The organism is Pantoea sp. X-Soil-YNGN-785 (assembly GCF_059730585.1).
Map to the genome: position 1 here is coordinate 57,672 of NZ_AP035944.1, position 57,671 is coordinate 115,342.

Genomic DNA, 57,671 nt, shown 5'->3' on the forward strand with positions numbered 1-57,671 from the left:
GCGAAGCCACTCTGGAAATCGCTCGCGTTATGTTACAGCGCGGCCTTGAACGTAAAACCATCATGGAAATGACAGGTCTTTCCTCAGACGATCTGGCTAACATCCAGCATTAAGCCTCTGCGGATAAGACCTGATGGCAATTTTTCACTTCAGGGAAAGTAAAGCTCTCAGGTCTTATTGCCCGCAGGCTGGCGCTGCAGGTAATTCCAGGTTGCGCCCAGCATGCCGGAGTCGTTACCGTAGGTTGCGGCATCTATGCGGATATCAGGATCATATTTTGCCAGCTGCTCTCCCAGTTCCTTGAGGAAGGGTTCGCGCTCAGTAATTCCCCCGCCAATAAATACCCTCTGCGGGTCGAACACGCTGAACAGGTTATATAAGCAGGCCGCAAGGTCCGCATAAAATTTATTTACCACCTGCTGCGCGGCGTCTTCATTACGATCGTATGCGTCAAAGACATCTTTACCACTGACATCGTCGGCAGGCTTTTCAATAAGCTGGCTGTAATTCTCCCGCAGCGCCGTCATGGTACAGCTCTGGCTCATGGTGTGGCGTTCTATATTGCCGCTGGTGGGACGCGACGTCAGCAGGCAACCAAACTCGCCAGCCCGGTTGCGTCCACCCCGAATCAGTGCGCCATTGCAAAAGGCCGCTCCGCCTAACCCGGTGCCTATCGTCAGCATCAGGAAATCGTTGAGCTTTTTCGCTTTTCCCAGCCACTTTTCAGCCAGCAGTGCACAGTGTGCATCGTTTTCGACAGTAGCAGGCAGGGACGTTTTTTCTGTCAGCCACTGGCTCAGATGAAACTGGTCAAAGTCACGTATGGTGCCGCCCATGGCAATATAACCAGCGTCAGCATCAATATAACCGGGTGTGCTGACGGCAATACCAGCACAACCGGGATTTTTCTCCAGCCAGGCCAGGATTTCATCAAGTATTTTATCGCGTGCGTTATGGGAAATATCAGCACTATCGCTGGTCAGAATATTTCCCTGATCGTCAATCACACCCATTTTTAAAGAGGTACCACCAATATCGAAAGCTGCAATTTTCATCAACGTTCTCTGAAGTTGTTTTCATTCAATTAATTGTAGTGCTGAAAGAAAAGGGCAGACGGCCAGGCGACGGCAATTTTGTCAGGAAAGGTACAGATTTATAAAGCTGATGCTGAAGGGCTGAAGACTGGTGGCAGACAGGAAATAACAGAATGCGCTGTATAGGCTGGATGGTGATGTGATCAGCGACGCTGCCAGTATATCCGGCAGCGTCGATTGAGTCGTCAATATGCCGTCATTACCACTTACGTAGCAGAATACTGGCATTGACGCCGCCAAAACCAAATCCGTTCGACATGGCATAGTTCAGCGCGGCAGGTCGGGCTTTAAGCGCCACCAGGTCAAGACTGCCTGCTGCTTCATCGGGATGATAAAGGTTCAGTGTTGGCGGAATAAGCTGATGGCACAGGGCCAGCAGTGTGAATATCGCCTCAACGCCACCCGCCGCACCCAGCAGATGGCCGGTGGCGGATTTGGTTGATGAGATCGCGACCGGCGAATCATCGCCAAAAACGGCGCGAATAGCGGACAGCTCACCGTGATCGCCGACCTGAGTCGAGGTTGCATGAGCATTGATATGCTGAACGTCATCCGGGCTGATACCCGCCTGTCGCAGAGCTAACCTCATCGCCCGCGCAGCGCCACTGCCATCCTCCGGACCCGCCGTAAGATGGTAAGCATCGGCGCTGGTGCCGTAGCCGACAATCTCCGCCAGCGGCGTCGCTCCGCGTGCCTCTGCATGGGCCAGCGACTCAATGACCAGCAGGCCGGCGCCTTCGGCCATGACAAAGCCGCTTCTGTCCCGATCAAACGGACGTGAGGCGTGGTGCGGCTCATCTTCATATCCTGCGCATAGTGCGCGCGCGGCTGCGAAACAGCCCAGCGTCACGCGATCCAGCGCCGCTTCGGTGCCGCCACAAATCGCAATGTCCGCTTCACCACTTCTGATTAATCTTGCGGCGTCACCAATAGCCTGTACGCCTGCTGCACAGGCAGTAACAGGCGCGCCGAGCGGGCCGGTGAAACCGTGTTTAATTGAGATATGACCGGCTGCCATGTTCGCCAGAAACGAGGGAGCAGTAAAAGGTGATAGCCTGCGCGGACCACGCGCGTCGGTCGTGCGCACTGCGTCGGCAATCGCACCAAAGCCGCCAACGCCAGAAGCAATGATCGTAGCCGTGCGTTCACGCGCAGACGCATCTTCAGGATGCCAGCCTGCCTGCTTCAGCGCTTCTTCCGCTGCCAGCAGCGCAAACTCAATAAACCGCGACATCTTTTTTCGCTCTTTTGGCGCAATGAACGACTCCGGGTCATATCCGGCCAGCGGATCGTCTTCAATGCCAGGCACGCTGCCCCCCACTGAAATACCGGTTCCTGCGGTGAGCGCATTGGGCAGAACGCGAATACCCGATTCACCCGCCGTTAATCGCTGCCAGACGGTTTCAACGCCACAACCCAGCGGCGAGACAATACCCGCGCCGGTGATGACGATGCGTTGAGATGAGGCTGAATGACTCATGCGGTTGCTCCCGTAGTCAGTCCGGACAGCGAATAAAATACTGCCGCAGAAAGTTGATGCGCGCCTGAAGCGCGATTAGCGAGACCCTTAGCAAAAGGGTGCGATATGCGAATGCTGGTATGAAAGTGAACAGACAGAGATAAGCTTAGCAGCATCAGGATCCTGAGCGATAATCAGACAGGCCGTTATCTTTGCCTTTGTGACTAATTAAGTCAATAGTCACTTCGTTCAGGGGGCAAGACTGCGTAATACCAGTGCGGCCAGTTGCGTGGAAGCGGCCTCAGCCTCATCGAGGCTGTACTGCAGTAGCACAGGGCTGACATAGGGTCTGATTACCCGATAGATAGCTTCTGCCGCGTCGTCAGCCGGAGTTTTACGCTCAAACTCACCCATTTCACGACCCCTGCGCAGGATCTGCTGAATCAGATTCAGAATCCGCTTTTCGTAAGCCATGGCAGAGGGCCAGCGGTCACGCGACGCGACAGCGGCAATGTCATAGAGTTTACGTTCGTGAAAAAATAGCTCAGTACTGGTGGCGGAAAGCGTCTGAAACAGCCGCCGCAGTTGTTCTGATGCACCTGGAGCATCGGCGATCGCGGTTTCAGCACGCGCCATGATCATCGCCAGTCGGTTTGAACAAATGACTTCGCCAATCGCCTGTTTCGATTCAAAAAACTTGTAGATATAGGCTTTGGAAAAACCAATAGCCCGGGCAAGATCGGAGACGGTGGTTTTTTCGTAGCCGTAATGCGCAAAGTGCTGCATGGCAGCCTCGACAATCTGGTCACGCACATTGTGATCGGCAGGACCGCGCGTTCCACTGTCCGTTACGGATTGGGTCATTGTGATAGCCTGACAAATTGAAGGTGGGTGATAATTTCAGTGACCACTGTTATGGGTGGTCACATTTTAAGTCCTGCTGCGGCGAAAAGCTATGAATTGCCGCGTAAGAATTATTCTTGCAGGCGGCCAGGCCAGTTACTGCGTTTTAAGATTAATTTACTGACGCAGCGTGTCGATGGCGATGTTCCATTGATTGAGCTTGTTGTAAAGCGCCGTACGTGAAATACCCAGTAGTTTAGCGGACTGACGCATATTTCCGCCCTGAGCGCGCAGTGTCTGCAGGATGCAGGCTCGCTCATTATCCTGCAGCAGACTGCTGGCAGACGTATAGTTTTCAGCATCACTGCGGGTCACCATCGCTGTCGGCAAATTGGCGAGGTCGATAATATGGCTCTGGCAAAGATTGACGATTCGCTCCACCAGATTTTCCAGCTCACGCACGTTGCCAGGCCAGTGCCAGGCCTTAAGAGCGTTCATTGCTTCAGGACTGACCTGCGGAGGCAGTTTATTCAGCCGCTGACACAGCGTGCGGATAAAGGTATTCACCAGATCGGGAATATCGCTTTGCCGTTCACGCAGGGCGGGGATGGTCAGCGAAATGACATTCAGGCGATAGAACAGGTCACGCCGGAAGGCACCCTGTTCGACTGCGCTTTGCAGATCGCAGTGGGTCGCCGCGATAATACGGACATCCACTTTTACCGGATACGCTGCCCCGATGCGCAGTACTTCACTCTCCTGCAGCACGCGTAGCAGGCTGGTCTGTGCCTCCAGCGGCATCTCGCCAATCTCGTCCAGAAACAGTGTGCCCCCGTCGGCCAGTTCAAACTTGCCTGCCGACCCACCGCGCCGTGAACCAGTAAAGGCACCATCGACGTAGCCGAACAGCTCGCTCTGTACCAGATCACGCGGCAGCGCGCCGCAGTTGACGGCGACAAAGGACTCATTTGCCCGGCTACTGGCGTTGTGGATCGCCTGAGCAAACAGTTCTTTGCCGGTTCCGCTTTCACCGGTCAGCAGAACGGTGCTGTCACTGCGACTGCTGGCGCGGGCATCCTGAAGTGCCTGCTGAAGCGTGGGGGCCTGACCGCGTATCATATCAAAGGTATAACTGGCGCTGACGCCGAGAACCCGTCGCGTAATGGCGCGAATGCGCTGGTTTTCCCGAAGCGACAGGATACGCCCGCCGTCCGGGGCCGGCATCAGCGAGACCAGACAGGAGACGCTGTGTCTGCCGTCAGGGCGGAAGATCATCTCACGGTCATTGCAGCAGGGCAGGGTAAGCAGCGAACCAGACTGAGGTTGCAGCAGCTGGTCAATCGAAGCGTTACCGGCATCAAGACCTGCAAAGATCTGACGCGCATAGCGATTCAGCGTTTTGATGCGTCCCTCGCGGTCGCAGACCACCACGCCTTCATTCAGGTTTTCCAGTATCGACTGCTGCTCGGCCAGCAGGCGGCGCAGCGTCAGCTGCTGGCCGATCGCTTCTGCGGCGGCCTGTACCGTTCCCAGCGTATGGGCATTGAAGTTATCAGGAGTGGCGGTCAGCGTCAGCACGCCAGTCATCTGACCGCTGGCATCCCGGATGGGCGCTGCGGCACACTGCCGGTTACGTTTACGCAGTGCGATTTTCCAGTTTTCCCCACTCAGCACGTATACCAGTCGCTGCTCGCGCAGGCAGCGCGCGGTGCAGTTCGTGCCCAGAATTTCCTCACGCAGAACGCTGCCAACCGGCGTCAGGTCGCTGCCGCAGAAGCTCAGCACAACGCCCTGAGCATCGGTCAGATTAATGTGTCCATCGGGATTATAGGCCAGCAGATTCTCCATCACGCTATGAGCCACGGCGATCAGCTCGCTGTGATGACTCAGGATAGCGGCCAGCTCTGACGGGGTGACCGGGGTGTAGCAGAAGTGCGTCGGATCGATGTGATGCTCGCGTGAGCGTGCCCAGGATTGCAGAATACTGCGGCGGATCCAGTGTGGTTTTTCACCCTGGATAAACGCCTGCCAGCCGCGCACCAGCTGTGTTTCCCACTGTGCCGCGTCACTGCTGTCCGGCAGGTTGAATATGGCGTCGCTCTCTTCTTTATTTGGCAATAAATCATGCAGCGATTGCATTCCACTCTCCCGACGTCGATGAAATGTCCATTTTAATGACATGTTAAGTTGACATGTACATTTTACTTTCAGTTATGAAGAGGCTTCTGCGAGCGCGTTCACAGAAACACCTGCTTAAAAACTGGCATCCGCTTTGCAACGCTGTTGATAACGCTCACCGGTTAAAAATAACCTGAAAGTTAAGCGGTTATGCGTAAACAAAATCTGAAGTTACTGCTGTTTATCTGACTTACGGCATGACAGAACGGCACGACCTCCGGCTTTGATATCCCGATGTTGTCCGGCGTCACTGAGTCCTGAACGGAACATCCGGCACTGACGGGCCGGCAAAATGGATGGCGCGTTTTGCCGGAACACACTGAGCCAATGATGCGTTCAGAATCCGGTCGTTTTGCTGCTGAAGTGCAGGCGAATTCCGAACCCTACCCAGCTCTGACGGGCTGACAATAAATGACAGGAGCAGTTATGAGTCTTAAAACGGTACGAGTGGGATTGATTGGCGCTGGCCGCATGGGCAGTTTTCATGCAGAAAACCTGGCGCTACGGGTGCCCGGCGCCCGGCTGACAGCCGTTGCCGATCTGCAGCCTGGCGCAGCGCAGCAACTGGCGGATCGGCTGGGAGTGCAGAAAGCCTATACCGATATCCAGGCGTTGCTTAATGACAGTGAAATAGATGCGGTTGCTATTGCTACACCCGCCCGCACGCATGCTGAACTGGTGATCGCCGCCGCGCAGGCAGGCAAACATATTTTCTGCGAAAAACCGATGGCGGTGACGCTGCAGGAAGCCGATCGGGCTATCGCTGCCGCTGTGGACGCGGGCGTCGTGTTGCAGGTCGGGTTCAATCGTCGGTTCAGTACGGGCTTCGCCGCAGCCATTGAAGCGATCAGGGCGGGCAACAATGGCACTACCCAGTTAAGCCGCTCTGTGACCCGCGATCCAGGCCTGCGCGATCCGGCCCCGATCCCGCAATGGACCATCTTTCTTGAAACCCTGATCCATGATTTTGACACTCTGCTGCACTTTAATCCGGGGGCACGACCTGTCGAAGTCTATGCGCTGGCTGATGCACTTGTACGGCCTGATTTTAAAGATAAAGGGTTACTTGATACCTCGGTGGTGACAATTCGCTTTGATAACGGAGCGATAGCCACGGCGGAAGCCAGCTTCCAGGCCGTTTACGGCTATGACGTTCGCGGCGAAGTGTTTGGCAGTAAAGGCATGCTGCAGACAGGCAATATCAATCAGGATAACTGCGTACGCTATCACGCCGACGGTATTGCAATCGCCACCTCCCGGCTGGATACCGATCTGCTGCGTGAGGCATATGTTGCTGAAATAACAGAGTTTGCGCGCGCAATTCTGCACGGTGATAAACCGCGTGCGACCGGCACCGATGCGCGCAACGCGCTGGTAATTGCGCTGGCCTGCATTGAATCAGTCAGACAACGTAAACCCATTCTGCTGGGAGCACGCTAATGGCCGGTTATCAGCTGTCAGTCTGTGCCGAGATGGTGTTTCTCGATCTGCCTATTATCGCGCGTGTGGAAAAGATCCATGCGCTGGGATTTGGGGTGGAGATCTGGAACTGGGCTAATAAAGATATCGACGCGCTGGTGGCAACAGGCGCACGTTTTACCTCCATGACAGGCTACCTCAGCGGGAACCTGACCGATGATGATGAGATTGCGCAGCTACTGCAAAGCGCAGAAACCTCACTGGCGGTTGCAGAACGTCTGAACTGCCCGCGCCTGAATCTGCATGGCACCGGACTGGATGCCAGCGGCCAGGCGGTTCGTCCGATTGAGTTGGTGACCGGCGAGATGTGGCTTAAAGCGGCCGACACCCTGCGCCGTGTGGCTGCACTGGGCGAACAAGCCGGTCGGGTTTTTACCCTCGAAAACCTCAATCTGGCGGTGGATCATCCGGGTACGCCATTTGCGCGAGCTGCCGATACGCTGGCTCTGGTCGAAGCGGTCAGCAGCCCGGCTCTGAAGATGAACCTTGACCTCTATCATGCGCAGATTGGAGAGGGAAATCTGATCGCGCTTATCCGCCGCTGTGGTGACGCCATCGGGGAGATTCAGGTAGCCGATGTGCCGGGCCGGATGCAGCCGGGCACCGGAGAAATTAACTATCGTGCCATCGCCCGTACGCTGAATCACATGGGCTACAGCGGCGTTATTGCGCTGGAGGGTTGGGCCGCAGGTGACAGCGAAACCGCGCTGGCGCAGTTCCGCGATCATTTTACGTTATAAGCGATTCCACCGGGTATTTGCCTGTTGCCCGGTGGTTTACTCAATAAAAATTACCCTACAGGAATACACGATGAAAACCAGAATGTTGTTAGCACTGCTGCTCAGCCTGCTGATTAGCGTTACTGCCTGGGCGAAAACACCAAAAATCGGGGTTGCACTGGCGAATTTCGACCTTAACTTCGTCTCAATTCTGAGAACACAGATGGTGGGTGAGATAAAGGCGCTGAATATGGAGGGGCAGTTTGTCGATGCCAAAGGTGATGTTGCGCTTCAGGTTCAGCAGGTTGAGGATTTTATCAATCAGGGCGTGGATGCAATTATTCTTAATCCGGTCGATACGCAGGGCGTACTGCCGATGGTGAAAGCGGCAGAAGCCGCTGGCATTCCGCTGGTATTTGTTAACCGCAAGCCGGAAGTGAAACTGCCGGTCAATATGGCCTATGTCGGTTCGGACTCTGCTCTGGGAGGTGAGATGCAGATGGAGGCGCTGGCAAAACAGATGAACTACCGTGGCAATGTCGCTATTTTAATGGGTGCATTATCGAACGAAGAAGCGCGTGAACGGACACGCGCTGTTGAAGCCGTGATCGCTAAATATAAGCAGATGGCGGTGATTGAAAAACAGACCGCACGCTGGCAGCGCAATGAAGCGGTAGACGTGGTGTCGGGATGGCTGCTTAATCAGCGACCCATTGATGCGATTGCTGCAAATAATGATGAAATGGCCATCGGCGCGATCATGGCGCTGAGTCAGGCGAAAAACAGTCACATTCTGGTCGCCGGAATTGATGGTACGCCCGACGGTCAGCAGTTTGTTAAAAATGGAAAGATGACGCTGACAATTTTCCAGGATGCTAAGGGGCAGGCGACAGGAGCGGTTAAGATCGTTAAGGCGTTGCTGGATAAACAGAAAGTCGACCCGTTGGACTGGATCCCCTATAAGACCATCACGCAGGCTAATTACCCGGCGTTTGCCGCAGAGAATCAGCCCTGAAAGCCGGAATTAATCACGAGAACGATGCGGCAGGCTGCAGATCTTCATGCCTGTCGCATTTTAATGCCAGTTAAACGTCACCTCTATGCGTTGATTGATTCAGGACTCATTCGTGCTTCTTGAGATCAGCTGAATTATACTGTCGGAAATGAGCGCAAATTCAGTGATTTCTTAATGATTTACATTATCGATGACCAGATTACCTACAATTCAGATGATTGTACGCTGAGCCATATTCCTACTCAGGACACGCTGAGTCTGAGTATTTCATCGGGCCGGCTGTTTGAGCAGTTACTGAATTCCCAGGGAGAAATACTGGCGCGCGAAACCCTGCTGACCGAAGTCTGGGATAAATATGGGCTGCGTGGATCAAACAGTAATCTGAACCAGTATCTGAGTATTCTGCGCAGAGCGCTTGCGGCTTATGGTTGTGAAAATCTGATTATCACCATTCCGAAAATCGGCATCCGACTAAATACTGACATCAAAATTGAACATAAACACTCCCCGGCTGTGGTTGTGGGGAAGCTTCAAGTTGATGAAATGCCTGAGGAAAATGTTGATTCCAGCCAGGATAGCCACTCACTATCATCCGATCCAGTTATCGCAAACAAGCCTTTTAAAAAATCTTTTTTCAACTTAAGACAGGTCATAGTCGTCCTTATCATGCTGATGTTGCTGGGAGGTGCTTTCAGGTACATCACTTCAGGGGATCCCGCTGCAAAGAATTCTGCTATGAGTACTATCAAACTCGAAGGTGGTTGCGAGGCGGTCATTATTCAGGGGCTGGATGTTTTTGAGCAAAAGTCACTGGATAAGCAGATTCTGGAAATCCTTAAAGAGAATAATCAATCCTGTGTATCAGGACGACGCATCTATTTCGATAAAAACACGGCATTCACAACTAAAGATTATGGCAGGACCATTCTTTCCGCCTGTAACCTAAACAGCAGTGGCCATATCGTTTCCTGCGATAACTTCTATTATCTTGACTGGAGACCGCTTTGAAACGGAACGCTACCCTCACGCTGACGATAACCCTGGCTGTGATGCTGCTGCTGGTCTTCGCGGGAATTAATTACGTGAAACCCCGGCCTGACGACCTGCCTTTCCGCTGCTCAGCATTCAGCCGCTACGATCTTAGCCGTCATGATGATCAAAAGATTGAGTTTGTTGTTTCTCAGGATTTACGTTTTATTGATTCTAAGCTCGGCTATCTATTAATGAATGGGCAGGTTACTTTTGGTGATAAGGTGACCATCCTTAATCGACGTATTGCACTGAGTGCCGGTAATAAAATCGATAGCGACACTTATCGCTACAAATTAAGAACGACCATTACTTCAACTAACGACACTACACCGGATGCAGTGTTTAATCTTCTCCTGGCAGAGATCACACTCGATCCTGGTTATCTGCAACTGGATATCACGCAAATTGATAAAAAAACTTATCTGGTCGGCGGGCCGCTCTCCTATCTTTTCACCTGCCAGCGTTACTAAACGCAGTAACTGATTACTGAAACGAAAACCGGAAGAGTTAACTCCCTTCCGGTTTTTTTATCTGTACACGACTGATTACCAGGTACGGAAACTCTTTAGCGTATCTGAGAACAGCTGAAGATCTGCTGCGGTAGTAGGACTCGCCTTCGACAGAGAGAAAATCAATATGTCTTCCATATTAAGCGTGAATAAAGCTTGTTTCTGATAAAGACGAAGATTATCTGGTCGCAGGAAATCATAACTGATCATGATTCCCGTAGTCAGGTTGTCCCCCAAAACTACTGGCTGATGGGCTTCCTGTTGCCAGTCTTTCATCTGCTTTTGCAGGATAGCGAGCTGGCTAAGGATATACTCTTCCGGGTTGTTATGGTCGCCTAACTTATCACGGGAAATAGTGATTGGTGGCAGAACAGATCGGGTATCAGCCAGCGTATTCAGTGTTCGTTCGCAGTAGCCTTCCGGCAAGGTAATTGTGCCTTCAGTGAAGCGGCAAATAGTCTTATCCATGGGTAATCTCCGTTTTATTATGGGTTGTTGTCTGGCCAAATAACTGCTCTGCCGTGACTTCGCTGAGCTTACCGTTATTTAACAGGACGATTTTATCGGCACTGCGGATAGTTTCCGGACGGTGTGCAATGATGATTCTGGTGATCTTCATCTGCTTAATTGCGTTGTTGATCTGGGCTTCGTTATAGATATCCAGATGACTGGTGGCCTCATCCAGTACCAGGATTTTAGGTTCGCGATAGAGTGCGCGCGCCAGCAGAATACGTTGTAGCTGGCCACCTGATAAAAACGAGCCCATATCACCTACAAGGCTTTGATAATTCATCGGCATTTTCATGATATCGCCATGAATCTGAGCCAGACGGGCCACGCGGGTAATTTTTGCGTGATCGGGTTCGTTATCAAAGAAGCTGATGTTCTCGCTGATTGAGCCTGAAAAGAGAATGTCATCCTGCATTACGCAGCCGATGCGATTACGGTGATGTTCAAGTCCGGTCTGAGTGATGTCCATGCCACCTACGGTGATGGTGCCTTCTTCCGGATGCAGAAGGCCAAGAATAAGTTTGGCCATCGTAGTTTTACCCTGGCCGGATGGCCCCACGATGGCAAGGCTCTCACCCGCTTTAATCTCCAGATTCGCACCCTCGACAACCCAGGGTTCAGTCGGCGCATAGCGAAAACGGATATTGATAAGCTTGATATCCTGCGGTACCTCTGTCTCCTTGTCGGTTTCCTTACTAATCAGACCTGGATTGCCCTCAGAACTGGCTTCTGTTTCAGACAGAACAATATCGGCAAGGCGTTCACCATGCATTCTCAGCATACGGAAATCGATGATGGCATTGATCAAACCTGAACCGCGACTCATGAATTGATCTGAAAAGCTGATAAAGGCGGTCAGCATACCGGCAGAGAAGTTGCCATCCAGGACCTGCAGCGCAGCAAGCCAGACCAGAACCACACGGCCCACTGAAGTTAGCAGTCCCTGAGCCGAACCGAACAGGATATTGAGCTTCTGTATCACGATGCCTTTATTGGTGGTATCCACCAGAAAGTTCATGTAAGCCGAGAGTCGGGGTACCTGTTTATTATTGGTTTTAACCGCCTGGATCCCACGTAGCGTTTCAAGCAGAGACGACTGGGTACGGGCCGAGCTGATGATTTGTTCTTCATTGGCGCGGCGAACCGGATCGTAGGCCATAAAACGCAGCAGTGCATAGGCGAGAAAAAGTCCAATGACCAGCCACGCCAGTTGCGCGTTATAGATGAAAAGCATCACTACCGTAACGATTGACATAACACCGTCCAGTACGGTGCTGATAAAACGGGAAGTCAGCGTACTCTGAATTGTATTAAGCGAACCGTAACGAGAAAGAATGTCTCCAACGTGGCGTGATTCGAACCATTCCAGCGGCAGCTTTAACATATGGTGACAAACGTTTATGGTCCACTGCACACTAAGCTGGCTTGAGAACCAGCTCATTACCCATGAACGCAACGCTGTAACGATAGTCTGAAACAGCGCGATCATGATAAAGCCCACACCGAGCAGCGACAGTAACGAATAGTCAGCAGAAACCAGCACCATATCCATTACCCACTGCATAAAGAAGGGACCGAGGACACCGAATAGCTCCAGTGCGATTGAGAGGATGAGCACCTGAGCAAAGGCAGACTTTACCCCGGTCACGCTGCCCACCAGCTTCATCATTGAGATGCTTTCTTTCTCTTCTTTTACTTCAAAGGTGGAAGAGGGAACCAGCTCCAGCGCGACACCGGTAAAGGCGGTCGATGATTCTTTAAAGGTCAGTTCGCGGATCCCACGCGCGGGATCGTGAATGGTGATTTTATTGCCGCGTACTTTCTTCAATACCACAAAGTGGTTCAGTTCCCAGTGAAGAATGCAGGGCATGCGCAGTTTAGACAGCTCTTCCATTTCCACTCGCAGTGCGCGGGAAGTCATATTGAGCTGTTGTGCCATAGCGATGACATCAGCCAGTGTGGCGCCTTTGAGCGATGTAGCGAACTGACGACGTAACGTGATCATGTCGATCTGATGGCCGTGATAATTAGCTATCATGCCAAGACAAGCCAGACCACACTCCGCTGCCTGTGACTGACGAATCATCGGTAAGCGGTTAAACCATTTGAAATTGAGTTTCTCTAATAACAACACAGAACAGACCTTATAAATCAGAGAGAAATTTTGTGTCCCAGCGCGAAAATCGGCTCCAGTACCCATTCATAGAGACGACGTTTGTCGACAATAAAGTCGGCATCCAGCGCCATACCTGGCTTCAGTTTTTCATTCTGCGAATAAGCAGAAATAGTTTGTTTATCCAGAGAGACCAGAACCCGGTACTGCTGTTCCTGAACATTGTTTTTACCGGTTAAGGTGGTGACTTCCTGAGGCGAGAGGGCGGTTCGAGAGACCTCGATCACCTTGCCATATTGTTGGCCAAACTTCTGATAAGGAAAGGCTTTATAGCGCAGCACGACACGCTGACCTGGCTGGATAAAGCCAATGGATTGCGTATTGACCATGATGCGGGCAACAAGGTTGGTATTGTTAGGCAGAATCGCGATGGCCGACTGACCGGCGTTCAGCATCTGACCATTTTTGACCATGATCATGCCGACATAACCACTCTTCGGCGCACGAAGCTCAATGGATCGGCGCGCTTCATTCTCTGCCATTGACTGACGGTTATCTGCCAGTTGCCGTTCGATGTCGTTGCGTTTTTTCTCATCATCCAGCGGCTTTTCATGCAGTTGCTGCTCCGCCTGAACAATTTTTTGCGACGTGTCCAGCAGCTGACGCTTGTACTCCTGGTAACGTGCCTGGCTGTCGAGCAGATTGGATTCCTGTTCTTCCAGCTGACGGTTTGAGGCGTACCCCTCCAGGTGCATAGCGTTGAGTTTATCCAGTTGCAATTTCGCTAACGCCACCTGTTTGCGGCGGTGTGACAGCTGAAGTCTCAGCTGTTCCTGCTGGAGTTTCAGACTGGCGATGGTGTCGGATAACCCTTTCATTTCGACGTCATGCAATTTGGCAAGCGTCTGAAGATCCTGCTGAAGTCGTTCCCGCTGAGCCACCAGATTTTCGGCGATAACCTGACGTGTCTGTCCCATCTGTGTTGAGACTTCGGATGACAACACCATAAGAACATCATCTTTTTTGACCAGTTGTCCCTCTTTAACCGGAATATCCACCACGGTTGCGCTTACAGGAGGAGGAACGACTAACATGCCATTCTCAGGCAGCAGTTCTCCGGTAGAAGATTCATATTTCGTATAGCTGCCGAAAATGAAAAACAGGGTTGTAACGGCAGTAATAAAAATCACCACAGAAATAACAAGCCAGCGATAGGGCGGACAATAAAGTGCTACGATGCCCAGGTTACCCCGATTAGCGGCATCAAGCGCCTCCTGACGAAAGAGTGATTGTTCCATTTATAGATTCATCATGATTAAGGGATTAACGGCACTGAAAAAAATTCAGCATGTCGAGCGATAACGATCCAGTGCTTTGCGCCAGATTGATTAGGGCATTGAGATAACTTAGGCGTGCTTCAGCCTGATCTTTGAGTGCGGTGTAATATTTTTGCTGAGCATCCAGTTCATCATTAACGGTGCGGAAGCCCATTTCACGGCCATACTGGACCGACACCACTTTTTCACGTGCTGAGTCGACGGCATTCTTTTGAGCACTGATTAAGGCTTTGCCATTGGTCAGACTAAGCCAGGCAGAACGGGTATCGGTTGCCGCCTTGCGTTGTGCTTCCATCGTGGAATACTTTGCTGCCTGACGACGATAAGCTGCTTCGAAGGATTGTGAAACCTGACTGCCGCCGGCAAACAATGGAACAGAAACGTTTACGCCATATTGGAGGTTATTACTCTTTGAGTTCGTCCCGAAGATTGCGTCATACAGGATATTGTCGTCGTCGTCATTACGACTCCAGTTCTTGCCGTATCGCGCATAGAGCGAGACCACTGGCATGTGTGCGCCGTCAGCCGCAAGAACATCTGCGTCTGCCTGATCATTCTGAAAAAGCGCAATTTTAATATCAGTATTACGCTGCTGGCTGGCATTAATTGCATCGGTCAGAGAAGAATAAGGCGATGCTTTCAGGCACTGAAAATTCACTGGTTCTACAGTGTCCGGGCTGATACCTGATAAACGGCGAAATGCCTCGCCTGCCAGCAATAGCTGATTGCCAGCTTCTATTTCCTTAGCCTGTGCCAGAGCGTAGTTAGCTTTTGCCTCGTCCAGTTCAGTGCGGGTATTCTGCCCATTGATTAACCCGGTCTGAAGTTTTTGCTCTTGTTGCCTAAAGTTATGGCTGGCGGCTTTGGCGGCCTGTAAAACTTCCTGCTGATAAAGCACTGTAAAATAAGCATTGCTAATAGCGCTAAGTAATTTCTCTTCAGCCTGTTTTGCCTGTGCTTCAGCAGTGTTGGCAATAGCAACACCTTTACGCCATCCGGCATATTTACTCATATCAAATAGTGGTTGTCTGACGCTGAGATCGTAACTGTGGTTGGTTACCCCACTCTGATATTTCTTATCAGGCTGTTCCTGACGATCCCAGTTTCCTTCCAGAGTTAATGTTGGCAACATTCCGGCCATGCCTTGCCAGTATTTTTGTTTATCTGCTGAACTGGTCATCTGACTGGATTGTAATGCTGAGTCATAGCTCAATGCAGCCTGAGCAGCTTGCTGCAGGTTGGTTGCAGATGTGAAAAATGGAGTACAGGTTAGTGCCAGTAATGCAATGTTCTGATTATGAAATTTCATGATTTTCGCTGTATATAAAAATTTTGTGCCAGGTGATTAAATGAGTTCCTGTGCAAAAACATACTTAATCAAATCTGTGTTTGATTGCAGCTGTAGCTTACGCATGGCGTTGTATTTCTGTGTTGCAACGGTGCTTATGCTACGTTTACGTGCTTTTGCTATCTCCATCAGGCTATATCCAATGGCGAATAATCGAATGACCTCTACTTCTGACGGCGACAAAAGTGTTTGTGCCGGATCTGCGGGTGCAGAGAGCATTAAATTCTTCATCTGTTCTGAGTAGTATATTCCTGTATTGGATGAGCAAACCCAATTGAATGCTTTGACCAAATCACGAATGTCGTCTCGCTTGTGTACGATGGCATTAACCGGGATTTGCAATATACTTTTCAAAATAGCCTGACTGTTTTGTGCAGTAAAAATAATAGTTTTTAAGGCCGGGTTTTTCTTATGTATCTGTTCTATTTTTTTCACGCCATTAACATCGTTACGCTCAAAATTAAAGCAGAAGTCCGTTATTAATATATCTGGCATATCCTCTCTGATAACAGACAGCAAATGATCAGCTTCAACAGGATAAGAAATAATATCAAGTTCTGAAAACTCCTTTACCAGTATGTTTTGGATGGAGTAAAAAATAAATGGACTTTCATCTGATACACCAAGCCTGAGCTTACTTTTTTCCTTAGGTTTATTCACAGATAATCCTTTTCTGTAGATAAATGTGAAGAAGGGCTCCGCAGAGCCCTGCTGATTACTGGTAACTAAGCGTATACGTTGCTACTGCATTGGCCGAGCCGGGATTTATTTTCGTCGCCGTCTGATAATAACGTGCATAGAGTGGCACTGTGATTAAGGCAGATGAGAGCGGGTAAGTCGCAATGTTAAACGGTGTAGCGAGTGCTATCGGCTGCTGATTTTCATTGAGGATTTGTACACCGACACCACTCGCTGTTGAGGCCGAGTTAAGTGCCACCACACCCAAATCCGATAATCCGCTAGACGCATCACCATCCAACTGCATCATCACATCAAACGAACCCGAAAGAAGTGCCTCACAGTTAAGCTGAATATTAAACGCGGTTGTAGCGCTAGTCTGGCCGATTCCTGATCCTAAACCGCTAGTAGGGTTCGTGGTGTAACTACCTAATGGCACAGGCAGATTGGTATCACCGGCGACTGAGCATGTCTGATCTTTAACTGTGATACCTGTTTTAATATTAGTGAAGTTGAATGATACATCTTTACCTGATACTAACGAACCAACGTCAAAAGCGTTTACATAGCTCTTTAGAGAAGTCGATGCTGACATAGAGTTGGAGGTCTTTACAATCTGATAGGGTACGTTGAGAGAGACATCTGTATAGGTGCCCACGGTTCCGCCGCTGGTTAAGGCATAAGTACTAATCATGATACCGGTTGCAATACTTGCGGCATCGGTACTCATCTCTCCGCCATAGCCAGTATATAACGTCAATCCATAACCCAGGGCACTCGCGTCAATCGCCTTGCGCTTAAAATAGACCTCACCGCTTAATCCATCTAAGTACTGCTGCAAATTATCCAGAGCACATTTGAAGTTAGCAGTTGCCGTGCCGCTATAAACGATCGTACCCACTGGCACAGCTGCTGAAATATTAATGCCCAATGAGCTCACATCAACTAACGATGTACTTGATGTTATTTTACACGTCAGTGTCACATCCGTTGAGGTACCCGCTGCATTAACATTGAAAGCAGCTATCAGCATCAGACTTAATATTAATGAAACTGAGCCAATGAGGCGCATTACTTTCTTTCCTGAAATTAAAAACATGATGTTACCCCATTAACCCTGTGTATCTTTATTGTCGGTATTAGAAGCGTACTGTACCGGCTGCATTTGATCGCTACTGCAGGTTGTCGTTAATCTCGCCAGTGTCTGATTTTCACTGGACTGAACGGCACCAGATTCAAGGTTAACCAGGCACTTGTCATTTGCCGTTTTCCCCCATGAAACATGCAGGCGGCTGACATCTTTATTCAGCCTGACGTAAATCTGACCACCCTGTGAAACAGTAGTCACCAGATTGCCATTTTCATCATTAACTGATGCACCAAATGGTAAGGCATTGCCATTTGGCTGATTTGCCCTTATTAAAAGTGGTTTTCCCTTACTGGTTTTATAGTCCAGTCTGACTACAGCACCTTCAACAGGAATAACTCGCTGTTGAGTTGATTCCAGCTCAACATCAAGTGGAATACCTTTTGGATCAATCGCCAGTTCATTTATTCTGTACGGATTAAGATTAGGTACAATTGCTCTGCCGCTTCCGTCCAGCACTATGTTGGGATAACCGTACACGCGGGCACCTGCTGCATCATCGGCGCTTACTACAGCATACGTTGTCGACTGATAAGCACTAAAGTTAATGCTATCAGGTAACGCAATAACTGTTCCACTGGCGCCTGCCGAGGCTGAATAATAGTTTTCACCCTTAGTATATGCTGCTGTCAGCATGCTGTAAGGTGAGCGATATTGGCCACCGATCGAACCTGATTTTTTATTATCGATATCGCGTGCAGCACCTACGTTATAGCTAAATTGATCATTCTCACCTAGTACACCATTAAGTGCAGTTTGAGCAGTTACACCCTCTTTATTATGTGTGGCGCTTCCAGTTACATAATTTTTACTTTCACTACCAAGTGGTATAGAGAAGTCGAGTGAGAGTTGCGTGTCATGCCCGCCGGTTGAATATAATAATCGGTTTGCTGACAATGTATAGGACACGCGACCAATTCTATTATTATAGCCTAACTGAAATTGGGTGTTTGTACCGGTGCTGTTCCAGTAATTTTGAACGAAACCAGTAAGATAGATATTCCCATATGACTCCCCAAAATTTTGGCTGGCAGTCAGTGAAAAGCGTTGTTTAGGCCGGGAGAGATAATTTGTCCCGTTGGTTTTATTCTTTTTGTAATAGTTATTAATTTGCAGTGCATTGTCATAGCTGTAATAGCCTGATGACGAAAATCTATACGCTGCGAGGGTAAAGTTGGTGTCAGTCTGAGAAACTTTTTTACTGTAGGTCGCACGATAGCTCACACCCTGCTTTTTCTCATCGCCATATTTTGTCTGAGCACCAGTGATATCAAGAGAGATAGCGCCGATCGGTAACCCAAATGCACCGCCTAACAGCGCAGAGATATAGTTGTCTGATCCCAGCACACCGGTATAACCGGTCAGACTATTGGTAAAGCCATGCTGAATGGTGCCCTGATAAACAGAAGCCGTATAAGCCATGTTGTCTTTACGCGACACACCTCCCGTCACAGAGTAGAACGTCATACCCGGGCGCTTCAGTCTCGTCATGGCTGCATAAGGAACTGAAAAACGCGTTTCGCTGCCGTCAGCTTCTTTTACAGTGACATCTAAGTCGCCACCGTAGCCGGTAGGGTAGAGGTCGGAGATATTAAAGGGGCCTGGCGAAACGGTTGTCTCATAAATTTTACTACCGTTTTGCGATACAGTTACCTGAGAATTAGTACGTGCAACGCCACGAATTTCTGGTGCGTAACCACGTTGTGAATCAGGCCACATTTGATCGACAGTCGATATCTGCGCACCCCGGAAAGCGAGGGTATCAAAGAGCTCGCCACTCGTATTACCTTCACCTAACAGTAAGCGTGATTTCAGTTGCGGGATATCACGCTGAACATAGGTGTTGATGGCATTATAATGATGAGACTCCTTACCTTGCTGGCGTCGCCAGCTTAATGAGCCATCATGACGAAACATCCAGCCGCCAAGGTTAAAACCTGCCAGCGCCCTGCCATAAAAAGAGTCATATTCACGTCCGTCGTTAACAGAGCGATAATAGTTGGTGTCATAGTTAAGTGTTAACGCCGTTTCGCCCTTATCCCAGAATTCTGGAGCGACATAGCCACGTGCTGAGCGCAGCAAATAAATCTGTGGAATTGAGATGTCCATCTGCATATCAGCGGAGTTGATTGCGGCATGACTCTCCTTAACCACATCTTCCAGTGCTATACATTGCTTACCTGAACGTAACTCTTCAGCTTGCTCAGAGCTGAAGACTGTATCTTTAATGGAAAGGCTTTTTACCAGATCATAAGAAAGACAGGCTTTAGTACCTGCTCCCTCACGCACAACCTGAACATTCTCCCGACTAATCTGACGGCCATTCAAAAAGATATCCAGCGTGTAGACGCCGGGATCAATGGGGTTACCAGTTGCGTAGCGGGAAACGTCTACTTTTACACCAGCTAAATTTTTTACAAATGATTCATCGAAATCATAAGCAGTTTCAGCAATCGCTGACTGAGTTGCTGCGGTCAGGAACAGCGCCAAAAAAGAGCGATAAAAAGTTTTGCCAGTTGGTTTATTAAAAAATACCGTCCTTGCCATCATAATTTCCCCTGGATAATTATCAAAAGCTACTCGTTTATTTTGCTTTCAACCTTACGTGCTGCACCAAAGTCGTCCAGATACTGATAATTAAATGTTGTTTTTATTTGACTTGTGCCCATGCCTTTCAACGGGAACTCTTTTGTTTCGCCTGGTGCCAGCATTTCCCCTTTTTCACTGACTAATTTATGACCTGCGTTATCTTCTGCATTAATCTGTGAGACGTTAACGTAGAAAGGTGAGTTGTTAGTTGCGGAAAGAAAATTAGGTTTGTGACCGTGACGCCATACCAGTCCTGACGCAGCTTTATTGGCCTGGGCTGTATCAAACTGAACTGGACGATAAAAAATCTTGATGCGACTCCGGATTGCCATTTGCAGCTGGTTCTGATTAGCCAGACTTTTATCACGAGGAGGTATATCAAGGACATTAAGCCAGAAGATAGACTCTTTGTCGGTGGGCAGACTGGCGCCCGTAAAAACAATCCGTAACGTTTGTCCTTTATTCGCCTCCATACGGAAAACCGGAGGTAATAAAACGAAAGGAACATTTATTTTATCTACTGCTTCGTCAGGATTTCCGTCATCAACCCATGCCTGAACAAGCGCGGGATGATCGCCGCGATTATCCAGACGAACGGTAACCTCTTTCTCGGAAGCGGGGTAGATTACCCGGGTACCAATGATGGTCACACTGGCAAAGGCAGACGAAGTCATTGCGCAAGTGAGCAAACAGGAGATTAGAAATTTAAAACTTTTTTTTTTCATGATATTAACTGGAGTGATGAAAGGAGAAGAGTGGTGAGGGCATTGCCCTCACCATAATCAATTACAGGTAATTGATTGAATAGTTTACTGTTGACGCAACGGTACCCGCTTCTGCAGCAGCAGTTGCATAGTACTGAGCTGAGTAAGACAGGGTGCCAGCTCCTGCAGTCAGAGCGACAGTTGCAGGAGCGGTAGACTGTTCAGTGCTGCCTGCATTGATGGCGTTGTTAGCGCTGTCCAGAAGTTGCAGATCAACACCTGTAGCAGTACCCGTGTTAGTCAGGCGACCATTGGCGTTCACACCAGCGCCCTGCTCAAAGTAAGCGTAGACATCGCCAGTTGTTGCGGAGCAGTCGCTCAGCGCCAGAGTAAAGCGAGTGTTGCCCGCAACGGCACCTGCCGCATTTAATACACCGGCTGCTACTTTCGGCAGGGTAACGGTGGCAGTACTGCTTCCGCCGTTAACGCTTACGGTACAGGTCTGAGATGCAATGGTGCCGGTGAAGTTAATTGTGCCATCTGAAGCTTCTGCTGCACTAACCTGTGCCGCTGCCAGCAGCAGACCCATAGCAACCATGGATACCTTTTTCATATACTTTCCTTTGTATAAAATAGTGAACAACATTTAATTATGAGCGATTGATTTTTATGACAAGCGCTCATTCCTTCCCGGAAGTCTGTCGCCTTCCTGGTAAATCAGAACATCAGCAGGCCGAAAACTACGGCCGCAGCAACACCGACAATACCCATGCCAAAAGCAGTACCGCTAACTGGGTTAGCTTCTGGTATTGATTCCGGACGTACCCACTCAGTTTTTTCTTTGGAGCTTCCGCCAATCTGTTTAAAGAAATCTAAAATGACGGAAGTTAATGAGCCGCCACTAACGCCGTCAATTTCATTTTTTTTCAATTCACGCATGATTTTTCCTTATGCAGTAATTACACCTGTTCCCAGGTCAAGCTGGTTTTCAACAATATTATTGAACCAGCCTGCAGTTGTTTCCCAGCCATTCATCGCGCCATAAAGTGCGCCATCGACCAGCCCCACAACGGCACCCACGATCAGACCAACACCGCCAGAGATAATACCAACGCCCAGGACGCCGCCCGCGCTACCGCCGCTCATGGCCCATTTAAGACCGAAAGCAGTAATACCTGCAGCTGCACCTACAACGACTGAACCGATGAAATCAAAAAAACCTGCGCCTGAAACGTTCTGCATTTCAACAGATGTTAACTCTCTCATTTATATCTCCAGGATTAATCAGTTGTTCAATTATTCAGTAATGAATTTTTTAAAATGCCGCTTCAAGCGAACGGCGCTATTAGATTCTTAGGCCATAAAAAATAAAATAGCAAAATATCCATAATTGATATTTGGTGCGGTTTTTACTGGCTATAGAAGTTATGATTTCATTACATTTTTTTTACATGCATTATGATTTGGTTGGGTGGATTGAGGTTATTCAGCTTATCGATAAGTTATTTCTGTTCATATTTTTATGGTTGTCTTTCGTTGAGGTGGAACTATCAATTTCAGACGGTGAGAATGGTACGCATTCTGCGATGTAAAGGCTTTGAAAATAATCTATGGGCTTTTCTTAAATCAGTCTGATTCGGAGTAGGCTAGCTTCATATGAAGTGTAAAGTAAAATCCGGGTGCTTAAAGGTATGTCCTGTGTTGGCTTAAAATTCTTATTAATTATTAAAAATTAGAATATAAATCTATATATATATCATTTGTCGATTTAAATGTCTGTTATGACAATACTATGGTTTAATTTATGCCATCAGGAGCTTTGTTGTTTTTTTTATTTTTACGGGGGAATTAACAATCATTATATTATGAGTAAACATGTGAAGATTATTACTGTTTTTTAAAATGCTAATGCGTACTTGTTTGTTTTAATACAGTGATTTTATAACATTAATGTTCATATGGTTATGATTGATTCCTTTTTTAAGAAAAAAGTTATAACCCCATCAGTAAGTCTCTACTTGTTAGTTTGAACTACTGATAAAATGGCTTTAAAGCGGTGAAATATCTGGTTGTGATGCCATTCGCTGGCTTAATGATCTTCCTTTTTGCATGTTTGTGGTGTTGAATTTTATCGCAATGGTTTTACTATAGTGAAACCAATAACGACCTCTTCTATGGCTTATAATGGGGGGGGCAGAGATAAGAAATACACCAGGCGAAATAAAGAGACTATAACAAACGGATTTTTACTAATTTTTCTACTAATCACTAACTTCGTGTTAGTTAGATTGAGTTAATTATTATGTATAGAGTGACTGAGAATCATGAGCGGATCATCGATGCGCTAGCCGGGTACACCCAGGTTGCTAATCCAGATGAGATTTCACGTGGTAAACGTCGTTATCATCTCACTAAAGATAATGTACGCCGGGTAATGTTCATTCTTGATGGTGACTTCCTGCTGAAATTAAAGAGTGAAAATAAGGTCTTAAATATCCTGTCTGCTCCCTTTGTTGTCGGTGTCACACCGGCACTCGATGAACCTCCTGTCTATCTGGAAAGAATCGATTATGGGAAGGTCAGTTTCATCGATTACGATGTGTTCTGGCGACTGGTATTTGAGAAGGACCTCTTTAACGATGCCATGTCCATTCTTTCTGGCCAGTACTCAGACCTGATGAACTACATTCAGCTACCCAAGAATAACTCACATGATGAAGTGATTTCTTTAATTGGCCGCTGGGAAAAATTGCCACCGCATCTTAAGAAGCGCTTTTCGGCACTTTACCTGATTGAAAACAGTTCTCATCTTTCAAAAAGCTCCATTTGCAGAGTTTTGAAAGAATTAAAAGAGAAAGGTGAGCTGACCCTGGTTAACGGCAAGTTTACCTGAGTCTATTTTTATTTAACTTTTGGGATGCTTAAGGGAAAATGGATTTTAAAGTCGTTTGTACAAATGAGAACTACTTCTTTCGGCTGGGCATCTCCAAAATTATTGAGGAGGCACTGTTATCAGATACGCCAGTAGAATTCTTACCCGCCTATGACGCAAAAAATTTATGTCAGGCGGACTTTATACTCATTAGTGTTGCACAGTGGCGCCTTTATATGTGTCAGCCTGCCTACCGGGATAGGAAACCCGGTAGCATTTTAATAGTCTTTGTTGACGATATTGAAGACATCATTACTGAGCATTTGCCTCTTTGCTATCGTTCTTTGATTATCATTTCGCACAGGGATTCTGTTCGCGATATTGCTGATAAAATCATCCGGTTCTGGCTGGGAAATCAGGGGAGGGCCAAAGGATTTGTACCCACGGATTGCTCGCATTGCGATTTCGCGCGTATTACAGTAGTCCAGCTGCAGGTGCTAAGTTTTCTCAAGAAAGGGTATAGCGTAGGGCAGACAGCTAAACGCCTGAATCTGTCCGCTAAAACAATTTATGCACATAAATACAATGTCATGAAGAAGTTTTCGCTAAGTGGTGATATGGCCTTTAACGCCTTCATCAATGATCTGACACTGCTTGAACTTTATAAGGGTGTTATTGAGTCTGGAAGATTTTAATTTCTTATGCATCCCATAGGTGAGTGGTCCTGCGAATTAAAGATTTAATTCTGATGCCCGGATTTTTTGTGATGCATAAAGGCATTCACAGGTAGCCTTAAGGCCGTTAAGGGTTGATAAGTTTATGTAAGAAAAGAACCACGAAAATAATCAATCCCTGGCCATCCCCTTTGAAAGGGTAACGGCAATCATGTCAGGGGTGGTTATTTATATTTACAGTAACTATGCGGTTGCTGCACCCGTACTTCAACTCTCGATGCGTTTCAGTCAGGCGTGGGTAGCCGTTATCCTTCTCAGCCTGCGCCCACACTCAAAGAAACGCACATAAGTATGCAGAAATCTCCCTGACAAACTCGTGAATACTCATCCGGTTTGCTAAACAGTATTTGAAATTAACACTGTTGAAAGATAATGACTTTCAGCCATTATCCGTGCAGGGGTATAACCTTTGTACCATTTATTCCTGCAAATGGTAGGTTAACAGAGACTTCTGATACGTTAAGACAAGCAAAAAGCCAGCGTCACCGCTGGCTTTTTTACACTTTTACAGATGTTTATTTCAGGATATAAACACGATCTACGTTGATTTCGCTGTAGCCATCATCCCTATCAACTTCACCGCTGACCCGTACCTTTTTACCAATCAGATAGCGATCATCATCATCATCATCGTCTATATCGACACGGATGCGGCCAGTCGGGTCTTTTAACCAGTAGTGATCATCATCGGCCCTGCCAGTGATCGTTCCCGTGAGCGTAACCTGACGATCGTCGCGCAGGGTTTTCGCCTCTGCAACCGTGACCTCCTGCCGGGCATATACCGAGCCTGAGCTGATGAGGGCCACTATCATCCATAATATTTTCTTCATTTACACGTCTCCTTTAACACCCATCCTTTGTCGGTTTATTTATTAAAAACTAAAACGATAGCCGGCGTTGACCTGGCGCTGGTTGAAGCGATTTCCATTCACCATATCTCCTTCGATAAAAAGGGTATGGTTACTGATTTGCGCACTGACACCGATACCGTTATTCCAGCCATTACCTTTAAACGAGAGACGCTCATCTGAACCATTCAGAGCATAAGCAGCATCCCCGTCAAACTCGCGCAAAGCACCTGTTTTGACATAAGTATTGAGTTTGTAGTTGTTCTGATTGACTTCATAACCTGCCAGTACGCTGGCTCTTCCCATCATCGATTTGTAACTTGAGAGATTAATGTTGAGGCCATTCGACGCCTGCAAAGAGGTTCCATCCTGATGACCGGCAGTCAGCTGAAGCTGTGGTTCCAGGTAGAAGCCAGTAAGTTCGTCAGAGAAGCTGAACTTCTTCCCGGCTTCGAGTGATCCACTCAGGCCTGATGAGACACCCTGTCCGGATACGCGATTATTCTGGGTATCGCTGACATCGAATTGATTTCTCAGGCGGTTGAATTTCAGTACGCCATCCAGGTAGAAGCCCGCGTCATTCAGCCATGTGCCGTAGATACCAAAATGTTCAGATTTGGTAGTCCCATCGCCAGTACGATAATGAGGTGAGCCCTCAGTTGCTCCCATGAACAAGCCCAGATAGATCGGCAGATCATCGGACAGGCGTTTATCTACCCCAAACTGATAGCCTGTATAATTCATGCTGAAGTTGCTCAGCTTGCCATTGGCAAAACCACTGAAACGCCCATCCATTCCGCGCAGCCAGACATTGCCGCCCGTCTTTCCCTGGCGCACATCACCCATGCGCTGCATCAGAGTCTGCATTTCGGCATAATTCATCAGATAACCGATGTTAAGGAAGTTGGCACCTGCATTCGCTGTGCTGGTGATGGTTGAATTATTTTGTCCTGATGGCGTCGTGGGTGTCGTGGCATCCGAAGCGGAGGCGGGCTGAACAGGGCGATCTTCTGCTGGTATTACAGCCTGTTCGTCCGCTGCGGGCGTTTCAGGTGTTTTTGGCGATGAGAGAACCCAGTTAGTACCCTGTTTGTTAACCGAATAGACATAGCCGCCCAGTTCAACGTCGGTGTTGCCCCTGAAAGTCGCGATACCATCGGTAGTCTCAACAACGGTTAGTACTTCATTACCTGTGGTAATGGCACTGCCGCGGTTCAGAATATTCAGACCGTACTCACCTGCGCTGCTTTTGGTCACCACGATTTTGTCGCCAGTATTATTTACCCCTTCACCATCGCCGACCAGATTGGTACGAAGGGTAAAATTGCCGCTACCGCTCAGGTTAGCAATGGTCAGAGTGGAGTAGGTCGCATCGTCTGTTGCTGCAGAAAGGTCTGTCAGTGAGTTATTTAATGTCAGGTTATCAAGATTTGATGTTTGACTAACGTTCCATGTGCTGTTGGTGAGGCTGACGTTTAAATGACCGCCATTCACATTATCGCTGGCAGCACTACCGGACCACAGTGAACCCGGCTCTAAATTAATGTCAATCAGACCTCCCAGCGATACCACGCTGCCGGTGATATCCGCTTTACCCTGAGAAGTAATAATGCCCGGTTCAAACCCTTCGGCGTAAAGTGTTGCTATTGCTACTCCGTCCGGAGAGGCCATATCGATAGAGAGATCGCCTGTCAGATTGGTCTGGCCACCATTCCAGGCGACAACACCTATTCCTGTATCAGGCCCGGTGATGCTGATGTCTTCGCCATTAATCACGCCTCCCCCCAGAGACCATAGGCCTCTGCTGACCATATCTGATTGTTTAAGAACAATATCTGTGTTTGCCAGATTGATCACTGCACCTGTCGATTGGGCGGATGCGCCATAACCACCAGACTGAATGGTGTTGCGTTCCTCTTCACTACCTGAAAAGTTGAGGGTGGCATTATTATCCATCGCAACAAGGCCGCCAGTCTGTGCTGAAGAGATCACGCTGCCTGCGCCGACATTTATCAGGCTATTTTCTCTGGCTGAAATGCCAGGAGAAGTCGTGCCAGATGTGCTGATTGTCAGATGATCGGCAGTCAGTTCACCCAGGCTCCAGATGCCTGCAGAAGTCTTACCTGTGGTGATAATGGTTGAGTGGCTGCCCAAATCAACCGAGCCATTATCCTGAATATTGATGCCCTGCGAGGCATCGCCCAGAGTATTAATGGTCAGCGCTTCCGCTTTAAGCGTTGCGGCACCATTAATCGCATCACCGGTCAGTGTGTCCACCTGTACACCATGACTGTTGGTCCCGTTGGTCTGTATACTACTGTCACTGCCTAGATCAACGTTTGAGCCGTAACCGCTGACGCGCAGTGCAATACCGTTGGTGCCCTGGGTACTGATACTTGATGCTTCTGCCTGCAACGAGGATTGATTGCTTACAACCACCCCCTCTGCGTAAGCAATACCTGATCCAATCGATGTGACGGAGCTACCTGATCCCAGATTGGCAGTAACCTGCTTTCCACTGAGCTCCATCGCCACTGCGGATATTCCTGAAACATTGAGAATTAATTTATCAGCAGTAAAGTGACTGTTCGCAGCCTGGATGAAAATTCCCTTAGCGTAATGATCAGGGTCTTTCACCGTAACTGTGCTGCCCGAACCGGCTGTCACTTCAGCAGCGGTTGCACCTGTTACAAGAATGCCATAATAACCATCGCCAGATGACTGATCGGCGATTAATGTGGTGCCATCTGCCAGCGTAATATCTCCGCCTCTCTGGCTTCCGACAACTGCAGCTGAACTGACCAGAGGCAACATACCCATTCCACCGGCCAGTATCATCGCTTTTACGCGTTTATTTAAGTCAGTATTATTATTCATATCTGTGACTCTTCCTTAAGGTTTTATTAAAGGGCCTGGGGGGCTGTGAAAATGTTAAACAGGCATGCCATTTCGCACTTCATACGCTCTTTTGGCCCGATACGAATTAAACGTCTTGTTAATTAAATCCATTAATTACAGCATATTTACTAAGGGCGGCAGGATTATGCAGGTCAGGCGTTAATTATGTAAAGAGAGTGAAAGCATGCATCTTTTGACAAGAGGTTAAAAGAACCGAGGTGTCATAAAGGAATTTTCATTTAAAATTAAGCTTATGTGTTAGCTGTCACTCGGGAAGTCTTGTTATTTATTATTACAGTCATTCTAATTTGAGGTTTGTTTATTGGTTCTCGCAGGTCAGTAATGAGAGTGCTGGTAGCAATAGGTGTTGTTAAGAGAGGGTTTAGCGCGTAGGTGCTATCATTATTACATGCTCAGATACACACCAGATTTTTCCATAAACGGGCAAGAAAGGAATCTGAAGCGATGGCCTATGAAAAACGTATGACGGCGAGCGTATTAATTAATGCGCTAATGCGCTAATGCGCTAATGCGCTAATGCGCTTTGTGCCATAGCCTTGTGAGCATAAGAAATGAAGTCTCACCTACCTGAAATTGATCCTGAGAGAGGGTTATATGAAAATCATAGACAGAATAACAGTCTGCTCCCTGATGCTGGCCACGCTACAAATTAGTGCCTGCATGCCCCATCATGCCGAGCCACAGCGCCTGGCAATGCGGAATCCTGCAAGTCAATGGTGCCTGCAGCGTGGCGGCCAGCAGGTAAAGGATGAATCATTGAGCACCAGCACACTCTACTGTCTGTTACCTTCAGGAGAGAGGATTGAGCAGTGGGCATTGTATCATCGCGATCACCCGCAATAATCACTTTTCAATTTCCCTGCCAGCAGGATTAATAAACGCCATTGAAATGCATAGATAATGCCAAAGAGGCTTTGTCTAAACTCAATCCTGGCTAAATCTTTGCAAGACACCCGATCATTTATCGCAGTCCTTTTTCTGGACTACTACGGATTTCTGGTGTCGTTCTTACACTATAAATGGGTTAACCGCGTGTTTTATGTGTACCAGACACTGGATGGGTTAATCCCATGAATGATATTGATCATTATTTCCACAAAGTGTTATTAGCTTTTTTTAGATAAAAATTAACTTTCCGGTAGATAAAAAATTTTATTCTGAATTAACAAATTATTTTTATCAGGAAGTGTTTTTTTATATCTATTTTGATCTCATTTGGCAATTGTCCCGACATGATTTTTAATAAATATATTAAATGAAAAACTTTAATCCAATTTGGTAATGGGTTTTTATAGCCTTTTAATACAATGGGTTATCACAAATTTTACGCTAATCTGGCTTCTTACTTTGATCTGAATCAATATCTATATAAAACTCAGATTCTGTTGCCGATTGTCATAATGATACTATTTCATTAATTAAGGTGTTTTTCTTAAATAATAATAGCCTCATGAGGATAATCCATTGAAACATTTTGGAAACGCAGCGTTATATTGCACCTTCTTTATCTGCACAAAATCTTATGCGGGCATCATGCGACACGATGTTGATGTGCAGGAATATCGTGATTTCGCTGAAAACCTGGGGAATTATTCTGTTGGTTTGACGAATATACCGATCTATAAAATGGATGGTACTTTATCGGGGTATCTTGATTTCGCTATGCCCGATTTCGGCATGGTCGCTAATTATGGTTATAGTACCTTGGTTGCGCCTTCCTATGTTGCCAGTGCACGCCATAATACCGGTTATCAGTCAGTGGGTTTTGGTAAAGGTGCGCAGTATGGCGCAACTTACAAGCTGATTAATCGTAATGAAACACTATCTGATTCAGACGTCGATTTTCATTTGCCACGTCTGAATAAAGTGGTTATCGATGCCGGACCAATTGAAACCGTAGAGAAGTCTGAGATCCGTAAAGGGGATACTTCGCGCTACTCCTGGTATACCCGTATCGGTGGTGGTACACAAAGCCAGGTCAGCGAAGATCAGACACAGCAGATTACCCTGAGTGGTGCTTATAACTGGGTTAGTGGGGGAACGATCAATGCCGGTACAGTTACCACGCCATCCGGGAGTTTGCGTGCGATCGACTATGGTCCAGATAATCCCCTGACTTCACCATTGGCGATCGGGACTATGGCTGGTGACAGTGGCAGCCCAATCATGGTCTATGACGAAACAGATAAGGTCTGGAAGATTGCAGGGGTGTTACACGGTGCGTTTGTTAATGATCAGCCTTACGGCACCGAGAGTATCTGGGAATATATTCCGGATGGTTACATTCAAAGCACTATTGCCACTAACACCTCTCCTGATGTTGTCGATGTCGCAGGTAACGGCACGATTTTCTGGGACAACACCGCGATCACACAATACGGTTCCTCCTGGTCATGGGCAGGCCTGGATTCGGCCTATGCGTCAGCGGCGCCCTCTACCGCCACCAATGCAGAACTTGATGCCACCAAAGATCTTCGCTTCAACGGTGCTGGCGGGCTGATCACGCTAAATACGCCGATCAACATGGGCGCTGGCAAACTTCAGTTTTCCAATAACTACACTGTCTCGTCTGCCGACGGCGTCAATGCGACCTGGGCTGGCGGCGGCATTGAGGTTGACGCGGACAAAGAGGTTCTGTGGCAGGTCAATGGCGTGGCAAGCGATGCGCTGCATAAAATCGGCGCAGGTACACTGCATATCAATGCCATTGGCACAAACCCGGGTTTACTGAATGTGGGAGAGGGTACCGTTATCCTCGATCAACAAGCTGATGCCTCAGGCAATAAACAGGCGTTTTCGTCAGTCACTTTAGTGAGTGGTCGGCCAACTGTTGTACTGAATGATGAAAGTCAGGTTGCGACTGACCAGATCTTCTTTGGCTACCGCGGCGGTCGTTTAGATTTAAATGGCAATGCGCTGAGTTTTAAAAAGATCAACCATACCGACAGCGGTGCAACGCTGGTTAACCACAGTGATAAAGACGCAACACTCAACATCACGGGTTACACCGCCGCAGACGTTCCCTTTTATACATTTACGGGCAGTAACCCAAAAGGAACACCAGGTAATATCTATGTGTATAAAAACCCCTACACCAAAGATACCGAGTATTTTCAATTAAATACCTCATCCTACTGGTATTTCCCAACCGATAAAACCTCGACATCGACCTGGACGTATCTTGGAACCGATGCGGATGAAGCGATCAATCATCGCCTCACACAGCTTAATATTCAGGTATTCCGAGGCTTTCTGGGAGAAACCCTGGAGAAAGCGCTTAACGGCGTGATGAACGTGAATATCCTGCCGCACAACGCTACGGCCATTACTGCACTTACGGGGGGCATGAACCTGAATGGCAATCTCAATGTTGAGAATGGCACGGTGGTGCTCTCTGGTCAGCCGGTTCCACATGCGGGAGGCGTTATCGTTGATGACGACTGGAACACTTCACTGTTTAAAGCCGATCAGATCAATGTAGGTACTGGTGCGAATTTCCAGGTGGGAGAATATGCTGGAGTGAAAGCCAACATTGTTGCTGCTGATTCGTCAACACTCTCTTTTGGCTACAACGATAGCGAGCTTGCAGGCGAGAAAAGCTGGCGTTGCTATTCTGCCATCTATTCTGATGATGTTTCCTGCAGTCAGCCAGTGCGAAGCGCGGATGCACTGGCAATGCTGCCCGCCAGCGAAGTGGAAGGCGATGCTCAGTTGGCTAACAATGCCTCACTTTATCTTGGTAAGGTTAACTATCAGGGGGCCGTAACATCAACAGGCAGCAGCCTTATGACGCTGGATGCCAATGCGAAATGGACGATGACCGGCAACAGTAATATCAGTTCACTTCTGGCGAGACGTGGTTCGACACTTTCAATGGTGCCTTCAGGCCGCTGGAGCGCCAAAACACTGAATGTCGATACGCTGGATGCGACCGGGTTAAATCTGATGTTAGGCGTTAAACCCTCCACACTGGAAAGCGACAAACTGATTGTAAAAAATTCGGTGAGTGGTGGCGACAACCTGCTGGACGTAAGTCTGCTAATCGGAAGTGAAGACGAAGTTGCGCTGACCCAGGATCTGGTAATGGTTGATGCACCTGCTGGCACGTCGCACAGCTATTTCTCTTTTGCAGACAGCTACAGCGGATTTAGCGTTTACACCCCCAATTATCAGGTGAAAGACAATAACGACCGTGTTTTGTGGGTGCTGGAAAGTAATAAGTCGGCTGAGCCGGAAGTCACGCCTGAGCCGGAACCGACGCCAGCACCGGAAGTTACCCCTGAGCCGGAACCGACGCCAGCGCCAGATGTTATCCCTGAGCCAGAAGTAACGCCAGAGCCAGCGCCTGCTACAGACGCTTCGTCAGCGGATAATGCTACTGCTGAGCAAGCTGCTGTAGAGAAAGCGAAAGCAGAGGAAGAAGCTAATTCCAAAGCAGAGGCTGAGGCAAAAGCCGAAGCTGAAGAAAAAGCGAAAGAGGAAGCAGCGAAAGCAGAAGAGGAAGCCAAAAAGCCGGCGTTCAATCCGGATGACTGGTTCTCTGTTTACGACAACCTGCCATTGATCCAGCGCACGCGTGCCTTAATCGCCTCGCGGCAGTACATTTTCAGTGAAGCGGTCAGTCAGTTGCATAACCGCACTGACAGTCTGCGCGCCGCGCCAGAAAACAGCAGATCATGGGCAACAATAGAGCAGAAAAAAGGGCATTTTCTTGGACTCGACGTCAACCAGCAAACACTGAATGTGGGCTGGGATGCCCGCAGCGACAAGCAAACAGCCGGTATCAGCGCCAGTTATACGCAGGGTGAGGTAAAAGGGGAGGGTCATGAAAAACATCGACTGGCTACTGTCGGTGCATTTTATTCCTGGCAGGCTGATACTGGATGGTTCTTTGATGCGGCCAGTCGTTATATGTATCTGAATCAGGAGATAACGCTGGATCCTGCTTTAAATATTAATGGCATGAAAAAGGACAGCCATATGCTGGCAGGCAGCCTGCGCACTGGCTATGAGTTTGCGCTGGCTGACGATACTCTGTTTATCTCACCGTTTGTTGGTGTGACCGCTGGTGTCATATCCGGCTATACCCTGAAAGGGAAAGATGCGTCAGTTTCGTTAAGTTCATCCACACCTTACTTCACCAGCAGCGGGTTCATGGTGCAGAAACGCGGTCTGGGCGCATTAATGCCGAATATTAACGTCAATGCCAGTCTGGCCTATCAGTATTCACCTGGTAGAAATGGCTCCACAACCACACTTTCCGATCGTCAGTCAAACCGGCAATACAGCGCCTGGTCAGATAACCGTTATCATGGCAGTGTAGGGCTGGAAGGTATTGTCGCGCCTGGCCTTTCACTAAATGCGAAAGTAGAGAGCAGTTTGGGTGGTGAATTTAAAACGGATTACAGTGGTATGATCGGCCTGTCATATCACTTCTGATATCCGTGTCTGAATAATATCAGAGCATCACTGCATGAAGGGGTGATGCTCTGACTTATCGATACATTATCCCTGCTGGAAAATATCAGCCTGCGGACGTACCTGTAAGACGAAAAAGGATAATCAGCAGTGCAGTAATTTTTCAGCGGATAATGTATTAATGTTAATTTTTTCTGCTTATTTCAGCGTCAGCAAACTAATCGCCAGACTTCCGCAGGCACTTCGTTGTAAGTCTCATTCATTATTAGTTCGGCTTTGCGATGATCGTATGCGCCCTCAAAAGAAGAGAGATCGTCAGAAGGAAGTTTTTTCCGCATATAGCTTGTCACGATATCCAGGATATCGGTTGACGGGCAGTTTCTTAACTTATTCAGATAGTAGATTTTGTTCATAATTTTTTGCTGGAGTTAACCTGTAAAAATGAGCTTATGCGCGGTCTTAACTTTATTTAAGCTGACTCGCTGTGCTATCGATGCTGCCAGGAAAATAAATAAGAACCTGACAACTGATATACGTGTGTCCTTACGCACTGGATGCGTTCAGATGCGCAGTGTCGCCTCTGACGCTTCACTGACCTGGCTAAGCAGAAGGTTAAAAAATCAGCTTTCACCTTATTGATTTTATAATTTATTGTTTTTTAATGATTTTTACTGCAGCCCTACCGTAATCCCATATCAGATTAAACAGATAAGCATAAACCAAAAAAAACAGCACCAATCCACATTCCAGTTTCAGCGCTGCGAGTAGCGTAATATCCAGCCACCATGATGCAAAAGGTATCAATACGAATAACAGACCTGCCTCAAATAAAACGGCATGGAGACATCTTATTCGCCAGTCTTTTTTAAATCCGGTTTGCAGCTGAACGCTGTCAAAAATCAGGTCGAACAGATAGTTCCATCCCATCGCCAGCGTTGATGAAACTATAGTCAACAGTGCCGACTGCGAAGGTGCTGCCGAGGCAAAATTAATCAGAATGATGAATACCAGGACATTAGCAACGACTTCGAAAATAACGGCGTGCAGCACTCTTTCTGTGGTGGTGCGCACCGGAGATAAACACTGTTCCAAACCACGCTCTCATTAATCCGCCAGGCACCGTTACCGGTGGAGATAAAATTCAGGATAACCTACTGCTCAGTCCGCTTATATTCAAAGCGCTGGACGTTTCCCTGCCTCAAACCGATGAGAATTTAGCATCGCACTGTCATAAAGTGAAAGCGTAACGGGAAACTACCAATAAAAATCCAGGCAGGCTTGATATTTATCAAACCTTATACAAAACGTGCTTTATCAGTGATGCGCCTTAGCATGCCAGCTCCTGAATTACTCATTCTGTTCAACGACCCGGGTCCAGAATGGTTAATCTGGAAAGTTTTTCACTGCATGCGGTGATGGTCTGTCGGATTCGAGGCGATGATAACAACTCAGAGATGGAGTGGAATATTAAAATAACAAATTGAGTGTATATAGATTTATATTTTAATATTTAGGGAATGGGTAGTTTTAAAAACTGTATGTCGGCGTTTTTTGACGTTCTGAGGCGATTGCAATACAGAAGTGCAGAGTAAAAGTGAGGCTGCATGAGGTTAAAAGTGGTTTGTCCGCTGTGCCATTATCAATAGCCTAAACAGATTCAACGGCTGGCATCTATAACGAAAATGCGGCCCCCGGTGGAGAGTATGAGGTGTTGGTTTGCTTCATAACGCGTTCTCGGCTGTATAAATCATGAAGTCTACTTTTCCACTGGCATACTCATCGGGTTTCACTTTCTGCTCCAGATAATTCAGCATCAGCTGTACCGCCAACTGAGCATGCTGCCGGGTATTCTGATCCAGCGTCAGCGCAACGCTCTGCTGCGCCATCAGCGTGCGTGTCGTGGCGTAAAGTTCATGGGTGACCCAGACGCACTGATTCAGCTGGCGATGCCGTGCCAGCGCCTGTCCGATTTCGGTATTCCCCAGCCCGGTGTTGTAAATTCCCAACAGATTTCCGCTCCGAACCAGCTGTTTCTCCAGCAACTTACTGATGATGTCGCGATTTTCCTGAGCGGCCAGAACTTCACGCAGCTGAAGATGGGGATAGCGTTCAGTCATCAGCGTGCAAAAACCTTCAATGCGCTGACGATGCGCGCTGTAATCCCTGTGACCACTGACCATCACTACCTCACCGGGCTGATGCAGCATTTTACCCATTAGCTGAGCGGCGGTGCGTCCTGCCTGCAACTGGTTGATCCCGACATGACAGAGCCGGGCAGCACCAGGCAAATCGGTGACCAGCGAGATCACAGGTACACCACGCACCTGGCAATGTTCCAGCGCCTCATAAATCGCCGGATGCTCATGTGCAAAAACGATCAGTCCATCCCGTGTCTCTGCTCCCTGTCTGATAAGCCTGGCCAGTCGCCCGGGCTGTGCTTCCGGAACAAAGGTGCGATGCAGCGTTAACCGGCGATAGCCCAGATGCGAGGCGACCTCTGTAAAATCCTGCGCCAGTTGCTTAAAGAAAAACGAATCGTTGCTGCTCAGCAGCAGTTCTATCTGCCACGGATGACGATGCTCTTCAGGCAGGATACGCTTCAGACCTATTTCCCGTGCTGCCTGCAGTACTCTGTGAACCGTCTCCGGCGCGACGCCACCACGTTCATTAAGCACCCGATCCACGGTTGCCAGTCCCACACCTGCCCGTCGGGCGACCTCTTTCAGCGACATGCCGCTCTCCTCTGAGGTAAACACCTCAAAACATCATGCCGTAAGTGTAAAACGCCGCGTTATCCTGCCGGTGCAGCTTTCTGCCGGACTATGATGGAGTTCAAATAAATGAATAAAAAGCAACGTGTTGCCCTGCTGGGGTGTGGCTTTATTGGTGAAGTTCATGCCGCGAATCTTCAGGCCCATCCCGGAGTAGAGCTGGTGTGGGTGGCGGATGCGGAACCGTCGCGCGCTGCCGACTTTGCGACCCGCTATGATGCCCGGGTCGCGTCCGTGACTGAAGCGATAAACGATCCGCAAATTGATATGGTGCTTATCGCCAGCGCGACGCCAACCCATGCGGATTTGCTTGAAGCCGCTGCCCGCGCCGGTAAAGCAATCTACTGTGAAAAGCCGGTCGATCTCTCTCTTGAGCGTGCCCGTAAGGCCGTGGCTAACGTCCTCCCTTACAACGTGCCGGTCACGGTGGGGTTTAATCGCCGTTTTGATGTCAGCCATCAGCAGCTAAAGCAGCAACTCCGTCAGGGGCGGATTGGTCCGGCAGAACTGATTCAGATGGTCTGCCGTTCTTCGTCCATGCCGCCGCTGGCCTATCTTCAGGCGTCCGGCGGTCAGATGCGCGATCAGGCTATCCACTTTTTTGACCTGCTGCGCTGGCTGACAGAAGAAGAGGTAACGGAAGTGGCGGCGATGGGGGCCGCGCTGGCACTACCTTTGATCGGCGAATTCGCCGACGTGGACACCAGCACGCTGCTGTTGCGGCTGCAGAGCGGGGCGCTGGCACAGCTCGATAATGCCCGCCGCACCGGCTATGGCTATGACGAACGCATCAGTGTGATGGGGGCAAAAGGCATGCTGGAATCGGCCTCCCAGCCGCAGCGCGGAGTCAGCTGTTATCAGGGCGCGCAGATTCAGCAGCCTGGGCTGCTGCCAGACTGGTTCAGCCGGGTGCAGCCAACCTATTATGCTCATCTGGATGCATTTATCCGAACGCTGAACGGGGAGCAGGTTGGGGATCTGCCTGGTCTGGAGGATGGCCTCAGGGCACAGGCGATTGCGGAAGCCGCGGTGATGTCCCTGACGGAAAGGCGTTTCTGTCAGGTGGAAAACGTGCTGATCTGATTCGGCATGGCAGGCGGACAAAAAATAAGTTTATTTTTATTGAATAGAAGCCGGTGCTGAGCTGTTTACCGATTGTGAGGAATACCGCGATCTGAAGTCTGTTATTAATGACCATCCCGAGGTCTTATGTGGCAGGGAAGAGCAAAAAATCACTTACAGTCACCTCTGTCCGCACCATGAGGAACACCTGGCGTACGGCTATGCGTTATCGCATAACCGTGACATGGCAGATAAGCTGGTGCAGTAAACCAGCTTGCGCTGGAACGCAGCGCGCAGTTCATGCCGGGCACTCGTATTGACCGATGGCTTTTCCCGAACCTTTACGTCATCTGGATCAGCGACTTACGGGCGCGAAAGGTGAGACAGGTACAGGTACAGACATTCCTTAATCCCGACGCGCTAGCGGCGTCCACCGCTGAAACATGACAGGCAGCGCTTACCTAATCCGGCGGCATGCGCAGCGGTGACGGTCAGCGCGGCTCTCTGACCTGCGCTGCAATCTTAAGCGCAATATTTACCCGATCGTCAACTACCCCGACCAGCCGATCCATACCGAAGGCGGAGCGAGAGATGGCGGTGGAAGCATGCAGTGCCAGCAAGCGAGAGGCAGGAACGAGCGTCTTCCCGCTGTCCAGCGAGGCCAGCATCACCACCGGCCGGCTGACAGCTTTAACCGTCAGCGTGCCAAAAATCCGGTAATTACCGTCACCCAGCGCAGCCACGCGACTGCTGACGAAATGAATCTGCGGGTAGCGCTCTGCATCAAAAAACAGATCACTTTTCAGTTGCCAGGTTAACAGGCTGTTCGAGGCGACCAGCGTTCCCACCGGAATATTCACTTCAATACGATCGTCACGATCTTCATCAGGATTAAGCGTAACCATGCCGGTCACGCCCTGCAGTCTGGCCTGCGAAAAGTCATGTCCAAAGGCGCGCCACGAAAGGCCAATCGACGTTTTATCGGGGGTAATGGCATAGGTTACCGGCGCGGCACAGAGCGCCGGGCTGATCAGGGCAAACAGAGTGCATAAACAGGCGGCACGTATCATCACTTTTTCTCTTTCAGAAAGACCAAACGTTAATGCCTGAAACCGCGATCTTATTCGCTTTTATTCGCACTGCTTTTACCATAGAGACACAGATAATCTGAAAGATATTAACTGACTGTCACCTCAGATTCACCAAAATGTAATGATTATTCCGGGTAGCGGAACATTAATAACGGGAAATATTAAGAATACATTAAGGCGACTTTATTAATCTGTCATTTTACTGAAATCCTGACTGGAAGTATGTGACGACATTGATTCGGCAATTCACAATCTGAAATTAGCTTATTTTAATCAGTGGCTTACGTTTTTATTCTGCGCGGGAATTGATGTCAGGCGAGCTATATCTGAGCTGACAACAGGCCGGGCCTGCTGTTTTATAAACAAAATATCAATAAATCAAAAAGAGTTGAGTGCCGGGGAAATATTATTGAAATAATAGTGAACTTTTCAGGAATCCATTAACTGAATCCCTGTTGATTTTATTGTAATTAAATCTATTCATTTAATGTTCAGTTAACTTTCATACGTTAACTTGTATTAGCAGTCCGGTAACCTTAATTCCATAACGGGAAACCTGTTATGGCTTATCTGCCTGCCAGACATTGATAAATCGCTATTCCAGTTCTTTTCCGGCGTTGTATCCGATTAACAACGCGCGACAGTTTATGGGTTTGATTTGCAGGAGTTTTAGCATGGATTTTTTGCCATTTTCCCGCCCTTCATTCGGTGATGAGGAGCTGGCTGCTGTTAAAGCGGTATTCGACTCCGGATGGATAACAACCGGGGCGAAATGCGCCGAACTGGAGCAGGCCTTTGTTCAGCTGACCGGCAACCAGCATGCCATTGCAGTGAGCTCGGCTACTGCCGGGATGCATGTCACGCTGATGGCGATGGGGATCGGGCCTGGCGATGAGGTGATTACGCCATCCATGACCTGGGTTTCAACCCTGAACCTGATTACGCTGCTGGGTGCCACGCCCGTCATGATTGATGTGGATCCGGACAACCTGATGGTGACGCCGGAACGGATAGCTCAGGCCATTACGCCACGCACCCGCGCCATTATTCCGGTGCATTACGCCGGTGCGCCCGCCGATATCGCACCGATCTATCAGCTGGCTGAGCAGCATGGCATTGCCATTATTGAAGATGCGGCTCACGCGGTGGGCACGACTTATCACGACAGGCCGGTCGGGCATCGCGGCACGGCAATCTTCTCGTTTCACGCCATCAAAAACATCACCTGCGCGGAAGGCGGCCTGGTCGTGACCGATGACGCCGCTCTCGCCGATCGTATCCGCAGCCTGAAGTTTCATGGCCTTGCTGTGGATGCATTTGATCGTCAGACCCAGGGGCGTCTGCCGCAGGCGGAAGTGATGATGCCGGGCTTCAAATACAATCTGCCCGATATCAGCGCAGCCATTGCGCTGGTGCAGTTACAGAAACTGCCGGGCTTTATTGCCCGCCGCCGTGAGATTGCCGAACGCTATCTTGAGGCGCTGCGCTCGCTGCCCTTTACACCACTTTCACGGCCAGAGTGGCCGCATCAGCATGCCTGGCACCTGTTTATTATCCGCATTGATGAACAACGCTGCGGCCTCTCTCGTGATGCGTTTATGCAGGCGCTGAAGACGCGGGACATCGGCAGCGGCCTGCATTTCCGTGCAGCGCATACCCACAAATATTACCGCGAGCGCTATCCCGATCTGCGTCTGCCCGCCAGTGACCGTAACAGCCAGCAGATGTGTTCAATTCCGCTGTTTCCATCCATGACGGATCAGGATGTTGAACGCGTGATTCAGGCTTTACATGACATTGCCGGAGCCTGAGATGCGCGATATCAAACCGATCAATATGCTGTCCGTGGTGATCCCTGTCTATAACGAGCAGGAGAGTTTGCCGGAGCTGCTGCAGCGCACCAGCGCCGCCTGCGACGCCATCAACCTTGAATATGAAATTCTGCTGGTGGATGACGGCAGCAGTGACCGCTCTGCCGAACTGATTGAACAGGCCGCCACCGTTCCCGGCAGCCGGATAACCGGCGTGCTGCTTAACCGCAACTACGGTCAGCACTCTGCCATCATGGCCGGGTTCAGCCAGGTCCGTGGCGATCTGATTATTACCCTTGATGCCGATCTTCAGAACCCGCCGGAAGAGATCCCGCGGCTGGTCGAGGCTGCGCGTCAGGGGTATGACGTGGTGGGCACCGTCCGGCAGCAGCGCCAGGACACCTGGTTCCGTCGTAAGGCCTCGCGCACGCTCAACCACCTGATTCAGCGGGTCACCGGCAAAGCAATGGGGGATTATGGCTGCATGCTGCGCGCCTACCGTCGCCACATCGTCGAGGCGATGCTCAACTGCCACGAACGCAGCACCTTTATTCCGATTCTGGCCAATACCTTTGCCCGTCACACCATCGAGCTGCCGGTGATCCACGCCGAACGCGCTTTTGGCGATTCGAAATACAGCTTTATGCGCCTGATCAACCTGATGTACGACCTGGTGACCTGCCTGACCACTACGCCACTGCGACTGCTTAGCGTGGTCGGCAGCCTGATTGCGCTCTCCGGCTTTGCTTTCTCACTGGTGCTAATCGTATTGCGACTCTTTTTTGGTGCGGCCTGGGCGGGTGACGGCGTCTTCGTGTTGTTCGCCGTGCTGTTCATGTTTATCGGCGCCCAGTTTGTGGGTATGGGACTGCTCGGGGAGTACATCGGGCGCATTTATAACGACGTTCGCGCGCGTCCGCGCTATTTCGTTCAACGCATTGTTCAGGCTCCTGAAGAGCCTTCAGTACAGGATACTCAATCATGAAGACCGTTGTTTTCGCCTATCACGACATGGGCTGTGTCGGCATCAATGCCCTGCTGAATGCAGGCTATGAGATCACCGCCATTTTCACGCACAACGACGTGGCGACCGAAAATAACTTTTTCGGCTCGGTAGCCCGCCTGGCGGCAGAGCACGGTATTCCGGTTTATGCACCGGACGAGGCGAATCATCCGATCTGGCTTGACCGCATCCGTACCATGGCACCAGAGATGATCTTCTCCTTCTACTATCGCCATCTGCTGAGCGATGAGATCCTGCAATGCGCTCAGAAGGGGGCCTTTAACCTGCATGGCTCCCTGCTGCCTAAATACCGCGGCCGGGCACCGCTGAACTGGGCGCTGGTCAATGGCGAGCGAGAAACCGGCGTCACGCTGCATCGCATGGTGAAGCGCGCTGATGCCGGTAATATTCTGGCGCAGCAGAAAGTGGCCATTGACGATCAGGACAATGCGCTGACGCTGCATCGCAAGCTGACCCAGGCCGCAGAGCAGTTGCTGAGCGACGTATTGCCTCGCCTGCGTCAGGGTGAGGTCAGTGAGTGGCCACAGGATGAGAGCCAGGCAACCCGCGTGGGCGGTCGCACGGCCGAAGATGGCCGCATTGACTGGAATCAGCCTGCTGCGACGATTCACAATCTGGTCAGAGCGGTCACCGATCCCTGGCCTGGCGCATTCGCCTTTGCCGGTTCGGTTAAATTTATCGTCTGGAAGAGCCGGGTTCATCCGCAGCAGCAGCAGGCGAAACCGGGTACGGTCATCTCTAAACAGCCGTTCCTGATCGCCTGCGGCGAAGGCGCACTGGAAATCCAGACCGGACAGTCTGAGCATGGCGTTTACATGAACGGCAGTCAGCTGGCGCAGAGCCTGGGCATGGTGCCTGGCGCATTGCTCTATTCAAAGCCGCAGTCGGTGCTGCAGCGCCGTACCCGCGTGCTGATCCTGGGTGTTAACGGCTTTATCGGTAACCATCTCACCGAGCGGTTGCTACAGGATGAACATTTCGAAGTCTACGGCCTGGATATCAGTTCAGATGCTATCAGCCGCTTCCTGGAGCATCCGCGCTTCCATTTTGTCGAAGGGGATATCGCGATCCACTCTGAATGGATTGAGTATCACATCAAAAAATGTGACGTCATCCTGCCGCTGGTGGCGATTGCGACGCCGATTGAGTACACCCGCAACCCACTGCGCGTGTTTGAACTCGATTTCGAAGAGAACCTGAAAATCATTCGCGACTGCGTGAAGTATCAGAAGCGCATCATTTTCCCGTCTACCTCTGAGGTCTACGGCATGTGTACCGATGCCAGTTTCGATGAGGATACCTCTAATCTGGTGGTCGGGCCGATCAACAAACAGCGCTGGATCTACTCCGTATCGAAACAGCTGCTGGACCGCGTGATCTGGGCATATGGCGAAAAAGAGGGGCTGCGTTTTACCCTGTTCCGTCCCTTCAACTGGATGGGACCGCGTCTGGATAACCTCAATGCGGCACGCATCGGCAGCTCCCGTGCGATCACTCAGCTGATCCTCAACCTGGTAGAAGGTTCGCCGATTAAGCTGATCGACGGCGGCAAACAGAAGCGCTGCTTTACCGATATTCAGGATGGCGTGGAAGCGCTGTTCCGCATCATCGAAAACAAGCAGCAGAATTGTGATGGTCAGATCATCAATATCGGTAACCCGGACAACGAAGCCAGTATCAAAGAGCTGGCCGAGCAGCTGCTGGAAAGCTTCGAACGCCATCCGCTGCGCAGCCAGTTTCCGCCGTTTGCCGGTTTCCGGGAAGTGGAGAGCAGCAGCTACTATGGAAAAGGCTATCAGGATGTGGAGCACCGCAAACCCGCTATCCGCAATGCGCGTCGTTTGCTGGGCTGGACGCCGACCGTCACGATGGATGTCACTATCGACAACACGCTCGACTTCTTCCTGCGCACCGTCGAGCAACAGGCTGATAAGTGATGAAGAAGATCGGTCTGCGGATTGACGTAGATACCTGGCGCGGCACGAAGCAGGGGGTGCCGGCGCTGCTTGAGCTGTTCCGGCGTCATGCGGTGCGGGGCAGCTTTTTCTTCAGCGTGGGACCGGACAACATGGGCCGCCATCTCTGGCGGCTGGTGAAACCGGCATTTCTCATGAAGATGCTGCGTTCCCGCGCCGCATCGCTCTATGGCTGGGACATTCTGCTCGCCGGCACGGCCTGGCCGGGAAAGCTGATGGGACGCGGCCTGCGGCAAATCATGCAGGACGCCACACGTCAGCATGAAGTTGGTCTGCACGCCTGGGACCACTTTGCCTGGCAAACCTGGGCAGGCGTCTGGCCGCAGGATAAGCTGGTTGAGCAGATAGCCCGTGGCACCGAAACGCTGAGTGAAATCCTCGGTCACCCTGTCAGCTGCTCGGCCGTTGCAGGCTGGCGCGCCGATGGCCGGGTGATCGCCGCCAAGCAGGACTTCGGCTTTCACTACAACAGCGACTGTCGCGGCAGCGGCCCGTTCCGGCCCCTGCTGCCTGATGGGCAGATCGGCACGGTGCAGATCCCGGTAACGCTGCCCACATGGGATGAAGTGGTTGGCCGCGAGGTCAGCGCAGAAGGGTATAACGACTACATTCTGGCGAAGATGCTCGCGTCTGATGAGGGCGCGGTTTACACCATACATGCTGAAGTCGAGGGGATCATCGGCTACCCGGACTTTGACCGGCTGCTGGATGCTGCAGAACGTAACGGCATCCAGTTCTGTCCGTTAGGCGAGCTGCTGCCCGACGATCTCAGCACGTTACCGGTGGGCAGGGTCGTCAGAGGCGAAATCCCCGGACGGGAAGGGTGGCTGGGTTGCCAGCAACTGACTGAAGAGGCGAACTAGTGCGGATACGTAACAACACGAAGTGGGTGCTTTTTTTCAGCTTCTTTATTCTCTATTACCTTATCCCGCCAGTGTTCCGCGATCTCTGGCAACCGGATGAGACCCGCTATGCGGAGATCAGCCGGGAGATGCTGGCGACCGGTAACTGGATCACACCGCACTTCTTTGGCCTGCGCTATTTTGAAAAACCAATTGCGGGTTACTGGATTAACTCGCTGGGTCAGTGGCTGTTTGGCCACAACAATTTTGGCGTGCGGGCGGGTTCGATATTCTCCACGGCGATCACCGCTGCGCTGATCTTCTGGCTTGGCCGCCGGCTGTTGGGTTCGACGCGTACCGCCGCGGTCGGCACCCTGATTTTCCTCAGTTCGCTGCTGGTCTATGGCGTGGGTACCTATGCGGTGCTCGATCCTATGCTGATGCTCTGGCTGGCGGCGGCGATGTGCAGCTTCTGGCTGGCAACAGAGGCTACCGGACGAACTGGCCGTGTGGGCGGTTATCTGCTGCTGGGTCTCGCCTGCGGCATGGGATTTATGACCAAAGGCTTTCTGGCACTGGCGGTTCCGGTGCTGGCGATTCTGCCGTGGGCGATCTGGCGCAAGAGACTTCCGGAGCTGCTCTGCTTCGGGCCGCTGGCGGTACTTTCAGCCGCAGCGATCAGCGTGCCCTGGGCGCTGGCGATCTATCATCAGGCTCCCGATTTCTGGCACTACTTCTTCTGGGTTGAGCATATCCAGCGCTTTGCTGAAGAGAATGCACAGCACAAGGCGCCTTTCTGGTATTACCTGCCGGTTCTGCTGCTGGGCACACTGCCGTGGCTGGCGCTGTTACCGGGCGCGTTAATGATCGGCTGGCGCGAGCGTCAGCAGCATCCGGGCGCGCTCTATCTGCTGAGCTGGACGGTTATGCCGCTGCTGTTTTTCAGCCTGGCAAAGGGCAAGCTGCCGACTTATATCCTGCCCTGTTTTGTGCCGCTGTCGCTGCTGATGGCGCACTATGGGCTGAACGCCGCGCAGCGGGCAGGGCGCGCATTAACCGTTAATGGCTGGCTTAACCTGATTTTCGGCATTCTCACCCTGGCAACGGTGCTGCTGGTGCTGGCGCCCTGGAGCGTGACGCATCATCCGTTGTTCGCCACGCACGAGATGCTGAAGCTGGTACTGGGCGCGCTGGCATTTCTCATCTGGGGGCTGGTGGGCGCATACAGCTGCCGATCTTCACAGCGCCGCTGGCTGGCGGCCGCGCTTTGTCCGCTGGGTGTCGCACTGCTTATTGGCGCTGCGATCCCGGAAAAAATCCGCGACGCTAAACAGCCGCAGCACTTTGTTACCACGATTAGCGCACGTCTGGCCTCCAGCCGCTTTATCCTGGCGGACAATCCCGGCGTGGCTTCTGCCGTCGCCTGGCATCTGCAGCGCAGCGATATTGGCTTCTACGACACCAAAGGCGAGCTGGAATATGGGCTGAGCTACCCGGATACGCAGTCCCGTTTTGTCTCTCAGGTCGACTTCGGCAGCTGGCTTGCCGACCATCGCCGTACCGGAAGCGTGTCGCTGCTGTTGCTGGTCGACTCGGTGCACAGCGATATCGGGGAGGATGTGCCGGTGCCTGATGCGGTCTATCGTCAGGGCAGGCTGGTCTGCCTCTACTACGGTCAGATGAAGTAATGCTGCTGCTGATTGTGCTGGTGAGTCTGCTCAGTTGCAGTGCGCAGCTGTGCCAGAAACAGGCGACTCATGCGGCATCGCGCCGGATTCGCCTGAGCTGGATTGGGTTGAGCGTGCTGCTGTTAGGCGTTGCGATGCTCCTCTGGCTGCTGGTGCTGCAGCGGGTGCCTGTCAGCCAGGCCTATCCGATGCTGAGCCTGAACTTCATCTTCGTTGCGCTGGCCGGACGCATCCTGTGGCGTGAAAGGCTGACGCTGCGTCAGATCGCCGGCACGCTGCTGGTGGTGACGGGTGTGGCGCTGATGGCGAGTCAGCTATGAAAGGATACGGATGGGTCGCGTGCAGCGTGCTGCTGGTTTCAGTGGCACAATTAATGATGCGCTGGGCGATGCCGCGGCTGCCCGATGCCAGCAGCATCATGTCTCTGCCAGCTGTTGCCATACTGCCCGCCTTGCTGTTGGTGGCCGGGCTGGGCGCGTATGGTGTCTCAATGCTTTGCTGGATTCGCGCGTTGCACTATTTTCCGCTGAATCGGGTCTATCCGCTGCTCAGCCTGAGTTACGTGCTGGTCTGGCTGGTGGCGGTCTGCGTGCCGGTATTTCATGAGGCGTTCAGCTGGCATAGCCTGGCGGGCGTGGCAATTATTGTTATCGGGCTGCTATGCATTGTGGTTAAGCCCTGAACAAATAAATTAACGTTTCCGCATCGTAGATCCTGTTTATTACCGTTTTCGGATAGAAATTAATGTTGTCACGATAGCTATATTAGCGTTTTAGTGTTAAATATCCTTTTTGTTATTCTTTTCGGGCAACGGATAAAGGATTCACTATGCTGGTCGGCTTTAGCGCACTGCGCGAACGTTATGCTATCAGACTGGCGCAGCCATTACGCGTTAAGTCAGCTATCGGAACGGTACGCTCTCATCATGAGAGTCAGGGGCAGGTGGAAAATCATTATCCCCCTGGCTATCAGCCGGAAGATGATTTTGCCGGTCACTTTGCCTTTGGTCTCAAATACGAAGAGATTCACCTGGAGTTTTTTGCCCGCCTGTTTACCGCTGTCGGCCCGGAACCGCTGGAGGCATGGTGCCGTCAGGAGCCGTTCGGACAGTATGCGCGGCGGGCGGGTTTTTTCTATGAATGGCTGACCGGCAACACGCTGCAGGTACCGGATGTCACCAATGGAGGCTATATTGAGGCCATTTCATCCAAAGCCTGTCTGACCCGAACAACAGTAAAGCGCGTCAGACGCTGGCGCATCAATGATAACCTGCCGGGATCGGTGGATTTCTGCCCACTGGTGCGCAGAACCGCGGCCGTTGAGCAGGCGCTTACGTTCGATCTCAATGATGCCTTAAACGATCTGGATAACGCCTTTGGCGCAGACATCCTGATGCGCACTGCCAGCTGGCTGACATTTAAAGAGTCGCGCGCCAGTTTTCTGATTGAGAAAGAGTCGGATCAGGGCGACCGCATTCAGCGTTTTGCTCACGTTATTGCGCAGTATTGCGGACAGCTTGACGATCCGCTCAGTGATAGCAGCCTGCATACCATACAGCAGGGTATTCTTGGCCAGGACGCACTGGGGCTGGGCCTGCGCCGCTCGCCGGTGTTTGTCGGGCAGTCGACAATGCGCGAAGATATCGTTCACTATATTGCGCCACACTATGATGATGTTCCCCGCTTCATGCAGGGCCTGAAAGCCTTTGACCTGGCGACACAGGGTGCCGCACCTCTGGCCCGTGCCGCTGTTATTGCGTTTGGCTTCGTCTATATCCACCCGATGCGTGATGGCAATGGTCGCATCCATCGATTTTTAATCAATGACACGCTGATTCGTGACGGGGCGTTACCTGATGGGGTCATCCTGCCGGTCTCAGCCACCATCACCAGCTCGATGGATTTTCGGGTCGGCTACGACCGCACGCTGGACGTGTTCTCGAAACGGCTGATGCGGCGCTATGCAGGCTGCTATCGATTTAGTGAGCTCAAAACCTATGAAGATGGCACGCTGAGCAACTTCAGTTTTAGCGACTATGAGGATGCCCGTTTCGCCTGGCGCTATCCCGACTTAACCGAGCATGTGCTCTATACCTGCAAAGTTATAGAGCACACCGTCCGAAAAGAGATGGCTGATGAAGCGCGCGTACTGGTGATATTTCAGCGTGCACAGCAGCGCCTGAAGGAAGTCGTTGAAATGCCCGATCAGGACGCGAGTCGCATTATTCGTTCGCTGAAGGAAAATGGCTGGCAGATCTCAGGCAAGCTTAAAAAAACGTTCCCGTTGCTCGAAGATATCACGCTCTCCGGGCGCATCGTGGAAGCGGTCAGATCGGCGTTTGAGACGCAGGCAGAATGACGGCCTGGGTTTCACCGGGAATCCCTGCGCATTATGCTCAGCAGAGCGGTTTTAGGTGTGTGGCCAGCGCCTGGATATCGCTGACGATCAAATCAGGTGCAGGTGCCAGCGGATAAGGTACCTGGCCGTTGCGGGTAACAAAGGCGGTTTTCATCCCTGCACGTTTTGCGCCACCCACATCCCAGCCATGCGCCGCCACCATCATGCACTCAGAGACGGGCTTGCCCATCTCTTTCATTGCCCACTGATAGACTCTGAGATCGGGCTTATAGACCTGCACCTGTTCCACGCTAAGGATGCGGGTGAACAGCGGTGCCAGCCCGGCTGAACTGAGCTGTTTTTCTGCCAGCGCGGCTGAGGAGTTGGTCAGCGCAACCAGCGTAAATCCCTGCAGCTTCAGGGCAGCCAGTCCTGCGGCAACGTCCGGATGGGCGGGCATGGCGGCAATAATGTCAGCCAGCGGCGTCGCGTCAGTTGGCAGAGTGACGCCGTAACGTGCAGCGGTCATCTTCAGTACCGCTTCGGCAATATCACCAAAGCTGTGCCAGCTGCCCGTCACTGACTCGACCAGTGAATGATGCAACAGCGAGGTAAACCAGGCCTCGGCGCGCTCCGGCCGGTTGCCGAGGCGCTGAGCAACAACCTGATTGAGTTTGGTGGTGTCCAGCAGGGTTTCATTGACATCGAAAAACAGGGTGCCGCTATAGGGTTTGGGGTTATGAATGCGGGTCATGGGGGCCTCCGGCTGATGTATTGGGTGTGATTGTGAGGCTTTGTCAGACGCTGTCTGAAGGTAGGACACTGAGGAGGTTTACTCAAGATTTGGGGGCAGCGATAGGTTGAAGGTAGATTGGCAAAACCAGATATAACTTAAGCCTGGAGGTATGGCGCACAATACTAATTATGTTAAATATCAATTAGATACATCAAAGGTGGACTATTTTTCTCAATTCTCAGCTAAACAGCATCTGGATATATCCCATTATAACGTCTGCTCCTTCCCTCCCTGGTGTATGGTTTACACACGAAGAGAATGGTTTATTACCTCTGGAACGGTAAAATCAACAGGGAGAGTAAAAATGGATGCTGCGTTACTTTCAATGATGCGTTCAGGTGGCCGTAACCGGGCATGGGCCGAAACGATGGTCAATATGGAAGCGAGAAAGCTGATAGAAGCCGCTAACGTGATTTCAGACTTTCATCTGCGCGACAGCCTCACCCGGCTTCAGTTTGTTCAGGAAATCAGGGACGTTGTAGAGAAACAATTTGCCGCAGCACGTCAGGCCAGGACCGATGAAGACTGTATAGCTTGTATAAAAAAACTTCGGGAAGAGACTGGGAACCTTCGTGAGCAGGATCGCTTGCTACGGATGCAGACCGCAAAGCTCATCGCTAAAGTGGATTTTATCCGAGAAAATAACAAAATTGTAGGGTATGTCATCTCTGCCGTACATATCGTTTTGTCCGGGGTTGCCATGTTCGGCGGGATGATCATGATCTCTTCCATGACTCCCATCGGTATGCTGGCCGGTGCCACACTGTTCATTGACGGCGTAAATGGCATATCGAAGGAAGTCAGTCATCTCCGTTACGGCACAGAGTCACACTCTGAAGGAATTTTTGCAGACGGGGCAATGGAAGCTGCGCAGTTCATGGGATTCAGCCCGAACACAGGACTGGCGTTCTACAATGCGGCAACACTGAGCGCCAGCGTTTACAGTGTTTTTGGTCTGGCAAGAAAACCCGGCGCGTGGCGTCTGTTCCGGTGGCTTCCCCGTGACTACTACCGGAAAGTTGACACCATGAGCAGACCAAAATTAACGATGAAAATCGTGGATTATGGCGTCAAAGCGAAAGTGATTTTTGACCTTCTCACGACCGACCAACGTAGCCGTTAATCTCTGTTTGCTCTCTGGTATCGCCAGGACTTATAAGACAACACTGGCGGTTGAACAAAAATGGCAACCGCACAACCGCAGAGAAGCGCAATCCCCCCGGAAAAAACCGTTTCGCTGGAGCCAACAAATAGTAGAAAAATAAATACAGCGAGACAGCACAGCACCACGGTCAGCGCTATTCTGAAGCGTCTGGACAGATCCTGAATGGCATCTCCCAGGGTGCCGCCATAGCTGGCAAGGTTATTATTAACTTTTCGTAGGTCTGCGGGGCTGAAGCCCGAGCGCAGCAGGGCTTCTTCACTTACTCTCATTGCCTTTCGTCCTTAAAATGCTCCTGGAAACACAACAGATATAGCAGAAAGCGGTCTAGTTATCGACCCCCGTCAGTTTACCCCACAACACCCGGCAGACAGAATTCCCGATGGGAAAGCGTCATCGTCTCCGCGAAAACCGCCATTAAGACCGGGATGTTGCTGGAGTAATAAGACCTGTTAACCAGTCATGGTGTACTGACAGAAACCGGTTTATCCGGAATGGAAAGCGCCAATTCAGTTAAGAAAAAGCTGCTGAGTATGACGTGCGCGACACCCGGTAGCTTCGGCAAGGTCATGACACGCGATATAAAGCTTCAAACCACAGACAGGCTTTTAGTTCTCCTTCTCATCTCCGCCTGAATGTGGCTTATACGCAATGCCTCACGACTCAGGGTTTCAGGATAACCTTTGTCCAGCCATTATCCCGGTCGTCAAAATGCTTATAGCCTTCGGGAGCGTCTGCCAGTGCAAGACGATGCGAAATGATCTGCGCCGGATTAGCTCTGCCCTGATGGATAAGCCTTGCGAGCTGGCGGTTGTAGGCTTTCACGTTACACTGGCCGGTCTTCATTGACTGACCTTTAAACCAGAACGTACCAAAATCGAACGGCACTTTGCCCTCTTTAGCCAGTTCGGTTGCCCCGCCCGGATCCTGAGGAACAAAAACGCCTACCGTACCAATACCGCCTGTGGCTTTAGTTGATGCAACAAGGCTGTTCAGCGTAGCGGAGTTATCTTCGTGGCCATGTTTATTGCAGCACTGATAACCCACGCATTCGCAACCGCAATCCGTGCCGCGTCCATCGGTGAGTTCGAGGATTTTATTGACCGCCTCATCTCCCACGCCATTAATTGCCACAGCGCCAAGCTGTTCGGCTAACGCCAGTCTGTCCGGATGGGTATCGACCACAAAGACCTGTGATGCGCCTTTAATCATGGCCGAGTGCGCCGCCATTAAGCCGACCGGGCCAGCGCCGTAAATGGCAACACTCTCGCCAGGGCGCAAGCCTGCCAGCTCAGTGGCATGCCAGCCGGTGGGGAAGATGTCGGACAGCATAACGTAATCTTCCTCCTTTTCTGCCGCATCCGGCGGCAGTACCAGGCAGTTAAAGTCAGCAAAAGGAACACGAAGTAACTCCGCCTGTCCACCCTCCCATTCGCCCATCTCCGCAAAGCCATAGGCGGCACCGGCCGTACCCGGATTTGCCGTAAGACAGTAACCGGTTAACCCCTTCTCGCAGTTTTCACAGAAGCCGCAGCCGACATTAAAGGGCAGGCAGACATAATCACCGACTTTAATCCGGTCTACACCGCTACCAATTTCAACAACCTGGCCCAGATTCTCATGGCCGAAGATGCGACCCTGCTCAAAGCTGGTTCGCCCTTCGTACATATGTAAGTCAGAACCGCAGATATTGGTGGTGGTAATACGGACAATCACATCGGTGGGACGAACGATTTTCGGATCCGGGACATCTTTGACTGAAACGTCAAAAGGTCCGTTATAGACAACTGCTTTCATAGTGTTTACCTCACAGGCATGATCAGTTTTGAGGGTGGCGACTGCGTGATGCATTGCCGTCACCACCTTCTTCGTGATGCTGCTTTTTCAGTCAAACGGCGTGACTGAAGGTGTAAGTGTAGAACAGCTTATGGCGCAGCCTGTCAAAAGAAACATCATGTAACTCTCTGAAATGTAAAACCGCTTCGCTAAAAAAACGTTCATCTCTCTCTGCCGTTCTGCTTATCCTCATCCTGCTGTAAAGTTCCGGGCTAATGCTGGAACAGGATTAGCGAGGCCGCCTGTTGCTATTTACCGGGCCTGATTATCATCAGATGTCAGGCGGCATTTATCCTGATAAACATCCGCCTGATGTTTGCCTACTTCTTATCCTGCGACCATGTCGCGCTGCGGATATCAACTTTCACCGGCAACAGACCAATCCGGGTAAAGGTATCTGCCAGCGCCTGCTGCTGGGTGAAGACTTCTGGCGTCATCCGCTCCGCGCCAAACGGCATCCTTGCCAGCGCGCGCTGCCAGATCGGCTGCGGCAGGCCGGTTGAGGTGGACATGATTTTTGCGACTTCTTCCTGATTTTGATTAGCCCACTGACTCAGTGAACCCAGCTCATCCACCACCTCAGAAGCGATGTGTGGATAGCGCTCCGCGAACTTACGACTGGCAAGATAGAAGGTGTAGTGTGGCACCAGCCCTTCAGCATTTTTAATCAGCCGCGCGTGGGCATTAGTTTCCACTTCAGCGTAGTAGGGATCCCAGATGACCCAGGCATCCACCGCGCCGCGCTGGAAAGCGGCGCGCGCATCAGCAGGGGGCAGATAGACCGGCGTAATGTCTTTATAGGTCAGCCCTGCCTGCTCCAGCGCGGTGACCAGCAGATAGTTAACGTCAGAGCCTTTGTTCAGCGCCACACGTTTGCCTTTGAGATCCGCCACGCTTTTGATCGGGGAGTCAGCGGGCACCACAATCGCTTCGGTTTTTGGGTTAGCTGGCGAATGTCCCAGATAAACCAGATCGGCCTGTGCGGCCTGGGCAAGTGTCGGTGGCGCGTCGCCGGTAGCGGCCAGATCGATACTGCCGATGTTTAAGCCCTCCAGCATCTGCGGTCCGGCCGGGAACTCAATCCAGTGCACCGCAATGCCCTGCTTTTTAAATTCCTGATCCAGCGTGCCGCGATACTTCAGCAGCGCAAAGATATTGGCTTTCTGAAAACCGATGTTCACTGTCTCGGGTTTTTCTGCTGCCTGGGTGCTGAACGCGAAACCCGCCTGGGCGGCAATAATCAAAGCGCTGAGTAAAACTTTTTTCATCTCTCGTTCCTGAGTCTGGTTGTTGTCTGCGCAACATAACAAACGCGGGTTGAAGCGCTTAGCGATGAAATGTTCGATGCTTAGCTAAAAAAACGCTATGGATGCCAGACCGACTCGCGTACGCGAATGGCGCGACTGAATAACCCCAGCGCATAGAAGCGGTCGGCGATAGTCTGCTGTTCCCGGATGATGGCCAGGTTCATTCTCTGGGTCTGATGGCTGCGCCGGGCTAAGGCGTGCATCAGTGAGGTTGCAGAGATGCCGAGTTCCGTTGAGAGCAGCCCGGCAGCTTCAGCACGATGCGCATCAATGTAGCGGCCGGTCTGCTCCAGTGCGCTAAGCAGAACCTGTAACAGATCGCCAGAGTGCGTCGAAAATCCGCGCTCAGCCAGGTAAAACTGATGGTTATTGACCCGGCCTGTGCCATCCGCAATCACCCTGAACTCTCCGCTGTTCTCCGCATCGCTGAGTAACGGATCCCACATCATCCAGGCATCCACCGCGTTGAGATCGCTGGGCGTCAGCGGATATTTAGGCGGGGCATAGACAATACGCACATCATCCAGCGCTAAACCCGCCTCATCCAGAATCTGCAACAACAGATAGTGAACGTTGGAGCCGCGATTCACGGCAATACGTTTGCCTCTGAGATCGCCAATCTGCTTAACCGGGCTGCTGTTAGGCACCAGCAGCGCCACGCTTTGCGGGGCGGCAGGTTCCCAGGCAACATAGACCATGGGACTGTTGCTGGCCTGCGCAAACAAGGGGGGAACTTCACCGGTGGTCCCGAAATCGATCTCCTTATTGCTCAGTGCATGCAGAAGCTGCGGACCCGCAGGAAATTCACTCCACATGACGCTGACACCCTGCCCGGCCAGCTGCTGCTCCAGCGACTGGCGGGCTTTCAGAATGCCAAGGTTGCCAAATTTCTGATAACCAATACGCAGTTCCCGCTCCCGCTCAGGCTGCTGACCGGGAGCAGCATCACGCTGACGCACTGAACCGCGGCGCGGTTTAATCACCCCCAGATGTCCCAGCTGTGTGCGCAATGTATGTCGGCTGATACCCAGCAGCGCGGCCGCCTGTAACTGATTACCCTGGGTGAGTTCCAGCGCATTTTTCACCAGCGCAGCAATTACCCGGGGATAGAGCGGTGTATCACTCTGCTGCATCTGCTGGCGTAAAAACTGATCCAGCGCCTCCTCTCCCTGCGGCAGGTCGCTCCCCGCAAGAGGGCTTAGCCGCAGCTGCTGCGGCGTGACCAGTGAAGTTTTGCTGAGCAGCACGGCGTTGTGCAGCGTGTTCTCCAGTTCACGGATGTTGCCCGGCCAGCTGTAGTTCATCAGCACTGTCATGGCTTCGTCACTGAGGCGAAGCTGAGGACGACCAAGACGGCGCGCATAGAGCTGCAGGAAGTGACTGGCCAGCACCGGAATATCTTCGCAGCGCTGGCGCAGCGGCGGCAGTGTGACGCTGGCCACATTCAGCCGGTAATAGAGGTCTTCCCGGAATCGCCGTTCACGGATAGCCACCGCCAGATCCCGGTTGGTCGCGGCAATGACCCGCACATTGACTTTTACCGGCCTGGACGATCCGACGCGGGTAATTTCACGCTCCTGCAGCACGCGTAGCAGCTTCACCTGCAGCGACGGGCTTAGCTCACCAATCTCATCCAGCAGCAGCGTGCCGCCCTCTGCCGCCTCAAACCAGCCACGATGCCTGTCCTGTGCACCGGTAAAGGCACCCTTCTCATGACCAAACAGCTCCGACTCCGCCAGGCTCTCGGTAAGTGCGCCGCAGTTTACCGCCAGAAAAGGCTGCCGGCTGCGGGCGCTGTGATGATGCAGATAGCGCGCCATCACCTCTTTGCCGGTGCCGGTTTCACCGATGATCAGTACCGTCGCATCGGTGGGCGCGAGCTGATCCAGCACGCTTTTAAAGGCGCGCGATGCGGGGTCAATTAACTCAGGGCTGGATATCTGCATCTCATTTACCGGATGAACGGGAAAACCATGACCATACCGCGCCGCTGACGCCGAAACGAGAGGCGAAACCAGTCAGATTGTTGCCAATGCAGCAGGCTGCAACTATGCCTGTTGCGAATGCAGCAGGTTAGCGTCTGCCACAAAAACGATAAGTTATTGAATTTTGGTAATAAAAATATTTCATCGCAGTGGCACGCATCCTGCTAGAGGATATATAACCAAAGGGATTAACCCTATGTGATAAATTTTAATATCGTTATAAAGGAATCTGCTAATGAGTCATGCGACACAGGAAAACCTCAACCTCTTCTGGTTTCTGCCTACCCACGGCGACGGGCGCTATCTGGGTACCACCGAAGGCGGCAGAGCAGTCGATTTACCCTATTTACAGCAGGTTGCGCTGGCGGCAGATAATCTGGGCTACTACGGTGTGTTAATCCCGACCGGTAAAAGCTGCGAGGATTCATGGCTGGTCGCCTCGGCACTGGCACCGATCACCAAAAAGCTGCGCTATTTAGTGGCCGTGCGTCCCGGCCTGCAACCGCCCAGCCTGGCGGCGCGGATGGCGGCGACGCTGGACCGTCTTTCCGGCGGCCGGTTGCTGATCAACGTGGTCACGGGTGGTGATCCGGTAGAGAACAAAGGTGACGGCATCTTCCTGAGTCATGAAGAGCGCTATCAGGTGACCAAAGAGTTTCTTGAGGTTTACTCCCGCCTGCTGAAAGGCGAGAAGGTAGACTTTGAAGGCGAACATATTCGCGTGGAAGGCGCCGAGATCCTCTTCCCGCCGGTGCAGGAAGACGGTCCGCCACTCTATTTTGGTGGCTCATCTGAGGCTGCTATCGACGTTGCGGCGAATCAGATCGACACCTATCTGACGTGGGGCGAGCCGGTTGAACAGGTCGCGGAGAAGCTGGCGGTGGTTCGTCAGCGGGCGCAGGAGAATGGCCGCACGCTCTCTTATGGCATCCGCTTACATGTCATTGTACGTGAAACGGAAGAGGAAGCCTGGGCGGCCGCGGATCGACTAATTTCACATCTGGATGAAGAAACTATCGCCGCCGCGCAGAAAATCTTTGCCCGCATGGACTCCACCGGTCAGGCGCGGATGAGTGCCCTGCATCAGGGGTCGCGTGAAAGCCTGCGCATCGGTCCCAATCTCTGGGCAGGCGTCGGCCTGGTGCGCGGCGGTGCAGGAACAGCGCTGGTTGGCAATCCGCAGCAGGTTGCCGATCGCATCCGGGAGTATCAGGCACTGGGCATTGAGAACTTTATCTTCTCCGGCTATCCGCATCTTGAAGAGGCACACCGCTTTGCGGAGCTGGTAATGCCGTTGTTGCCGCTGGCCGCCAACGCCGGAAAGAAACAGCGCAGCGTCAATACAGGTCCGTTTGGTGAAACCATCGGCGGCGACCGTCGCCCGGCTAAACAGGCCAGCGCCAGCTAGTCAGTTAACAGAAAAAGGCTCGCTTATGTCACAACAGCAGATTGTCATTATCGGCGGCGGGTTCACCGGCACCGCGCTGGCGATCCATCTGGCCCGCGCTGGCCAGGCGGGGTTGCAGGTGACGGTGATTGAACCTCGCGCACAGCTGGCGCAGGGCGTGGCATACGGCACCACCGATCCGGCCCACCGCATTAATGTCCCAGCCGGCAGAATGCAGCTTGCCGGTGATGAAGAGGGTGTTTTCGATCGCGATTATCGCGCCTCTGCCGGCTTCAGGGCCGATCCGGAAGCGCTGTGGCATGACGGCAACGTCTACCCGCAACGCGGTGAATTCGGACGCTGGGTCAATGCGCAGTTTGTTCATCAGCAGCAGCACTCACCGGTGAAACTGAGTCATCTGCGTGACAGTGCGGTTGCCTTTAAGAATGGCGTGGTGACCACGGCCTCCGGGCAGCAGATTCATGCCGATCAGGTAGTGCTGGCGATCAGCCATCCCCCGCCGGATCTGCCTGCTCTGCTGAGGCCGCTACAGAGCCATCCGGGTTTGATTGCTAATCCCTGGCAGCGCGACGCACTGGCGCAGGTCGCCCCTCACGAACGGGTGGCGATTATCGGTTCAGGGCTGACCATGTCCGATGTGGTGGCGTCGCTGCATCGTCAGCAGCACCGTGGAAAGATTACCGTCTTCTCCCGTCGCGGCCAGCTGCCGCGTGCCAACCTGAGCGGCAGCAATGAGACTTATGCCCTGGATTACAGTCAGCCGCAGTCCGCGACCGCGCGCGGCTGGCTACACCGGGTGCGTCAGGAGGTCAGACAGGCGGCGGCGCTGAATCTGCCCTGGCAGCTGGTACTGGATGATATCCGCCGTAACGGTCAGCGCATCTGGCAGAGTCTGTCACTGCATGAGCAGCAGCGTTTTCTGCATCATCTGCGCCCCTGGTGGGATGTTCACCGCTACCGGATTGCGCCGCAGGTGAGTCAGATTCTCAGCCAGCAGCAGGCCAGCGGTCAGCTGACTCTGCTGGCGGCG

The 57,671-nt window shown here is 51.1% G+C and carries 48 protein-coding genes (2 of these 48 cut by a window edge); 22 read left to right on the forward strand and 26 right to left on the reverse strand.

Going from position 1 to position 57,671, the window contains the following annotated elements:
• Nucleotides 1-113, forward strand: partial view of an Rpn family recombination-promoting nuclease/putative transposase gene (locus AC6I8E_RS21980; protein WP_013356601.1) — the final stretch only. Its footprint begins 838 nt before the window's first position; the window shows 113 of its 951 coding nt (coding positions 839-951); its start codon lies off the left edge, out of view; it ends in the stop codon at nt 111-113.
• 54 nt (nt 114-167) lie between these two features.
• Here AC6I8E_RS21980 and AC6I8E_RS21985 read toward each other — a convergent pair whose 3' ends face one another.
• The 4 genes from AC6I8E_RS21985 to AC6I8E_RS22000 all read right to left on the reverse strand — a co-directional run bounded on the left by AC6I8E_RS21985 (nt 168) and on the right by AC6I8E_RS22000 (nt 5,535).
• On the reverse strand, nt 168-1,055 hold the full coding sequence (locus AC6I8E_RS21985) for an ROK family protein (RefSeq protein WP_013356600.1): 888 nt from the start codon (nt 1,053-1,055) through the stop codon (nt 168-170).
• Nucleotides 1,056-1,293: 238 nt separating this feature from the next.
• The gene (fabF, locus tag AC6I8E_RS21990; protein ID WP_313677383.1) at nt 1,294-2,574 is read right to left on the reverse strand and encodes a beta-ketoacyl-ACP synthase II; all 1,281 of its coding nucleotides are present in this window, start codon (nt 2,572-2,574) and stop codon (nt 1,294-1,296) included.
• A gap of 228 nt (nt 2,575-2,802) precedes the next feature.
• Nucleotides 2,803-3,417: a TetR/AcrR family transcriptional regulator gene (locus AC6I8E_RS21995; RefSeq protein WP_095708285.1), complete on the reverse strand. Its 615-nt coding sequence runs from the start codon at nt 3,415-3,417 to the stop codon at nt 2,803-2,805.
• Nucleotides 3,418-3,573: 156 nt separating this feature from the next.
• Nucleotides 3,574-5,535 carry a sigma-54-dependent Fis family transcriptional regulator gene (locus AC6I8E_RS22000; RefSeq protein WP_497824963.1) on the reverse strand — a complete coding sequence of 654 codons (1,962 nt, stop codon included), beginning with the start codon at nt 5,533-5,535 and terminating at the stop codon, nt 3,574-3,576.
• 465 nt (nt 5,536-6,000) lie between these two features.
• On the opposite strand from AC6I8E_RS22000, the gene AC6I8E_RS22005 reads away from it, so the two are divergent.
• From AC6I8E_RS22005 to AC6I8E_RS22025, 5 genes are all read left to right on the forward strand, one after another.
• Nucleotides 6,001-7,014 (forward strand): Gfo/Idh/MocA family oxidoreductase, encoded by a 1,014-nt coding sequence (locus AC6I8E_RS22005; protein ID WP_497824964.1) that lies wholly within the window; start codon nt 6,001-6,003, stop codon nt 7,012-7,014.
• Nucleotides 7,014-7,793, forward strand: coding sequence for a TIM barrel protein (locus tag AC6I8E_RS22010; protein WP_346436891.1), 780 nt, complete (start codon nt 7,014-7,016; stop codon nt 7,791-7,793). The genes AC6I8E_RS22005 and AC6I8E_RS22010 overlap by 1 nt, the downstream gene beginning before the upstream one ends.
• Nucleotides 7,794-7,863: 70 nt before the next feature.
• A complete protein-coding gene (locus tag AC6I8E_RS22015) occupies nt 7,864-8,787 on the forward strand; it encodes a substrate-binding domain-containing protein (protein ID WP_497824965.1) in 924 nt (307 codons plus the stop codon).
• A gap of 174 nt (nt 8,788-8,961) precedes the next feature.
• Complete coding sequence (locus tag AC6I8E_RS22020) at nt 8,962-9,795, forward strand: winged helix-turn-helix domain-containing protein (RefSeq protein ID WP_497824966.1); 834 nt, start codon at nt 8,962-8,964, stop codon at nt 9,793-9,795.
• The gene (locus AC6I8E_RS22025; RefSeq protein ID WP_095708279.1) at nt 9,792-10,289 is read left to right on the forward strand and encodes a FidL-like protein; all 498 of its coding nucleotides are present in this window, start codon (nt 9,792-9,794) and stop codon (nt 10,287-10,289) included. Before AC6I8E_RS22020 ends, AC6I8E_RS22025 begins: the two co-directional genes overlap by 4 nt.
• Before the next feature lie 75 nt (nt 10,290-10,364).
• Here the strand turns inward: AC6I8E_RS22025 and AC6I8E_RS22030 are convergent, their stop codons facing one another.
• The 11 genes from AC6I8E_RS22030 to AC6I8E_RS22080 all read right to left on the reverse strand — a co-directional run bounded on the left by AC6I8E_RS22030 (nt 10,365) and on the right by AC6I8E_RS22080 (nt 22,020).
• On the reverse strand, nt 10,365-10,796 hold the full coding sequence (locus AC6I8E_RS22030) for a DcrB-related protein (RefSeq protein ID WP_497824967.1): 432 nt from the start codon (nt 10,794-10,796) through the stop codon (nt 10,365-10,367).
• A complete protein-coding gene (locus AC6I8E_RS22035) occupies nt 10,789-12,972 on the reverse strand; it encodes a peptidase domain-containing ABC transporter (RefSeq protein ID WP_497824968.1) in 2,184 nt (727 codons plus the stop codon). The genes AC6I8E_RS22030 and AC6I8E_RS22035 overlap by 8 nt, the downstream gene beginning before the upstream one ends.
• Nucleotides 12,973-12,989: 17 nt before the next feature.
• On the reverse strand, nt 12,990-14,249 hold the full coding sequence (locus tag AC6I8E_RS22040; RefSeq protein ID WP_497824969.1) for an HlyD family secretion protein: 1,260 nt from the start codon (nt 14,247-14,249) through the stop codon (nt 12,990-12,992).
• 25 nt (nt 14,250-14,274) lie between these two features.
• A complete protein-coding gene (locus AC6I8E_RS22045) occupies nt 14,275-15,597 on the reverse strand; it encodes a TolC family outer membrane protein (RefSeq protein ID WP_033785248.1) in 1,323 nt (440 codons plus the stop codon).
• A 36-nt stretch (nt 15,598-15,633) separates the two neighbouring features.
• Nucleotides 15,634-16,296, reverse strand: a complete 663-nt coding sequence (locus tag AC6I8E_RS22050) for a response regulator (protein WP_095708276.1) — start codon at nt 16,294-16,296, stop codon at nt 15,634-15,636.
• 55 nt (nt 16,297-16,351) lie between these two features.
• On the reverse strand, nt 16,352-17,413 hold the full coding sequence (locus AC6I8E_RS22055) for a fimbrial protein (protein WP_201252499.1): 1,062 nt from the start codon (nt 17,411-17,413) through the stop codon (nt 16,352-16,354).
• A gap of 12 nt (nt 17,414-17,425) precedes the next feature.
• Nucleotides 17,426-20,011 carry a fimbria/pilus outer membrane usher protein gene (locus AC6I8E_RS22060; RefSeq protein WP_497824970.1) on the reverse strand — a complete coding sequence of 862 codons (2,586 nt, stop codon included), beginning with the start codon at nt 20,009-20,011 and terminating at the stop codon, nt 17,426-17,428.
• A 26-nt stretch (nt 20,012-20,037) separates the two neighbouring features.
• Nucleotides 20,038-20,775, reverse strand: a complete 738-nt coding sequence (locus AC6I8E_RS22065) for a fimbrial biogenesis chaperone (protein ID WP_201252497.1) — start codon at nt 20,773-20,775, stop codon at nt 20,038-20,040.
• 61 nt (nt 20,776-20,836) lie between these two features.
• Nucleotides 20,837-21,367 carry a fimbrial protein gene (locus AC6I8E_RS22070; RefSeq protein WP_033785251.1) on the reverse strand — a complete coding sequence of 177 codons (531 nt, stop codon included), beginning with the start codon at nt 21,365-21,367 and terminating at the stop codon, nt 20,837-20,839.
• Between the two features lie 104 nt (nt 21,368-21,471).
• Nucleotides 21,472-21,693 carry a hypothetical protein gene (locus AC6I8E_RS22075; RefSeq protein ID WP_201252496.1) on the reverse strand — a complete coding sequence of 74 codons (222 nt, stop codon included), beginning with the start codon at nt 21,691-21,693 and terminating at the stop codon, nt 21,472-21,474.
• 9 nt (nt 21,694-21,702) lie between these two features.
• Complete coding sequence (locus AC6I8E_RS22080; RefSeq protein WP_013356579.1) at nt 21,703-22,020, reverse strand: hypothetical protein; 318 nt, start codon at nt 22,018-22,020, stop codon at nt 21,703-21,705.
• A gap of 1,036 nt (nt 22,021-23,056) precedes the next feature.
• On the opposite strand from AC6I8E_RS22080, the gene AC6I8E_RS22085 reads away from it, so the two are divergent.
• Both AC6I8E_RS22085 and AC6I8E_RS22090 read left to right on the forward strand, forming a co-directional pair.
• Nucleotides 23,057-23,647, forward strand: a complete 591-nt coding sequence (locus AC6I8E_RS22085; RefSeq protein ID WP_013356578.1) for a helix-turn-helix domain-containing protein — start codon at nt 23,057-23,059, stop codon at nt 23,645-23,647.
• A 38-nt stretch (nt 23,648-23,685) separates the two neighbouring features.
• Nucleotides 23,686-24,321, forward strand: a complete 636-nt coding sequence (locus tag AC6I8E_RS22090) for a helix-turn-helix transcriptional regulator (RefSeq protein ID WP_147789898.1) — start codon at nt 23,686-23,688, stop codon at nt 24,319-24,321.
• A 554-nt stretch (nt 24,322-24,875) separates the two neighbouring features.
• On the opposite strand, the gene AC6I8E_RS22095 is transcribed toward AC6I8E_RS22090, so the two are convergent.
• A complete protein-coding gene (locus AC6I8E_RS22095) occupies nt 24,876-25,190 on the reverse strand; it encodes a NirD/YgiW/YdeI family stress tolerance protein (protein ID WP_497824971.1) in 315 nt (104 codons plus the stop codon).
• A gap of 42 nt (nt 25,191-25,232) precedes the next feature.
• A complete protein-coding gene (locus tag AC6I8E_RS22100; protein WP_497824972.1) occupies nt 25,233-28,085 on the reverse strand; it encodes an autotransporter outer membrane beta-barrel domain-containing protein in 2,853 nt (950 codons plus the stop codon).
• 735 nt (nt 28,086-28,820) lie between these two features.
• Here AC6I8E_RS22100 and AC6I8E_RS22105 point away from each other — a divergent pair.
• Together AC6I8E_RS22105 and AC6I8E_RS22110 are read left to right on the forward strand one after the other, a co-directional pair.
• Complete coding sequence (locus tag AC6I8E_RS22105) at nt 28,821-28,970, forward strand: putative hemolysin (protein WP_234366599.1); 150 nt, start codon at nt 28,821-28,823, stop codon at nt 28,968-28,970.
• Nucleotides 28,971-29,591: 621 nt separating this feature from the next.
• Nucleotides 29,592-33,566, forward strand: coding sequence for a S6 family peptidase (locus AC6I8E_RS22110; RefSeq protein ID WP_497824973.1), 3,975 nt, complete (start codon nt 29,592-29,594; stop codon nt 33,564-33,566).
• Nucleotides 33,567-33,754: 188 nt separating this feature from the next.
• Here the strand turns inward: AC6I8E_RS22110 and AC6I8E_RS22115 are convergent, their stop codons facing one another.
• From AC6I8E_RS22115 to AC6I8E_RS22125, 3 genes are all read right to left on the reverse strand, one after another.
• Entirely contained in the window at nt 33,755-33,958 is a 204-nt protein-coding gene (locus tag AC6I8E_RS22115) for an Hha/YmoA family nucleoid-associated regulatory protein (RefSeq protein ID WP_033785255.1), read from the reverse strand.
• Nucleotides 33,959-34,193: 235 nt separating this feature from the next.
• Nucleotides 34,194-34,637 carry a PACE efflux transporter gene (locus AC6I8E_RS22120; RefSeq protein WP_497824915.1) on the reverse strand — a complete coding sequence of 148 codons (444 nt, stop codon included), beginning with the start codon at nt 34,635-34,637 and terminating at the stop codon, nt 34,194-34,196.
• A 629-nt stretch (nt 34,638-35,266) separates the two neighbouring features.
• Nucleotides 35,267-36,277: a LacI family DNA-binding transcriptional regulator gene (locus AC6I8E_RS22125; protein ID WP_013356569.1), complete on the reverse strand. Its 1,011-nt coding sequence runs from the start codon at nt 36,275-36,277 to the stop codon at nt 35,267-35,269.
• Nucleotides 36,278-36,385: 108 nt separating this feature from the next.
• Here AC6I8E_RS22125 and AC6I8E_RS22130 point away from each other — a divergent pair, with 108 nt between their 5' ends.
• On the forward strand, nt 36,386-37,399 hold the full coding sequence (locus tag AC6I8E_RS22130; RefSeq protein WP_147789892.1) for a Gfo/Idh/MocA family oxidoreductase: 1,014 nt from the start codon (nt 36,386-36,388) through the stop codon (nt 37,397-37,399).
• 470 nt (nt 37,400-37,869) lie between these two features.
• On the opposite strand, the gene AC6I8E_RS22135 is transcribed toward AC6I8E_RS22130, so the two are convergent.
• On the reverse strand, nt 37,870-38,448 hold the full coding sequence (locus tag AC6I8E_RS22135) for a YceI family protein (protein ID WP_147789930.1): 579 nt from the start codon (nt 38,446-38,448) through the stop codon (nt 37,870-37,872).
• Nucleotides 38,449-39,143: 695 nt separating this feature from the next.
• Here AC6I8E_RS22135 and arnB point away from each other — a divergent pair.
• The 8 genes from arnB to AC6I8E_RS22175 all read left to right on the forward strand — a co-directional run bounded on the left by arnB (nt 39,144) and on the right by AC6I8E_RS22175 (nt 48,168).
• Nucleotides 39,144-40,280 (forward strand): UDP-4-amino-4-deoxy-L-arabinose aminotransferase, encoded by a 1,137-nt coding sequence (gene arnB / locus AC6I8E_RS22140; RefSeq protein WP_147789891.1) that lies wholly within the window; start codon nt 39,144-39,146, stop codon nt 40,278-40,280.
• A 1-nt stretch (nt 40,281) separates the two neighbouring features.
• Nucleotides 40,282-41,265: an undecaprenyl-phosphate 4-deoxy-4-formamido-L-arabinose transferase gene (arnC, locus tag AC6I8E_RS22145; protein WP_107320489.1), complete on the forward strand. Its 984-nt coding sequence runs from the start codon at nt 40,282-40,284 to the stop codon at nt 41,263-41,265.
• Nucleotides 41,262-43,241 carry a bifunctional UDP-4-amino-4-deoxy-L-arabinose formyltransferase/UDP-glucuronic acid oxidase ArnA gene (arnA, locus tag AC6I8E_RS22150; protein ID WP_110332377.1) on the forward strand — a complete coding sequence of 660 codons (1,980 nt, stop codon included), beginning with the start codon at nt 41,262-41,264 and terminating at the stop codon, nt 43,239-43,241. The genes arnC and arnA overlap by 4 nt, the downstream gene beginning before the upstream one ends.
• Nucleotides 43,241-44,143 (forward strand): 4-deoxy-4-formamido-L-arabinose-phosphoundecaprenol deformylase, encoded by a 903-nt coding sequence (gene arnD / locus AC6I8E_RS22155; protein ID WP_013356561.1) that lies wholly within the window; start codon nt 43,241-43,243, stop codon nt 44,141-44,143. Before arnA ends, arnD begins: the two co-directional genes overlap by 1 nt.
• Complete coding sequence (gene arnT, locus AC6I8E_RS22160; protein WP_497824916.1) at nt 44,143-45,810, forward strand: lipid IV(A) 4-amino-4-deoxy-L-arabinosyltransferase; 1,668 nt, start codon at nt 44,143-44,145, stop codon at nt 45,808-45,810. The genes arnD and arnT overlap by 1 nt, the downstream gene beginning before the upstream one ends.
• Entirely contained in the window at nt 45,810-46,130 is a 321-nt protein-coding gene (gene arnE, locus AC6I8E_RS22165; RefSeq protein ID WP_013356559.1) for a 4-amino-4-deoxy-L-arabinose-phosphoundecaprenol flippase subunit ArnE, read from the forward strand. Before arnT ends, arnE begins: the two co-directional genes overlap by 1 nt.
• Nucleotides 46,127-46,492 carry a 4-amino-4-deoxy-L-arabinose-phosphoundecaprenol flippase subunit ArnF gene (gene arnF / locus AC6I8E_RS22170; protein ID WP_013356558.1) on the forward strand — a complete coding sequence of 122 codons (366 nt, stop codon included), beginning with the start codon at nt 46,127-46,129 and terminating at the stop codon, nt 46,490-46,492. The genes arnE and arnF overlap by 4 nt, the downstream gene beginning before the upstream one ends.
• Before the next feature lie 146 nt (nt 46,493-46,638).
• Entirely contained in the window at nt 46,639-48,168 is a 1,530-nt protein-coding gene (locus AC6I8E_RS22175) for a Fic family protein (RefSeq protein ID WP_497824917.1), read from the forward strand.
• Nucleotides 48,169-48,205: 37 nt separating this feature from the next.
• On the opposite strand, the gene AC6I8E_RS22180 is transcribed toward AC6I8E_RS22175, so the two are convergent.
• Nucleotides 48,206-48,901, reverse strand: coding sequence for a haloacid dehalogenase type II (locus AC6I8E_RS22180; protein ID WP_497824918.1), 696 nt, complete (start codon nt 48,899-48,901; stop codon nt 48,206-48,208).
• Nucleotides 48,902-49,247: 346 nt separating this feature from the next.
• On the opposite strand from AC6I8E_RS22180, the gene AC6I8E_RS22185 reads away from it, so the two are divergent.
• Nucleotides 49,248-50,066 (forward strand): DUF4225 domain-containing protein, encoded by an 819-nt coding sequence (locus AC6I8E_RS22185; protein ID WP_497824974.1) that lies wholly within the window; start codon nt 49,248-49,250, stop codon nt 50,064-50,066.
• On the opposite strand, the gene AC6I8E_RS22190 is transcribed toward AC6I8E_RS22185, so the two are convergent.
• The 4 genes from AC6I8E_RS22190 to AC6I8E_RS22205 form a co-directional block, all read right to left on the reverse strand.
• A complete protein-coding gene (locus tag AC6I8E_RS22190; protein WP_041456351.1) occupies nt 50,063-50,377 on the reverse strand; it encodes a hypothetical protein in 315 nt (104 codons plus the stop codon). The two genes, AC6I8E_RS22185 and AC6I8E_RS22190, sit on opposite strands and share 4 nt — an antisense overlap.
• 391 nt (nt 50,378-50,768) lie before the next feature.
• Nucleotides 50,769-51,902 carry a glutathione-independent formaldehyde dehydrogenase gene (locus AC6I8E_RS22195; RefSeq protein ID WP_013356554.1) on the reverse strand — a complete coding sequence of 378 codons (1,134 nt, stop codon included), beginning with the start codon at nt 51,900-51,902 and terminating at the stop codon, nt 50,769-50,771.
• 359 nt (nt 51,903-52,261) lie between these two features.
• Nucleotides 52,262-53,209, reverse strand: a complete 948-nt coding sequence (locus tag AC6I8E_RS22200; protein WP_497824919.1) for a sulfonate ABC transporter substrate-binding protein — start codon at nt 53,207-53,209, stop codon at nt 52,262-52,264.
• Between the two features lie 95 nt (nt 53,210-53,304).
• Nucleotides 53,305-55,194 carry a sigma-54-dependent Fis family transcriptional regulator gene (locus AC6I8E_RS22205; protein ID WP_497824920.1) on the reverse strand — a complete coding sequence of 630 codons (1,890 nt, stop codon included), beginning with the start codon at nt 55,192-55,194 and terminating at the stop codon, nt 53,305-53,307.
• Between the two features lie 274 nt (nt 55,195-55,468).
• Here AC6I8E_RS22205 and ssuD point away from each other — a divergent pair, with 274 nt between their 5' ends.
• Both ssuD and AC6I8E_RS22215 read left to right on the forward strand, forming a co-directional pair.
• On the forward strand, nt 55,469-56,641 hold the full coding sequence (ssuD, locus tag AC6I8E_RS22210; RefSeq protein ID WP_497824921.1) for an FMNH2-dependent alkanesulfonate monooxygenase: 1,173 nt from the start codon (nt 55,469-55,471) through the stop codon (nt 56,639-56,641).
• Nucleotides 56,642-56,666: 25 nt separating this feature from the next.
• Nucleotides 56,667-57,671, forward strand: the 5' portion of a protein-coding gene (locus tag AC6I8E_RS22215; protein WP_497824922.1) for an FAD/NAD(P)-binding protein. Its footprint extends 408 nt past the window's final position; 1,005 of the gene's 1,413 nt are visible here — the first part of the coding sequence; the start codon lies at nt 56,667-56,669; its stop codon lies off the right edge, out of view.

What these genes read in the sequence shown, in the direction of transcription:
- AC6I8E_RS21985 (WP_013356600.1), bottom strand. Translation starts at nt 1,055, where the DNA reads ATGAAAATTGCAGCTTTCGATATTGGTGGTACCTCTTTAAAAATGGGT.
- fabF (WP_313677383.1), bottom strand. Translation starts at nt 2,574, where the DNA reads ATGAGTCATTCAGCCTCATCTCAACGCATCGTCATCACCGGCGCGGGT.
- AC6I8E_RS21995 (WP_095708285.1), bottom strand. Translation starts at nt 3,417, where the DNA reads ATGACCCAATCCGTAACGGACAGTGGAACGCGCGGTCCTGCCGATCAC.
- AC6I8E_RS22000 (WP_497824963.1), bottom strand. Translation starts at nt 5,535, where the DNA reads ATGCAATCGCTGCATGATTTATTGCCAAATAAAGAAGAGAGCGACGCC.
- AC6I8E_RS22005 (WP_497824964.1), top strand. Translation starts at nt 6,001, where the DNA reads ATGAGTCTTAAAACGGTACGAGTGGGATTGATTGGCGCTGGCCGCATG.
- AC6I8E_RS22010 (WP_346436891.1), top strand. Translation starts at nt 7,014, where the DNA reads ATGGCCGGTTATCAGCTGTCAGTCTGTGCCGAGATGGTGTTTCTCGAT.
- AC6I8E_RS22015 (WP_497824965.1), top strand. Translation starts at nt 7,864, where the DNA reads ATGAAAACCAGAATGTTGTTAGCACTGCTGCTCAGCCTGCTGATTAGC.
- AC6I8E_RS22020 (WP_497824966.1), top strand. Translation starts at nt 8,962, where the DNA reads ATGATTTACATTATCGATGACCAGATTACCTACAATTCAGATGATTGT.
- AC6I8E_RS22030 (WP_497824967.1), bottom strand. Translation starts at nt 10,796, where the DNA reads ATGGATAAGACTATTTGCCGCTTCACTGAAGGCACAATTACCTTGCCG.
- AC6I8E_RS22040 (WP_497824969.1), bottom strand. Translation starts at nt 14,249, where the DNA reads ATGGAACAATCACTCTTTCGTCAGGAGGCGCTTGATGCCGCTAATCGG.
- AC6I8E_RS22045 (WP_033785248.1), bottom strand. Translation starts at nt 15,597, where the DNA reads ATGAAATTTCATAATCAGAACATTGCATTACTGGCACTAACCTGTACT.
- AC6I8E_RS22055 (WP_201252499.1), bottom strand. Translation starts at nt 17,413, where the DNA reads ATGTTTTTAATTTCAGGAAAGAAAGTAATGCGCCTCATTGGCTCAGTT.
- AC6I8E_RS22060 (WP_497824970.1), bottom strand. Translation starts at nt 20,011, where the DNA reads ATGATGGCAAGGACGGTATTTTTTAATAAACCAACTGGCAAAACTTTT.
- AC6I8E_RS22065 (WP_201252497.1), bottom strand. Translation starts at nt 20,775, where the DNA reads ATGAAAAAAAAAAGTTTTAAATTTCTAATCTCCTGTTTGCTCACTTGC.
- AC6I8E_RS22070 (WP_033785251.1), bottom strand. Translation starts at nt 21,367, where the DNA reads ATGAAAAAGGTATCCATGGTTGCTATGGGTCTGCTGCTGGCAGCGGCA.
- AC6I8E_RS22075 (WP_201252496.1), bottom strand. Translation starts at nt 21,693, where the DNA reads ATGCGTGAATTGAAAAAAAATGAAATTGACGGCGTTAGTGGCGGCTCA.
- AC6I8E_RS22080 (WP_013356579.1), bottom strand. Translation starts at nt 22,020, where the DNA reads ATGAGAGAGTTAACATCTGTTGAAATGCAGAACGTTTCAGGCGCAGGT.
- AC6I8E_RS22085 (WP_013356578.1), top strand. Translation starts at nt 23,057, where the DNA reads ATGTATAGAGTGACTGAGAATCATGAGCGGATCATCGATGCGCTAGCC.
- AC6I8E_RS22090 (WP_147789898.1), top strand. Translation starts at nt 23,686, where the DNA reads ATGGATTTTAAAGTCGTTTGTACAAATGAGAACTACTTCTTTCGGCTG.
- AC6I8E_RS22095 (WP_497824971.1), bottom strand. Translation starts at nt 25,190, where the DNA reads ATGAAGAAAATATTATGGATGATAGTGGCCCTCATCAGCTCAGGCTCG.
- AC6I8E_RS22100 (WP_497824972.1), bottom strand. Translation starts at nt 28,085, where the DNA reads ATGAATAATAATACTGACTTAAATAAACGCGTAAAAGCGATGATACTG.
- AC6I8E_RS22105 (WP_234366599.1), top strand. Translation starts at nt 28,821, where the DNA reads ATGCGGAATCCTGCAAGTCAATGGTGCCTGCAGCGTGGCGGCCAGCAG.
- AC6I8E_RS22115 (WP_033785255.1), bottom strand. Translation starts at nt 33,958, where the DNA reads ATGAACAAAATCTACTATCTGAATAAGTTAAGAAACTGCCCGTCAACC.
- AC6I8E_RS22125 (WP_013356569.1), bottom strand. Translation starts at nt 36,277, where the DNA reads ATGTCGCTGAAAGAGGTCGCCCGACGGGCAGGTGTGGGACTGGCAACC.
- AC6I8E_RS22130 (WP_147789892.1), top strand. Translation starts at nt 36,386, where the DNA reads ATGAATAAAAAGCAACGTGTTGCCCTGCTGGGGTGTGGCTTTATTGGT.
- AC6I8E_RS22135 (WP_147789930.1), bottom strand. Translation starts at nt 38,448, where the DNA reads ATGATACGTGCCGCCTGTTTATGCACTCTGTTTGCCCTGATCAGCCCG.
- arnB (WP_147789891.1), top strand. Translation starts at nt 39,144, where the DNA reads ATGGATTTTTTGCCATTTTCCCGCCCTTCATTCGGTGATGAGGAGCTG.
- arnC (WP_107320489.1), top strand. Translation starts at nt 40,282, where the DNA reads ATGCGCGATATCAAACCGATCAATATGCTGTCCGTGGTGATCCCTGTC.
- arnA (WP_110332377.1), top strand. Translation starts at nt 41,262, where the DNA reads ATGAAGACCGTTGTTTTCGCCTATCACGACATGGGCTGTGTCGGCATC.
- arnD (WP_013356561.1), top strand. Translation starts at nt 43,241, where the DNA reads ATGAAGAAGATCGGTCTGCGGATTGACGTAGATACCTGGCGCGGCACG.
- arnE (WP_013356559.1), top strand. Translation starts at nt 45,810, where the DNA reads ATGCTGCTGCTGATTGTGCTGGTGAGTCTGCTCAGTTGCAGTGCGCAG.
- arnF (WP_013356558.1), top strand. Translation starts at nt 46,127, where the DNA reads ATGAAAGGATACGGATGGGTCGCGTGCAGCGTGCTGCTGGTTTCAGTG.
- AC6I8E_RS22175 (WP_497824917.1), top strand. Translation starts at nt 46,639, where the DNA reads ATGCTGGTCGGCTTTAGCGCACTGCGCGAACGTTATGCTATCAGACTG.
- AC6I8E_RS22180 (WP_497824918.1), bottom strand. Translation starts at nt 48,901, where the DNA reads ATGACCCGCATTCATAACCCCAAACCCTATAGCGGCACCCTGTTTTTC.
- AC6I8E_RS22185 (WP_497824974.1), top strand. Translation starts at nt 49,248, where the DNA reads ATGGATGCTGCGTTACTTTCAATGATGCGTTCAGGTGGCCGTAACCGG.
- AC6I8E_RS22190 (WP_041456351.1), bottom strand. Translation starts at nt 50,377, where the DNA reads ATGAGAGTAAGTGAAGAAGCCCTGCTGCGCTCGGGCTTCAGCCCCGCA.
- AC6I8E_RS22195 (WP_013356554.1), bottom strand. Translation starts at nt 51,902, where the DNA reads ATGAAAGCAGTTGTCTATAACGGACCTTTTGACGTTTCAGTCAAAGAT.
- AC6I8E_RS22200 (WP_497824919.1), bottom strand. Translation starts at nt 53,209, where the DNA reads ATGAAAAAAGTTTTACTCAGCGCTTTGATTATTGCCGCCCAGGCGGGT.
- AC6I8E_RS22205 (WP_497824920.1), bottom strand. Translation starts at nt 55,194, where the DNA reads ATGCAGATATCCAGCCCTGAGTTAATTGACCCCGCATCGCGCGCCTTT.
- ssuD (WP_497824921.1), top strand. Translation starts at nt 55,469, where the DNA reads ATGAGTCATGCGACACAGGAAAACCTCAACCTCTTCTGGTTTCTGCCT.